Below are 56824 nucleotides of genomic sequence, written 5' to 3'. Positions count from 1 at the left end.
CCGAGGCGACGCGCAGCCCGGCCAGCCCCGCCACCCCCGGCTCCTTGGCCACCTGCTCCACGGTCGCCGGCAGCGCGGCGAACCGGAACGTCGAGCGCGCGAACCCCAGATCCATGATCGGCTCGGCCGACGCCCCGGAGTCCAGCAGCAGGTCACGCCCGGTGATGCCGACGTCCAGCCGGCCCGACCCGACATAGGTCGCGATGTCGCGCGGCCGCAGGAAGAACAGCTCGGCGTTGTTGGCCGCGTCGACGACCATCAGCTCCTTGCCGTCCTTGCGCCGCCGGTAGCCGGCCTCATGCAGCATCGCCGTGGCCGCCTCCGAGAGCGATCCCTTGTTCGGCAGTGCGATGCGCAGCATGGCGTGTGACCCTTCGGTTACCGGTGGTTGACGGTGCTCCACGGGTCAGTATCGACCAAGGTCGGCGGGGCGTGCCGGGGTGTTCACTCGGTGGGATGAAGGCCCTGGCCCACACGCCCCGGGAGCCCCATTGACGCCGGACGTCCGCTCTGATGAGATCGCGCAGCGGCGCGCGCCGTGATCAGACAAGCGCACAGGTGGGGGCACTCAAGTGAGCAGGTACAGGCGCGTGGCCGCGATCGCGGTCTCGACGCTGACGGCGACGGCCGCGACGGCGACCGCGTTGCCGGCGCGGGCAAACAACGCGACCAACGTCTACGTGTTCGACAACATCAACGTCTGCAGTGACGCCGCGGCGACCGCGGGGAGTTCCACGACGCCGTACTGCACGATCCCGGCGGCGCTGGCGTCCAGCAGCGTCGTCAGCGGGACGACCCTCCTGCTCGCCGGAAGCTTCCCGGGCGGCATCGACGTCACCAAGTCCGGGATCACGCTCCAGGCCCAGGGGTTCAACGCGACGATCGTCGGCGGGGCGTACGGCATCTCGGTCGCCGGACAGCACGACGTCACCCTGAACCGGCTGCGCCTCGTGGACCAGACCGGCGAGGCGCTGCGGATCGACTCGTCGACGAACATCGCGGTGAACACCTTCTGGGCCTCCTCCTCGCAGTACGGCTCCGCCACGCCGGACCCGACCCAGCCGGCGGTCGCGGTGACCGGCTCGACCGGGGTGACCCTTTCCGCCGGGGTCGCCGCCAACAATCCCGGCCCCGGCGTCCTGCTCCGGCAGTCGTCCCACGTGGTGGTCGGCGACACGGTCGCGACCGCCGACACCGGCGGGGTGGCGGTCAGCGACTCGACCGGCGTCGACGTGGTCTCGGACACCATCGACGAGAACTGCGGCGCCGGTGTCTCCGTGCTCGGCACGTCCGCCGACGTCACCGTCGCCGACGACATCATCAGCAACGCCCGCGCGTGCGGGACGACGCCCGCCGCCGCGCTGGCCGTCGACGCCTCCGCGAGCGCGCCGGTCGTCGACTCGAACATCCTCACCACGGCCGCCGGAACCGCCGCCGTGTCCTGGCAGGGCCAGACGTTCGCGGACGGACCGGCGCTCGACGCGGCCGGCCACGGTACCCACGACCTGACCGTCGACCCGGGTTTCGCGAACCCGGTGCCCGCCGGATCCGTGCAGCGCAACGGCTGGGGCCTCGCCCCCGGCTCGCCGGCGATCGACTCCGCCGACTCCGGCGCGCGGAACATGCCCGCCCGCGACTACTCCGGCGTCGTCCGGACCGACGACCCCCTGGTCACCGACACCGGGACCGGCCCGATCAGCTACGCGGACCGGGGCGCGTTCGAACTCGCCATGAACTACATGCCGAATCCGACCGTGACGGCCTCCGTCGGGAACACGCCCTCGGACTACCGGACGGTGACCGTCGCCGTCCAAGGAGACGGCGGCAGCTGGTGGCCGATCGTCAGCTACAGCGTCCAGTTCGGCGACGGCTCCGATTCCGGCACCCGGCCCTACCCCGAGACGGGCACGGCACCGAGCCACACCTACGGCGAGGACAAGGGATACCAAGGCACTGTCACCCTCACGGACGCGCACGGAAGGGTGTTCACCAAGCCTTTCACCGCCACCATCGCCAAGCGGGTGTTCTCTCCGACTCTGACGGTCACGCCGGTCAACGGCTGGTACACGCCCGCAGGCGAAGTCGAGGCGGTGATCGACACCCCGGTCGACGATCCCTATCTCGGCTCCTACACGATCGATTTCGGGGACCACACGCCGGTGGTGACCTGGAACGCCGGCAGCGCCTTCTTCGGGGGCGGCGTACAGGAGCACGTCTACGCCGCATCCGGCACCTATCCCGTCACCGTCACCGCGGCCGACAACCTCGGCTGGCCGACCGCTCAGCCGCTGGTCCAGATGATCACCGTCACCGTGCCGCCGCCCGCGACGACGCCGCCACCTCCGTCGCCTCCGGCGTCGACCCCCGCCGACGTCCACCGCATCGGCGGCACCGACCGCTACGCCACCGCACGCCTGGTCTCGCAGGCCCAGTGGAAGGCCGGCTCCGCGTCCGCCGTCGTGCTGGCGCGCGGCGACCAGGCCCCCGACGCGCTCAGCGGCGTGCCGCTCGCCGCGCACGTGCACGGACCGCTCCTGCTCACCGCGCCCGCGGCTCTGGACCTGGACACCCGCGCCGAGATCGACCGGGTCACCGGCGGGCCGTCGATGGCGAAGACCGTCTACATCCTCGGCGGCCCCTCGGCGGTCTCGCCCGGCGTCGAGGCCGCGCTGCGCAAGGCCGGTTACTCGGTCGTCCGCTACCAGGGCGCCGATCGCTACCGCACCTCGCTCGCGGTGGCCGAGGCCTTCGGCAGCTCGCCGCACGTCATCGTCGCCACCGGGAAGGACTTCCCGGACGCGCTGGCGGCCGGGCCGCTGGGAGCGGTGGAGAACGCGCCGATCATCCTGTCCGACGGCGACACGCTCGATCCGGCTGTGGCCCCGTTCGTGTGGTCGCACCAGGACATCGATCCGGTCGGCGGGGCTGCGCAGCGCGCGGTGGCGAAGATCTCCACCACCGGCCGGAACGTCGAAGACTCCCTCGCCGGTCCGACCCGCTACGACACCGCCGCCGCGGTCGCGGACGCCGTGGTCCGGATCTCGGGACACGCGCCGACCGCCGTCGGCGTGGCCTCCGGAGCGGCCTTCCCGGACGCGCTGACCGGCGGCGCCTACGCGGCCAACGCGGGGATGCCGTTGCTGATCACGGAGCCGGCCGGGTTCCCGGCCCCGATCCGGGCGGTGCTGTCGGCGGAGGCGCCCACGCTGCGCTCCGTCACTCTGTTCGGCGGGGACCAGGCGCTGGCCGACAGCGTCGAGTACGCGATCGCGAGCACGGTCAAGGGCAAGATCCGGTAATCGTCCCGGAGGACGGGTCAGGGCCCCGCGTTCTTCGCGAGGCCCTGATTCTTGCTCTGACTCGTGCGCCGATTCCAGCGCTGTTCCTGCGCTGACTCACGCGCACCGGCTCACAGGTGCTTGTAGACGTCCCCCAGCTCCAGCCCGCGCGCCAGCATCAGCACCTGGACGTGGTACAGCAGCTGCGAGATCTCCTCGGCCGTCCGGTCGCCGTCCTCGTACTCGGCGGCCATCCAGACCTCGGCGGCCTCCTCGACGATCTTCTTGCCGATGGCGTGCACGCCGAGCCCGAGCAGCTCGACCGTGCGCGAGCCCTCCTCGCCGCGCTCGGCCTTGGCGGCGAGCTCGCCGAACAGGGTCTCGAAGGTCTTGGACGTGATCGGAACCGCGGTTCCCACCGGCACCTCCACGGGTTCGTCGGCTGTGGGCGAGGCGTTCACCGCCGCACCCCGATCTTCTTCAGCACCAGCGCGGTGGCCACCGCGGCCTCGACGGCCTCGCGGCCCTTGTCCTCCTTCGACCCGGGCAGGCCGGCGCGGTCCAGCGCCTGCTGCTCGGTGTCGCAGGTGAGCAGGCCGAAGCCGATCGGCGTGCCGGTGTCCAGGGCGACCTGGTTCAGGCCGTCGGTGGCGGCAGCGCACACGTACTCGAAGTGCGGGGTGCCGCCCCGGATCACCACGCCGAGGGCGACCACGGCGTCGTAGCCGGCCGGCGCCTCGGCCAGCGCCTTGGCGATCACCGGCAGCTCGAAGGAGCCCGGCGCGCGGAACAGGTCGTGCTCCGCCCCGATCTCGGCGAGCGCCTTCTCGGCCCCGGCCACCAGGCCGTCCATGACCTGCGTGTGCCACTGCGCGGCCACCACCGCGACCTTGAGGTCGGCGCCACCCTCGGTGGTGATGGCCGGCGCTCCCGCTCCGCTCACTGTTGTTCACTCCTTGTTGCGTTCGTGGCCCCGCGTGTCCGTGCGGCGCGCGAGGGCAAGTCTTCCAGACCGCGGACGGCGGTCGCGTCCCGATCTTGCGAGGTGGTCGGGTTGGTCGGGTTGGTCGTCGGGTCGCCGGGTCGCCGGGTGATCGGGTCGTCGGGTGGTAGGTCAGATCGGTCGCGCCTGCGGGCCTGCGGGCCTCAGCCGACGATGGCCGAGGCGAGCGCTTCGGCGTCGGCGGCGTCGAGGTCGTCCAGACCGTCCAGATCGCCCACTTCCAGGTCGGGCAGGTCGTGCCCCATCCGGTCGCGCTTGGTCCGCAGGTAGCGGATGTTGTCGGCGGTCACGTTCCCGGGCAGCGGCACCCGTCCGGTCACCTGCAGACCGAACCCCTCCAGTGCTGAGCGCTTGGCCGGGTTGTTGGTCAGCAGGCGCATGGAGCGCACGCCGAGATCGGCCAGGATCTGCGCGCCGGTGCCGTAGTCGCGGGCGTCGGCCGGCAGGCCCAGCTCCAGGTTCGCGTCCACGGTGTCGTGGCCGCGCTCCTGCAGCTCGTAGGCGCGCAGCTTGTGCATCAGGCCGATGCCGCGGCCCTCATGCCCGCGCATGTAGAGCACGACGCCGCGCCCCTCGACGTCCACGGCGCGCAGCGCGGCGTGCAGCTGCGGGCCGCAGTCGCAGCGCCGGGATCCGAAGACGTCCCCGGTCAGGCACTCGGAGTGGACCCGGACCAGCACGTCCTCGCCCTCCCCGATCTCGCCCTTGACCAGCGCGACGTGCTCGATGCCGTCCACGTCGGAGAGGTAGCCGACGGCCCGGAACTCGCCGAAGGCGGTGGGCAGCCGGGTCTCGGCGGCCCGGGTGACCGACTTCTCGGTGCGGCGGCGGTAGGCGATGAGGTCGGCGATGGAGATCAGCGCCAGGCCGTGCTCCTCGGCGAACCGCGCGAGCTGCGGCAGCCGGGACATCGAACCGTCGTCCTCGACGACCTCGCAGATGCCGGCCGCCAGCGGCAGCCCGGCCAGCCGGCACAGGTCGACGGCGGCCTCGGTGTGGCCGGGGCGCACCAGCACGCCGCCGTCCTTGGCGCGCAGCGGGAAGACGTGGCCGGGCCGGGTCAGGTCCTCGGCGGTGGTGTCGGCGGCGGCCAGCAGCCGGATGGTGTGCGCCCGGTCGGCGGCTGAGATGCCGGTGGTCACACCGTCGCGGGCGTCCACCGAGACCGTGTAGGCGGTGCCCTTGCGGTCCTGGTTGATGGCGGTCATCGGGGGCAGGTTGAGCCGGTCGGCGTCGGCGGCGGGCAGCGGCACGCAGATCACGCCGGAGGAGTAGCGGATGGTGAACCCGACGACCTCGGGGGTGGCCAGCGAGGCGGCGAAGATGAGGTCGCCCTCGTTCTCCCGGTCCTCGTCGTCGACCACGACGATGGGCCGGCCGGCGGCCAGCTCCTTCAGGGCCCGCTCGATGGTGTCCAGGACGATGGGCTCGGCGGCTTCCGGGGCGCTCATACGATGGCCTCCTTCAAAATGGTGTCGGCAGCGGGGACCGGCTGCCGCAGGCTGGGGGACTCAGCACGCGCCTTGATCATCCATTGGCGCAGGCCCGCGACGACGATCGCGAAGTAGAAGACGTAGACCAGGCCGGACACCGGCAGGCCCTTGTTGAAGGCGAGGGGGACGCCGACGACGTCGACGGCGATCCAGACGAACCAGAACTCGACGTAGCCCTTGGCCTGGGCCACGGTGGCCACCAGCGAGCCGATGAAGATGTAGGCGTCCGGCCACGGCGCCCACGAGGCGTTGTAGTGCTTGAGCAGCAGAGCGAACACGACGGTCCCGAGCCCCAGCCCGGCGGCCAGCAGCGCGCGCTCGGCCCACCCGGCCCAGCGGATGGTGATGTCGTGCTCGCTCCGGCGGACCGACGTCCAGCGGAACCAGCCGTACAGGGCCATCACCGCCAGCGCGACCTGCCGCGCCGCCGTGCCGCCGAGGTGCGCCGATATGTCAGCGCCGAACAGCAGCACGCAGCCGGCTATCTGCACCGGCCAGGCCCACATCGAGCGGCGCAGCGCGAGCGCCACCGTGGCCAGGCCGAGCAGGTTGCCCAGCAGGTCGGACCACTTGACCGTCTCCCCGAAGAGGTGGAAGGCGACCAGGTTGGCCCAGTGGAAGGCGCCGTTCACGCCCGCTGCCCGCCGATGGTCGGCGCCGCGGCCTGGCCCTCGGGCTGGTCGGCCGAGGTGTCGCCGAGGCCCAGCAGCCGCTCGGTGTACTTGGCGATCACGTCGATCTCCAGGTTCACCGCGGCGCCGGGGCCCTTGCTGCCCAGCGTGGTCAGCTCCAGGGTGGTCGGGATCAGGCTCACGGTGAAGGAATCCGCGGCGGCCTCGACCACGGTCAGCGAGATGCCGTCCACGGTGATCGAGCCCTTGTCGACGACATAGCGGGACAGCGCGGAGGGCAGGGAGACCCGGACGACCTCCCAGTGCTCGCCGGGGATGCGCTCCAGCACGGTCCCGACGCCGTCGACGTGCCCCTGGACCAGGTGCCCGCCCAGGCGCGCGCCGAGCTTCATGGGCCGCTCCAGGTTGACCGGGTCGCCCGGCCTGAGGTCGCCGATGTTGGACTTGACCAGGGTCTCGGCCATCACGTCCGCGGTGAACTCGCCGGCCTTCGCGGCCTCGGTCCCGGACTCGATGACGGTCAGACACACGCCGTTGACGGCGATGGAGGCGCCGTGCTCGGCGTCGGAGGTGACCAGCGCCCCGGCCACGCGCAGCCGCGCGGAGTCGCCTTCCACTTCCAGCGCCACGACGCGGCCGAGTTCTTCGACGATGCCTGTGAACACGGTGTGCTCCCTCTTAGATCCGCAATCCGCCTCTTGCCGGTGCCGGTCGGCACGCGGTCGAACCCGGACTCCGGGAAAGGGGGTGCGTGAGGGGAGGCGGCGCGCCACGGCATACACCGCCGGAGACCGGCGGCAGCCGTCGCGAACGCCGCGACGGGACGTGATCCGCACCGGAAGCTGTGCGGACACAGCGAGGCGGCACGCCCGTCGCGTGCAGCCTCCCATCCGGACTTTAACCGTCGGTCCCGGAATTCCACCGGATCGGCCACCCGTCCGCCGAGGCGGACGAGCGGTTCGCGGACTGTCACCGCCGGTTCGGAATTTCACCGACCCCGGAGCACGCGTTCGTCGTAGCAGAACCAGTGTGCCACGCGATTCATTCCCGGTCGCCCGAGCGTGGTGCGCGTCACCCCGGCCCTCGCCCCAGAATGTAACACGTTCTAGTTTTACGCGGAACCCGGACATCCCGACGCTGCTTTGACTTCCCGGACAGTAGGCTGCCCGCGAAGATATGCACGTAGCCTGATCTCGGACACAAACCATTGATGCGGGGGGACGCGGATGGCTGGACAGGCAGAGCCCGGCCGGCTGATCGGTGGCCGGTACCGTCTGCTGGCACGCCTGGGTGCCGGGGGCATGGGCCGGGTCTGGCGCGCCTCCGACGAAGCCCTGCGCATCGAGGTCGCGGTGAAGGAGGTCTGGCTCCCGGCCACCCCCGGCCCCGACGCCGACGAGCGCCTCCGCCGCGCCGAGCGCGAGGCCCGCAACGCGGCCCGGCTGCGCGACCACCCGAACGTGGTGGCCGTGCACGACGTCGTGGTCGAGGACGGCGCGCCCTGGACGGTGATGCAACTGGTCGCCGGCCACACGCTGGAGGAGCACGTCGAGGAGTACGGACCGCTGTCCGTCGCGCACGCGGCCCTGGTCGCCGGCGCCCTGCTGGACGCCCTGGAGGCGGCACACGCGGCGGGCATCGTGCACCGGGACGTGAAGCCGGCGAACGTGATGCTGGCCGACGACGGGCACGTGCTGCTCACCGACTTCGGCATCGCCATCGGCACCACCGACACGGCACTGACGGCAGCCGGCAGCTTCCTGGGCTCGGTGGAGTACATCGCGCCGGAGCGGGCGCGCGGGACCGAGGGCCTGGCGGTCAGCGACCTGTTCTCGCTGGGGGTCACGCTGTTCCAGGCGGTCGAGGGCTTCTCGCCGTTCCACCGCGAGACCGCGACCGGGACCCTGACCGCGGTGATCCTGGACGAGGCGCCGCCGCCGGTGCGCGCCGGGCGGCTGACCCCGCTGGTCACCGGGCTGCTGGAGAAGGACCCGGCGGCGCGGCTCGGGATCGCGGGGGCGCGGCGGTTGTTGGCGGCGCCGGAGGTGCCGCCGGTCGCTGCGGTTGTCGCGCCGAGTGCTGCGGGGCCCGCTGGGCCGCCTGCTGCGCCGCCTGTCGCGCCGCCTGTCGCGCCGACGATTGCGGGACCGGCGACGGGGCGGCGGCCGATCAACGGCTCGGGCTCAACCGGCCAGCGCGGCTTCACCGGCAACCCGGCCGCCAACAGGCAGCACGGCCCGGCCGGCGCGGCGGCTTCCACAGGCCAGCGCACCGGCAATGCGGCTTCCACGGGTCAGCGCGGAACCGGTGCCGCGTCACGCGGGCACAACACGTCATCCGGAGCGACCCCGCCACGCGCGCAGGGCGCGGTGCCCCCGCGTCGGCCGACCAGCGGTACCGGCACCGGCACCGGAAAGCGTCCGTCGCAGGCCACTGACCAGCGCCGCCGCATACAGCCCCCGATCCCGGACACACGCCGCCCGACGGCCACCGGCCAGCGCCCGCACGGCCCCAGCCTGCATGGCCCGCACAGCCCGGCCGCCCCCGCCCGTCGCCGTACCCGCCGCCCCCGCGGCCTGATCCTGTCGCTGTTGGTCGTGGCGACGATCGGCGGCATCGTGGCCGCGACGCTCAAGCACGAATCCTTCACGGTCACCGACGTGAAGGTCGGAGACTTCGTCAAGGTCGACGCCACCGGCCACATCACCGCCAAGATCTCCCAAAGGGCCGCCGCCAACCTCGACGGCCGCAAGGTGACAGCCCGCGAAGACCGCGCCGACCCCGAAATCTGCAAACGCCTCCACGCCCCCGGCCGGGCCGACGTGGAGCAACCCTCCGCAGTCAGCTTCTGCCTGGTCCGCCCAGTAGAAGAAGCCACGGCGCCGTCGCAGTAGCGGCGGCGCGACCTCGGGCACCGCGCTCGGGCACCGCGCTCGCTCGCCACACTCCCGCGCAGCGCCAGCGCCGAATCAGTTCCCCGCTACCGACCGCTGCCCGCCGCCACCCTTAGGCGACTCGCGCCCCGGCCGCCTCAGCCTGAGCCCGCAGCGCCCGAACCGCCGCATCCGGATCCTCGGCGCCGTACACCGCCGATCCCGCCACGAACACATCCGCCCCGGCCTCCGCGCAGCGCTCGATCGTGTCGGCCGCGACGCCGCCGTCGATCTGCAGCCACACCGAACCGCCATGCCGGTCGATCATCTGCCGCGCACGCCGAATCTTCGGCAGCACCACGTCCAGGAACTTCTGGCCCCCGAAGCCCGGCTCGACCGTCATCAGCAGCAGCATGTCCAGCTCCGACAGCAGGTCCTCATACGGCTCGACCGCCGTCGCCGGCTTCAGCGCCATCCCGGCCCGCGCCCCCGCCGACCGAATGGCGCGCGCCAGCCGAATCGGCGCATGCGCGGCCTCCACATGGAACGTCACACTCCCCGCACCCGCCTCGGCATAACCCGGCGCCCACCGATCCGGATCGGCGATCATCAGATGACAGTCCAGCGGCCGCGGCGAAGCCTTCGCCAACGACTCCACAACCGGCAACCCCAACGTCAGATTCGGCACGAAGTGGTTGTCCATCACATCGACGTGGATCCAGTCGGCCGACGGCACCGCGGAGACCTCATCGGCCAGGCGCGCGAAATCAGCGGAGAGGATGGACGGGGAGATCTGGACTGAGCTCATAGGGAAAGTCTGGCAGATCCGCGGCCCCGGACCGCACCAGCGCGATCAAGCCAACGCGCCCAGCTCACGCGCCGCGGCCAACGTCCCGTCGCCGCCCGCGCCGCGCTCAACAGCCCCCGCCGCGATCGGCACGCACTCGCCGCCTCGCCCCTGGCCACAGCCAGCACGCGCTCGCCTCGCCCCGGCCGCAGTCGGCGCGCTCGCCCTGCCCTCAGCCTTGGTCAGCCCGCCGCCCGCGCCTGGCCGGCACCGGCAAGCAATTAGTCCGCACCCGCCCTATCCCGCTGTGCCCTGCTTTACGCTGCTCTGTCCCTCTATGTTCCCTGTCCGGCCCTATCCCAGCGGCCCCGAACCAACCCACCGCCCGCGCCTACAACCAACCCCACCGCGTAGCCAGCCACCCCAACTGCACCCGGCTCTTCGCCCCGGCCAGCGTCATCAGCCGCCGCACCTCCCGCTCCACGCTCCGCGGGCTGACCCCGAGCACGCGGTCCACCCGCGCGTCCTCCAGCAGCAGCGCCAGCAGCCGCAGGTCGGCCGGCGCGGGCTGGTGCCGGGGCTCCGCCGCCGACGGCGGATCGGGCAGCGGCAGGCCCACGCACGCCGCGTGATGGCCGAGCTGCATCCGGGTCCGGGCGCCCGCGGCGTCCATCAGGTCCCGCACCGCGCGCTGCACCGTCCGGCGACTCACCGCCAGCCGGCGGGCCACCGCGTCGTCGGTCAGGCCGGTGATCAGCAGCGCCAGGGCCCTGGTGGGCCGCGCGTCAGGGCTGGGAAGCCAGCCTCCGTCCTGTCGCATCACAACCTCCGATCGCAGACACCTCTTCATCATCCGACCACAGCCGACCAGCCGAAGGAGACCGGCGCGCCTGACGCGTTGCCGCCATGGCGGCTGGGAACCGATCACCGCCGCACCGCGTCGCCGCCGTCGTCGGTTGTTGCGGCGGAGACTACCGCGAACCCCTGAGAGCGTCCCTGAGAACGCCTCTGAAATTACCCCGCAGAACGCCCCTCAGCGCGGCCCATCGACGAAGGTCCACCGGGCCACTAGTGTCGAATCCTGACGTCGGCCTCTAGAGAAGCACAGGTGAGACGGCATGAGCGGCAATGACGACGCTGGCATCCGGGGCGAAGCGCACCGCAAGGGCCCCGACTCCCCCGCGCTCCCCGATGAGACCATCGGCGCGAACCTTACGCGGATCGCCACCGCGTACCCGGACCGCGACGCCCTCGTGGAGTGCGCGACCGGCCGGCGCTGGACGTACGCGGAGTTCGACGCCGCGACCGCGGAGCTGGCGCGCGGCCTGCTCGCCGCCGGCGTCGCCAAGGGCGACCGCGTGGGCATCTGGTCGCCGAACTGCGCCGAATGGGTCCTGGTCCAGTACGCGGCGGCCAAAGTCGGCGCGATCCTGGTGAACCTCAACCCGGCCTACCGCGACCACGAGATCCGCTTCACCCTCAAGCAGTCCGGCGCGAGCCTGCTGTTCGCCGCCACTCAAGTGAAGTCGAGCGACTACGTCGCGATGGTGAACGCAGTACGTGAGGACTGCCCAGAGCTCCAGGACGTCGTCTTCATCGGCACACCCGGCTGGACCGCCTTCGTAGAGCGCGGCACGACAGTGCCCGCCACGGCGCTCGCCGAACGCGCAAGCCGCCTGCACGCAGACGACCCCGTGGACATCCAGTACACATCCGGCACCACAGGGTTCCCCAAGGGCGCCACACTGTCGCATCGCAACGTCCTGGGGAACGGCTATATGGTCGCCGAAGTCCAGGGGTGGACCCATGAGGACCGCGTCTGTCTCCCGGTACCGCTCTACCACTGCTTCGGCATGGTGATGGGAAACCTCGGAGCCACCAGCCACGGCTCCTGCATGGTCCTCCCCGGGCAACTGTTCGACCCTGCAGACACTCTGCGCGCGGTCTCTGAAGAGCGCTGCACCGTCCTCTACGGTGTCCCCACTATGTTCATCGCAGAGTTGGCGCTCCTGGAGAAGTCCCCCGACGCCTACGACCTCAGCTCCCTGCGCACCGGGGTCATGGCCGGCTCCCCGTGCCCCGTCGAGGTGATGAAGCGGGTCATCGACGAGATGGGCATGACGGACGTGACCATCGCCTACGGCATGACCGAGACCTCCCCGGTCTCCACCCAGACCCGCCGCGACGACAGCCTGCAACGCCGCGTGGCCACCGTCGGCCGGGTCCACCCGCACGTCGAGATCAAGATCGTCGACCCGGACACCGACGCCACCCTCGGCTACGACGAACCCGGCGAGCTGTGCACCCGCGGCTACAGCGTCATGCTCGGCTACTGGAACGAGCCCGAGCGCACCGCGGAGGCCGTGGACGGCGACGGCTGGATGCACACCGGCGACCTCGCGCAGATGGACGCCGACGGCTACGTCGCCATCGTCGGCCGCATCAAGGACATGGTGATCCGCGGCGGCGAGAACGTATACCCGCGCGAGGTGGAGGAGTTCCTCTATACCCATCCCGACGTAGAGGACGTCCAAGTGATCGGCGTCCCCGACGAGAAGTACGGCGAGGAACTGATGGCCTGGGTCCGGCTACGGCCCGGCGCACAGCCGCTCACCGCAGAGGCCGTCCGCACGTTCTGCGAAGGACGTCTCACGCACTACAAGATCCCGCGCTATGTGCACATCGTGGACGGGTTCCCCATGACGGTCACCGGCAAGGTCCGCAAGGTAGAGATGCGGGAGCAGGCAGTCGGCATCCTCGGATTGAAGTGAGTACGCGGGACGTCACCGCGCCGCGTTGAATCCGCCATCGCTGTAGAGCGTCTGCCCGTTCACCCAGCCACCGCGCTCCGAACACAGGAACGCGACCAGCTCCGCGCAGTCCGCCGGCACTCCGTTGCGCCCCAACGGAGTGCGCTCCTTGAGGTAGGTGGCGAGGTTGTCGTCCATCCACCCGGTCTGCGTCGGCCCCGGATCCACGGCGTTGGCGCTGATGCCAAGCTCCCGCAGCTCCACCGCGGCGGCCACCATGAGCCGGTCGAGCGTGCCCTTGCTGGCCCCGTAGGGCACGTTGTGCACAATGGCGCCGCTGGTCAGTGCGATGATCCGACCGGTGCCGTGCGGCTGCGCGAACCGCGTCGCGAACTCGCGGACCAGCAGCCACGAAGCCCGCGCGTTGACCGCGAAGTGCCGGTCCCAGGACTCGACCGTGGTGTCGAGGATCGAGGAGTCCACGGACTCGCAGTGCGCCATCACCAGAGCCCTGACGCCGCCCAAAGCGCCCTGCACCTTAGCGAAGACCTCTCCAGCCGTCTCCACGACCGCCAAGTCCGCCTCGACCGCGTGCACCCGCGCGCCGTACGCCTCGGCATCAGCGGTGATGGCGGCAAGCGCCTCTTCATCGCGTCCCCAGTCCATGCGATCGTCATAAGGACGCCAATAGGTGAACCCGATGTCCCACCCGTCGCGCGCCAACGCCTCCACGATCGCCGCGCCGATCCCCGCCCGCCTGCCGACTCCTGTCACGACGGCGACCGGCCGCTGCTGTTGCGTCATGAGCGAGGAGTCTGGCCACGGCGGCCGGGCCGGGTCAACGAGTTTTAGGACTGGAACAAGATCGACAGCGCGACGTCCGCCTGGCCCCGCTCAAGGTTCGCCGGGTCCTCGCTGCCGCCGCACGAGAGCACCGGGACGAACGTGAAGATCTCGTCGGCGCCGGGACGTCCGAGCCGGGGCACCGCGGCGTCGTAGAGGTCCTTGCGCAGTTCCTCCTCCAGGAACTCAGGGTCCGACAGGCCTTCGGTGAACTCAGCGAACGAGAACGCCAGAACGCTCACCTTCTTGTAGCGGACGTCGACCACGGACACGTCATAGGCCGACTCCACCTCATCGGCGTCCAGGCCGAGCGCGGCGGCCCGCTCCCTCAGATCGCGTATATAGAGCAGGTCGCCGAGAGCAGTGCGCGCGAACGGGACGCGGGCCGGCTGGAAGCCGCCGAGCCATTCGGCCAAGGAGTCGTCGAGGGCTTCCGGCGCCAGGAACTGCAGGAATCCGTCGGCGAAGCCGCCGGTGCCGTGCTCCGCCAGGCCGCGTGCGGGTTCGGCCGGCATACGCTCTTGAAGGGTCTCGAAGGAGAATCCCGAATTCACCATCTCACCAATTCCTCAACGGTCGGGGAGCCCGCACACTACCCCCGCCCGCCGTCAGTCACCGGTGTTACGCCACTTCACCCAGAATGCGGACAGGTCCCGTCCCGCGACGCTCTGCGCCATCGCCCGGACGTCGTCCGGGCGTTCGACTCCGTACTCGAACTTGGTGAACAGTCCGCGCAGCATCCGGTCCATGGCGTCGCGGCCCAGAGTGTGCTCCAGGTCGAACAGCATGCACGTGCCCTCGTGGTAGACGGCATCGTGGTAGAGGTAGTCGCCGGTCTTCTCATAGGTGTCCATGGAGGCGTCCATACGCTCGTCAGAGGCGATCCAGTCGCAGTTGTGCGCGGGCGTCGTGGCGCCCTGGAACTCCTCCGCGCTGTACTCCGCGAAGGCCTCGTCGAGCCAGGGATGCCGGTACTGGTCGTCGCCGACAAGCGCGAACCACCACTGATGCGCGACCTCGTGCGCGACCGCCCCCTCGGACGCGGAGGACAGGACGTAGTTCGGGTACTCCATCCCGTCGAAGGCCGACCCGAACTCGTCGAAGACGATCGAGAACCGCGGATAGGGATAGGCGCCGTAGCGGGCTGAGTAGGCGTCTATAGCGCCGGCCGCATAGCGCATCAGGGACTGGCAGTTCGAATCGCTCTCCGAGTTCGGCCAGTACGCGTCGATCGTCACGCCGGTGGCGCTGGTCATGCTCGCGTGGTGGAAGGCGCCGGCCGACCATGAGAAGTCGCGCACCTTGGGCGCCGATATATGCGTGACGACCCGGTCGCCCTCGTGAGTCTCCCCTGCGATCGCCCCTGTCGAGGGGACCTGTAACGTCGCCGGATGGTCGAGGGTGACGTCGTAGTCCGCGGTCAGCGAGTAGAAGCTCTCCCCGAAGTCGACGTACGGAGGAAGCTCCCAGCCGTGTTCGTCCTTGACGGCCAGAACCGCTAGGGCGTCCCCCACGTACGTGTCGACGCCGTTCACCCCGAACCGGTCGGCCCGCACCGGTACGTCTATAGCGAGCGCGAACCCAATCTCTGTACGCGCTCCTGGCGCCAACGCGCTGTCGAGCACTATGCGGAACGCTGTGCACTTCTGCTCTGTCTCCGCTATCGAGCCGCCGCTCAGGTTGCTGATGCGTTCCGGCTGCGTGGCGCCACAGCCGGCGTCTCCGTTGCCCCACAGCCTTATCCAGAACTCCGTAATGGGGACGGTTCCAGAGTTCGCGAACGAGATCTTCTCGGTCCCGCTCCAGGAGTGCCCGGTGTCATCGCTCCTGAGCACGACCGTATAGAGAGCCTGATCAGGCGCAACGGGATCCCCGCTCTGCGGAACCGCCACCGGGCTTGCGCTAATAGCCGCCCCGCTGTCAGCCCCCAGGACAGGGCCCTCCGAACGCATAGGGACAGGCGGCTGATGCGGCCCCAACGGCGCCGCCAACCACGCGGCGGCGACCACCGCTGCCGCCGCCCCACCCAACGGAACCCACAAGCCGACCCGCCCTAATACGGACGCACCTATGGAAGACCTCACGCCACCCCACCCACCCCATCGCCGAATGCACCAGCTCTGCCAAACCTCCAGACCACCTGGGGGGTGCAAAAAGTCACGGCGCAGACGTACCGGGGACGAACCTGTGATCGTTTTGAGACAGTGTGCGGCGGCGATCGGCCTCAGGAACGGCGCAGAAGCGCCAGATACATAGCGTCGGTACCGTGCAGATGCGGCCAGAGCTGGACATCGGGACCGCCACCGAGATCGGGCACGCCGGGCAGGTACGGCCGGGCGTCGACCCGCTCCACGTCCCGCCGTGCCTTGACCACCTGCCGGACCACGTCGCGCGTCTCCTCCAGATGCGGGGAGCACGTCACATAGGCGACCAGTCCCCCGGGCCGCACAGAGTCCAGCGCAGAGGACAACAGTCGGCGCTGCACGCGGGTCAGCCGTTCGAGGTCGTCCGGCGTGCGCCGCCAGCGCGACTCCGGACGGCGACGCAGCGCGCCGAGGCCGGTGCAGGGGGCGTCGAGCATGACGCGGTCGAAGGAACCCGGCTTCCAGGGCGCGCGGATGCCGTCGGCGGCGATCACCTGGAGAGCGCCGGGGCCCGGGGGCACTGTCCCCGCACTAGTACCTGCACCGTCACTGTGACCGGACTCAGACGCCGAGTCGGCGTCATCCGCGCCGCCATCGCTACCGATCCCGACCCCGACGCCCGCATCGGCACCAGCACCAGCACCGACCACGACGCCGACGCCGCCCTCGTCATCGGGCCCGTCCTCGTCCGCCGACACCGCCTCCGACCAGTCACGCCCGGCCACTCCGTCAAAGCCGACCAACCGCTCTCCATAGCCCCGCAGCGCCCTGCGAACAAGCTGGGCCCGATGCGGCGCGATCTCGTTCGCCAGCAGCGACGCCCCGCGCTCCAGCGCGAGCCCGGCCAGCAGCGCCGCCTTCCCGCCGGGGCCGGCGCACATGTCCAGCCACCGCTCGTCCCGGCCCTCCAGCGGCGCCGCGGCCAACGCCATGGCGACCAGCTGGCTGCCCTCGTCCTGGACCCCGGCGCGCCCTTCGCGCACCGGCGGCAGCGCGCCCGGGTCGCCGCCGGCCAGATACGCCGCGTACGGCGAGTACCGCGCCGCCAGCGCCCCGAGATCGGTGAGCTCTTCGACCCGCGCCAGGCCCGGCCGCGTCACCAGCGTGACCCCCGGACGCGCGTTGTCGGCGTCCAGCAGCTCCCCGATGTCCCCGTGCGCGCGCTGCGCACCGCGGTGCGCCTGCAACGAGTCCCAGAGCGCTGACACGATCCAGCGCGGGTGCGACCGCGACACCGCGAGGAAGCCCTCAGGGTCCTCCTGCGAGTTCGGCGCGACGCGGTTGATCCACGCCTGCAGGTCGCCCTGGCCGACCCGCCGCAGGATCGCGTTGGCGAACCGCGAGGCGCCCTCGTTGGAGACCGCGCGCACCAGGTCGACCGTGGTCGAGACGGCGGCGTGCGGCGGGACGTCCATCGCCAGCAGCTGGTGCGTGCCCAGGCGCAGCGCGTCCAGCACCACCGGGTCCACCGCGTCCAGCTCGCGGTCCACGCACGCGGCGATGATCGCGTCGTAGGTCCCGAGCCAGCGCAGGGTGCCGTAGGACAGCTCGGTGGCGAACGCGGCGTCGCGGCCGGTCAGCCCGCGCTCGCGCAGCACCCGCGGCAGCAGGAGGTTCGCGTAGGCGTCCCGGGTGCGGACCGCCTCCAGGACTTCGAGCGCGGCGGAGCGGGCCGGGTCGGCGGTGGAGGTGGACGTGCGCGGTGCCATGGGAGGGTTCGCTGTTCCTTTGTGACGGGATATGGATGATGTGGGTGGTGCGGGCGGGGCCGGACGGCTCAGACGAACGCCTCGTCCCCGGTCAGCCGCAGGCCGCGTGCCCAGTCCGCCGCGGGCATCCGCCGCTTGCCCTGCGGCTGCACGTCGCCGAGCCGCACCGTGTGCCCGCTTCCGGTGCCCACCATCAATCCTCGCGAGTCCTGCACGATCCGGCCCGGCGGGACCTCGGTGCTCCCGGGCAGCGCGGTGACCGGGAAGATCTTCACCCGCAGGTCCTCCTCGCCGTCCGCGCCCGGCAGGACGGTCCAGGCGCCGGGGGCCGGGGTGCAGGCGCGGACCAGCCGGTCCACGCGCAGCGCCGGGGCCGTCCAGTCGATCCGGGCGTCGTCGGCCAGCACCTTCGGGGCCAGCGTGACGCCGTCGGCCGGCTGGGGCACGGGGCGCGCGGTGCCGTCCTCGATGGCGTCCAGGGTGGCGGCCAGCAGCCGGGCGCCGGACTCGGCGAGCCGGGCGAGCAGGTCGCCGCTGGTGTCGGTGCGGCGGATCTCGTCGGTGACCGTGCCGAAGACCGGGCCGGTGTCCAGGCCCTCCTCCAGCAGGAAGGTGGAGGCGCCGGTGATCTCGTCGCCGTGCAGCAGCGCCTGCTGCACCGGGGCCGCACCGCGCCAGGCCGGCAGCAGCGAGAAGTGCAGGTTGACCCAGCCGTGGCGCGGGACGTCCAGCGCCGACTTCGGGATCAGGCCGCCGTAGGCGACGATCGGGCAGCAGTCCGGGGAGATCTCGGCCAGCCGCTCCAGGAACGCCGAGTCGCGCACCTTCTCGGGCTTGAGCACCTCTACGCCGGCCTCCTCGGCCAGCTTCGCCACCGGCGAGGCCTCCATGCGGCGGCCGCGGCCGGAGCGGGCGTCGGGGCGGGTCAGGACCGCGACCACCTCGTGGCGGGAGTCCAGCAGCGCGCGCAGGGAGGGCAGCGCGGGCTCGGGGGTGCCGGCGAACAGGATGCGCATCGTCAGATCGCCCGCCCGAAGGTCGCGTGCGGGGACACCTTCACGACCGGCTCGGGGCCGCCCTCGTTGGCCCAGTCGGCCAGCCGGATCGCGCGCATCGCCTTCTTGCGCCACTCGCGGTCCAGGCGGTCGATGAACAGCACGCCGTCCAGGTGGTCGGTCTCATGCTGGATGCAGCGCGCCAGCAGCTCGCTGCCCTCGATCTCCACCGGCTCGCCGTGCATGTTCCAGCCCTTGGCGACCACGCGCAGGGCGCGTTTGCAGGGGAACGCCAGGTCCGGGATGGACAGACAGCCCTCGTCACCCTCCTGCTCCTCGTCGGACAGGTCCAGGCTGGGATTCACCAGGTGGCCGAGCTGTTCGTCGACGTGCCAGGTGAAGACCCGCAGGCCCACGCCGATCTGCGGGGCGGCCAGGCCGGTGCCGGGGGCGTCCAACATGGTTTCGCTGAGGTCCTTGACAAGGGTGCGGAGCTCCTTGTCGAAGTCGACGACCGGCGCGGCCGAGGTGGTCAGGACCGGGTCGCCGAAGAGGCGGATCGGCTGGACGGTCAAGGGTCGCGCTCCGTTCATGGGTGTACGGGATTCAGCTATCCAGTGTACGGAGCCCGGCGGCGGTGGCGGAGCGTCGCTGGTCGGTACCGGCTCGCACACTGTGCACACCGGGCAGAGGGTGTTCAGCCGATCTGGACCGGGTCGATGCGGACGCGGACCCAGTCCTCGGCTTTGCGGGCGCTGCGGACGCCCTGGGCTTCCCGGACCGCCTCGGCCAGGTCTCCGCCGAGGCGGCGGGGGACGCGGACCAGCGCGCGGTGCAGTTGCTGGCGCGGGCCCTCCTCAACAGCGGCGCGGGGCCGGTCTGCTCCCTCCCGACGGCCCAGGGGGTCGGTGTTCTTGCCGGACCGGGTGTCAGGCTTCTGCGCGGCCCGGTCGTCCGATCTCGGGACGTCCACCAGGACCGGGCCGAGGATCTCGGCCGCTTCGGGCAGCCGGAGCAGGCTCAGTTCCTCAGCGACCGCGGCAGGGGTACCGGTGAGTTCCGCCACCCGGGCCAGAGGCGGGTAGTGCAGCTCGCCGCGGTCGACCAGTTCTCGGCGGGCGTGCCAGACCGGGTCCCAGCGCACGAGCGCCTGGACCGGCGCCAGTCCCGGCTCGGCCATGATGACGACCTTGCCGCCTTCTCCCCCGGGACGTACCAGTGCGGCAGCGTTAAGCCAGCGCCGCAGGGCTTCCTCTCCAGCGCGCAGGTCTCTTCGAGCCAGAAGGGACCAGCCGTCCAGGAGAAGCGCGGCCGCATAGCCTCCGTCCGCTACGGGTTCGGCTCCAGGAGTCGCCACTACGAGGGCCGACTTGTCGGACACCTGCGACAAGACGGAGTTCCCCGCCGAGAAGATGACCTTTGTGTTGGCGAAGGCGCGGCCGAGCTCTTCGGCAGTGCGGTGGACGCCGATGGTAAGCATGCGGAAGCGGTCGCCGCCGCAGGGGCGGTCGTTGACGACGCCGTCGCAGCGCCAGCCGCCGGCTGGGCGTCCGCACCATAGGCAGGACGCCATGGCGTGCCCTGAGGAGAGTTCCAGAGGGCCGTGACAGTGGTTGCAGCGCGCGTGCTTTCTACAGCGGATGCACGCCAGGGACGGCGCATAGCCGCCGCGCGGTACTTGGACGAGGACCGGGCCGTCGTTGAGGGCGGCGCGCGCGGTTCGCCAGGCGAGGTTCGGCAGGCGGGCGGCTGCTGCCGCCGGATCCCTCTCCTTCTCCTGTTCCTCTCCAGAGGTACGGATCAGGGGCGACTTCGCGCGCACAGTAGAGCGGAACGCAGTAAGCGGATATGCCCATCGGCTCTCCACGAGTTGCGCACCTTCCGCGGTACACGTGTAGCCGCCGATAAGCGCGGCCGCACCTGTGGAATGCGCACGCAGAAGAAGGACTTCGCGGACGTGCGGGTAGGGGGCGCGGGGCTCGGCGTGGAGGTCGTCGCCGTCGTCCCAGACCGCGACCAGGCCGAGGTCGGCGACCGGGGCGAACATGGCGGAGCGCGTGCCGATCACCATCTTCACGTCGCCACGCAGGACGGCCAGCCAGTTCTGGTAGCGCTTGGCGGGGCCGAGTTCTTCGGACAGGACGACGTGGTGGCCGGGGCCGGCGATCTCGGTGAGGGCGGCGTCCAGGCGGGCCAGGTCGCGGTGGTCGGGGACGATGGCCAGGGCGCCTCGGCCGGGGACGTGGAGGGGGTCGGCTCCGCTGTGCGTTTCGCTACTCACTACCGCACTGGCACTGGCACTGGCTGCCGCACTTACTACGTCGGCCGGACCTTTATCGGGGAGCTCTGTAGGGGATTCGGCTTCGGCGTCGCTATAGCGATCGTCGTCCAGATCCCTGAGGTTCTCGGGGTCGATGTCGTAGTCGGTGGGCAGGTCCGGGTCCGGGAGCGCGGGATCGGTCGGGTCGGGGGCGAGGTCCGGGATGGCCGGGTCGTCGGCGATCACGATCGCGTCGGGGTCCGCGACCACTTCCGCGGTCTCGGTTCCCTCGGCGCTCGCCGGTACCGGAGCGGGCTCGGGCTCCGGGAACACGACAGCGTCGGTCGCCACGGCGTACATGGCGGTCGCGATAGCGGTGGCCCAGTCCGTGGCCGGGAGGCAGGTCCACACCGCGCGCGGGAGCTTGGGCGCCGTCTTGCGTTGGAGAGCCTTTATGAACTCGCGACCGCCGCCATAGACGCCCCATGGCGCTCCGTCGACGGGCTTTCCAGGGCCCAGATCCGGTTCCCTGGCAGAGGTCTTCTCCGCGCTCGCGTGGCGCGGCGGTACCGCCAGACGGAGGACGTCTGCAAGCGTCCCCGCATAGCGGTCGGCGACAGTGCGTGCCAGGTCCAGGATCTCCGGGGTCAGGACCGGGAGCGGCGACACGACCTTCTGCAGGTACTCGAAGCGGCCGGCGAAGTCGGACTCGGCGACGCGGCCGATGACGAAGCCGTCGACGAGCTGACCGGCGAAGCGGACGCGGACCCGGACGCCGGGTTGGGCGTCGGCGTCCAGATCGGACGGCACGAGGTAGTCGAAGGCGCGGTCCAGGTGGCTGAGTTCAAGGTGCAGCACGACCTGCGCATAGGGCAGCTCCGCCGCGGGTTCGCGCGGCGGCTTGGGCTTGGCCTGACGTGCCGACTGACGTGCCGACTGGCGGGCCGTGCGCCGCGCGGCCTGCCGGGGATCGTCGGCGGCCGTCGGCGGCCGCGGCTTGTCGACGGCGGTCTGCGACGGCGTTTCGGGGGCATTGGGCACGTCCAGCAACGGAACCTCAGTCGGCTTGTCGTCCGGCCTTCCCTCCGTGTTCTTCTGCTCCAGCGCCTCCACAGTGTCAATTTCTACCCGATAGCGGTGACACCAGTACCGTGGGCGGGCAGGTTCGGCGTGGATAGGGTGCCGTGCATGTCTGACGATCGCACCTCTGTTCTAGGCTTCGCCCTCCCCGTCGCCGATGCCGCCCTGGAACCCGTCCCCCTGGACCCGTCGCAGGTCATCGCCGGTACGCCGGAGGTCTCGGAGCTGGTGCTGAGCGAGTCGGACGACGGCCGCGTGCTGCGCGGGATCTGGCAGATGACGCCCGGCGTGGTGACCGACACGGAGGCGGACGAGCTGTTCGTGGTGCTGTCGGGCCGCGCGACGATCGAGTTCGAGGACGGCACGACACTGGAAGTCGGCCCCGGCGACGTGGCACTGCTCACCGAGGGCGCGAAGACCCGCTGGACCGTACACGAAACCCTGCGCAAGGTATATCAGGCGACTGTCTAGTTCCCCACACTTCACCCATTCGGGCGCTGGCATACCCACAACCCCCCGACCTATCCTGATTTCATCCACTTCACACCGAATCACCCCGATTGAACGGACTGAACCGGGCTGAAACGAACTGAAGCGGACCAGGGGCAAGCCGCGGGGAGACAAGGCAGAAGCCAGAGGAAACCAGAAGCTCCGAGGGGGAACCACCATGATCGACGCCTGGCTGCTCTTCGGCCACGTGATAGGCACCGTCGTCCTGGTCGCCGGCATAGGCCTGGAGGTCTACGCGGTCACCGCGGCGAGCCGCGCCACCACCGTCGCCGAACTCCGCCTGGCGGTCCGCGCCGCCCGAGCCCTCCCCGTCCTGATGCCCCTGGCCACCCTCCTGATGACCGGCTGCGGCCTGGCCCTGGTGGCGCACGACCCCGCCTTCCACTTCGGCGACGCCTGGGTGGTAGCGGCCATAGGCATCGTGGTCGCCATCTCCGTAGTCGGCGGCGGCTTCAGCGGCCGCCCCGCCACCCGCCTCCTCGACGCCGCCAACGCCGCCCCCGAAGGCCCCCTCCCCCCACACCTGGCCACCCTGATCCGCGACCCGGTCCTCCTAGCGAGCGCCCGCATCACCGCCATAGCCGCCACCTGGGCCATCTGGCTGATGTCCATCCACCCCCACGCCACCGGCACCCTGATCTCCCTCGCAGCAGCAGCACTCCTGAGCACCATCGCCATCGCCGCCTCCACCACCCCAGCCCACCCCACCGTAGGCACCGACGTCGGCACCGACGCCCCCAAACCCGGCGACACCGCCACCCGCACCCCCAACGCAGCCTGAGCACTTCCACGCGGCGCCAAGCGCCCCGGACCGGCCGCGCGCGCCCCAGCCAGCGCTACCACCACCCACGCCGCACCCCTGCCGAGCCCCCACCACTTCGCCAGCGGGGCCACCCACGCAACCCCCGCGCGCCACACAGCGCCGACGCCGCACCTCCAGCAACGGCCAACGACTCGCCAGCATCTGCGCCGCCTGAGCAACCACCGACCGGCCACGACACCGAGGCCGCACCCACCCGCCGCCTCGCCGGCACCTGGCACCTGCGCCGCCCGCGCAACCACCGACCGGCCACGCGGCCGACGCCGCACCTCCGGCCAGCGCCCCCAGCCGCCCGACGCGCTCGGGCACGCCACGCCCCCGCCGCCCATGCGCTGCTCGCGGACATACGGCCGCCTAATCTCCCGCGCGCCATACCGCCGACGCCGCCGCCTCGCCTGCACCCGGCAGCGCCGCCCGAGCAACCACCGACCGGCCACGCCGCCGGCGCCGCACCTCCGGCAAGCACCCTCAACCGCCCGATGCGCTCAGGCACGCCGCACCCCCGCCACCCATGCGCTGCTCGCGGACACACGGCCGCCTAATCTCCCGCGCGCCACACCGCCGACGCCGCACCCACCCGCCGCCGCGCCGGCACCAGGCACCCGGCACCTGACAGCAGCGCCGCCCGAGCAACCCCACCAACCGGCCCGCTCCGGCACGCCACGAACCCGGCACCCGCACGCCAGTCACAACCACGGCCACCCCAACGCCCGCGCGCACCACATCACCATCCGCAGCCGACCGCCAAGCCTTGCCGCGCCCGCATCATTCCCCGTAGTGCCCCGCTTCACCGTCCGGCACAAATGTGCGAGATAGATATCAACGCCCCGATACCTCGGCCATAGGCCATACGGCCCACCCGGCTGGCACCCGCTCTCAGCCCGTCCGACCGTGGATGCATGACCACAACGCCGCCCGAACCGCCCCCGGCCCACGATGACGAGTCCGGTGCGGCTGACGACCGTTTCGACCGCCGGATCGCGTTCGGGGTCGTGGCGGCGCTCGCCGTGGTAGGTGCCGTCGGGCCGTTCGGGTGGCACCTGCTGTCGACCAACACCGGCAGCTCGAGCTCCGCCAGCGCCGCCGCTTCGGCGACTGGCGGAGGCGGCGCCGGCTCCAACGGCAACGCCGCCGTGGCGAGCCCCGCGGCCGCCACCAGCAGTGCCAGCCCGAGTCCCAGCGCCACTCCCAGCACCGGCAACCCGGCGGCGGCCGGGGCCAGCGCCTCGTGCGCGGCGGCGCTCGGCAACGCCAAGTCCGTCAGCGGCGGCAGCGGGACGATCTCCTCGATCGGTGGCTGGGCCATCATGGCCACTCCCAGCGTCAACGCTCTGCGGGCCAACGCCGCCGCGCTGCACGGCATCATCGTTCAGCAGGACGCCGCCGCCGTCCCCGCTGCCGCCAAGGGCCTGTGCGACGAGGTCGGGGGCGTCGGGCAACTGGCCGCCATGCCCGACAACGTCGGGGCCACCGCCTGGCAGGCCGCGCTCAGCGCCTACGTCGCCGGCGCCACCGACGCACTGGCTGCCGCGAGCAACCACCCCGCGTACTACCAGGCCGCGCAAGCCCAGCTCGCACAGGGCGAACAGGAGCTCGACGCGCTCTCCGCACGCATCATCGCCACAACCCAGCGATAGGCGAGCAGGGACAAGGACACAACCGGCAAGCGGCGACGAGCACAACTCAGCGCTCGACCAGCAAGCATCAAGCACCGCACCGTCGGCGGTAGGCAGGCAGGCAGGCAGGCAGGCAGGCAATGATCGGCGGCAACCAGCCTGCGGCCAACCGGTAGGCGGTCAGCGGTCAGCGGTCAGCGGTCAGCGATCTGCAGTCTGCAGTCTGCAGTCTGCGGTCATCAACCAGACAGCCCGCACCCCCGACCTACCGCCCCACCCGCAACCCACTAGCCCCATCAAACAAATGAATCTCCCGAGGATCCGGCACCACCCCGACCTGAGCCCCAGCCCGAGGCGCCTCATACTCCTCGCACCGAACAATCACCGTCCGCCGCCCCCGCCCCACGCCCATCTCGCAGTACACGTACGCCGTATGCCCGAGCCGCTCCACCAAGCTCACCGTCGTGTAAATCCCGTACCCCGGCGCCGCGAACGTGGCGTGCTCCGGTCGGAAGCCAACCAGCACCGACGGTGACGTCAGTGGCGCCGCCACCTCCACCGGTACCTCGTACACGTCCGACTCGCCGATCAGCGCCCATCCGTGCTTGTACGTGCCGGGCACCAGGTTCATCGCCGGCGAGCCCACGAATCCCGCCACGAACTCGTTCACCGGGTGGTCGTACAGCCTGCGCGGGGTGTCGACCTGCTGAAGCGTCCCGCGGTTCATGATCGCGATGCGGTCGCCCATCGCCATCGCCTCGACCTGGTCGTGGGTCACGTACAGGGTCGTGATGCCGCTCTTGCGCTGCATCTCCGCGATGCGGGCGCGCGCCGAGGCGCGCAGCTTCGCGTCCAGCGCCCCCAGCGGCTCGTCCATCAAGAACACCCGCGGTTCGCGCACCATCGCGCGGCCGATCGCGACGCGCTGCTGTTCGCCGCCGGAGAGGGTCTTCGGCAGGCGGTCCAGGCGGTCGCTCAGGTCCAGTTCGGCGGCGATGCGGCGGACGCGGCGCGATACGGCCGAGGGCGGGGCGCCGGCGAGTTCCATGCGGAAGCCGAGGTTCCGGGCGACCGACATGTGCGGGAACAGGGCGTAGCTCTGGAACACCATCGCCAGGTCGCGTTCGCCCGGTGCGACGCCTTCCAGATCCTCGCCGTCGACCAGGACCTGACCTGTCTGGACGTCCTCCAGCCCGGCGAGCATGCGCAGGGCCGTGGTCTTGCCGCAGCCGGACGGTCCCAGCAGCACCAGGAACTCGCCGTCCGCCACCGAAAGCGTCAGATTGTCAACCGCTTTGCGTTTCCCCTCCGGGTACGTGCAACTCGCCTGAATGAAATCGACTGTCGCCACACCGTCTCACCGCACTTCAGCCCATGTGACCGGCCGCGTTCAGCCCTTCCGCGCCGGTGTTGAACGCGGACGTTACGCCGAGCCGAACGGCGTCGCAATACCCTTCCTATTTTACGCTTCGGCGCGGCGCCGGAATGACGCCAAGTGCGGCATATGACCTGAGCAAAATGTTGAATTCTCATGTCCGGCTGTTCGAAACAACCCTGAAACGATCAGTGCGGCTACGGCTTGTTCGCGCCCACCGCCCACATCGCGAAGAATTGGGACCCGCCGCCATAAGCGTGCCCCAAAGCCAGCCGCGAACCGTCCGCGGCGGCAGCCACCTGATGCTCCCCGGCCTGGCCGCGCACCTGCTGCGCGGCCTCGGCGAACCGGATCATGCCCGAGGCCCCGATCGGGTTCGACGAAAGCACGCCCCCGGACGGGTTCCACGGGATGTCCCCGTCGAACGCGGTCGCGCCGGCCTCGGTCAGCTTCCAGCCCGCGCCCTTCTCGGCGAACCCCAGGTTCTCCAGCCACATCGGCTCGTACCAAGAGAACGGCACATACACCTCGGCCGCCGCGAACTGCCGCCGCGGCTCGGTCACACCGGCCTGCCGGTACACGTCGGCCGCGCAGTCCCGCCCGGCCCGCGGGTCCACGCTGTCCCGCCCGGCCATCCCCATCGGCTCCGACCGCATCGCCGCGCCGTGCACCCACGCCGGACGCCGCCCGGTCGCCGCCGCCGCGGCCGCGGCGGCCCGCTCCGAGCCCAGCACCATCGCCACCGCGCCGTCGGAGGAAGGGCAGGTCTCCAGATAGCGAATGGGATCCCACAACATCATCGATTCCTCGACCATCGCGAGGTCGATGTTCGGGATCTTCAAATGCGCGTAGGGATTACGCAAGGCATTGATTCTGTCCTTGACCGCGACCATCATCCCGATATTGCCGGGAGCACCGGACTGCCGTATGTAGGCCCGGATATACGGCGCGAAGTACCCGCCGGCCCCGACCACCAGCGAGGCGGAGAACGGCGAGTGCGTGGACAGCGCCCACGTCGCGTTCGACTCCGACTGCTTCTCGAACGCCACCACCAGCACCCGCTCGTGCACCCCGGCCTGCACCTGCGAGGTCCCGACCAGCGCCGTCGAGCCGCCGACCGAGCCGGCGGTGTGCACGCGCATCATCGGCTTCCCGGCGGCCCCGAGCGCGTCGGCCAAATACAGCTCGGGCGTGGCGACGCCCTCGAACATGTCCGGCGCCTTGCCGAGCACCACCGAGTCGATGTCGGCGAACGTCAGCCCGGCGTCCTCCAGCGCCCGCAAGGCCGCCTCCCGCACCAGCCCGGCCAGCGAGACGTCGGCACGCTTGGTCCGGTACGCGGTCTGACCGACGCCGATCACGGCGCAACGGTTGCCCATGGTCAGTCCTGCCCTTCGGAATCGAGCACACACACCAAGTTGTGCTGGAGGCACGGCCCCGCGGTGGCGTGCGCGACCGTCCGGCCGGCGCTCCCGTCGTGGATCCGGGCCGCGGCCTCGCCGATCCGGATCAACCCGGTCGCCATGATCGGATCAGCCTTCCGCGGCCCGCCGGAGGCGTTCACCACGGTCTTCTCGTCGAGGCCCAACTCGCGCCGCAGCAACACTTCCTCGTGGTCGAACCGCGTATGCAGCTCAGCGAAATCGACAGCACCGGAGCCGGACCCGACCCCGGCACGCTCAGCAGCCTGCCGAGCCGAATCGCTCCGCGTCAGATCCCGCGCCCCGACGCTGTGCGGCTCGATCCGATGGTCGATACCGGTGATCCACGCCGGCCGCGCACGCACCCGCCGCGCCACATCCCCGGCCGCCAGAATCACCGCCGCCGCGCCGTCGGTGGCCGGCGGCGCCGTCGGATCCGGATCGACGTCGAACCCGGCGTCCTTCAAAGCCCGCGCCTGGAGCCCGGCCATCGCCACATGCCCCGGCACCAGCGGCGCGAGGTAGTAGGGGTCGTATCCCAGGGAACTGATGCCCACATGGTCGCCGACCGTGCCCTTGCCGAACCCGTACACCAGCGCCGTGTCGATGTCGCCGTGCTGGATCCGCACCCACGCCTCGTACAGCGCCCACGCCGCGTCCTGCTCGACATGGCTCTCGGCGATCGGCGGCCACGCGCCGATGGTGTCCAGCGCCGCGACGAACGAGAACGGCGTCCCGACCAGGTAGTCGTTGGACCCCGAGCAGGTGAAGCCGATCTCGGACCGCTTCAGCCCGGTGGTCTCCAGCACCTCGTTCACCACCGGCATGACCAGGTCCGCCTCGGTCCAGCCGAGGTCGGAGAAGCTGTGCTCGCTCTGCGCGAAGCCGACGACCGCGACGTCCCTCATCACACGTACTCCTCAAAGCGCTCGTAGGGGACGTCGGGTTCGCCGCTCGGCGCGAACCACTTCAGGTTCTTCACCGACCGCGTCCGCTCAGCCTCCGGCACCCACACCGCCCGCACCCGCATCCCGATCCGCACGTCCTGCCACGGCACGTCGGACACCAGCACGAGCATCGCGATGTCGGCACCGTCCAGCAGCACATAACCGCTGATGAACGGCACCTCAGGCGCGCCGGCCGCCGGCACGTTGTTGACCGCGAACGTGGTCAGCACGCCGGTGTCCGGAAGATCGACCCACTCGGTCGCGGGCAGCCCGTCCGCCGGGCACGCGCCGCGCGGCGGAACGTAGACCTTTCCGCACGCCGCGCACCGCGTCCCGCGGATCTGCCCCACCGCCATGCCGTCGATGAAGTGGTTCCACACCGTCCCGCCGCGCAGCCGGTACTCCAGACGGTGCGGCAGCGTGACCACCGAGACCGGTTCGAGCTCCGCCTCGCCGGCCAGAACCGGCACCTCGGCCGGCCCCTCCCCCGGCGCGAACGCCGCGATGTCCTTGACCGAGCCGGTCCGCTCGGCCCGCCACGTCGCGTGCACCCGCATCCCGGTCGCCATGGCGGCCTTCGAGCCGCTGTCCACGACGTGCAGCAGCGCGGTGTCCGCGCCGTCCGGCCGGATCAGCGCCCAGGCGAAGGGCCGGTCCAGCGGATGGTCCCCGCGCGGCTCGTCGACCCAGGTCCAGCTGGTCACGGTGCCGGCCGGGCCGACCTCGACCCAGTCCTCGTCCGCGGCGCCGAGCGCGGCCGCGGTCACCGGGTCGTATTCGGTCGGCGGGATCAGGACCTTGCCGTCGGGCGTCCGCACGCCGTAGATCCGGCCGGACCGCAGGCCGGTCAGGAAGCGTCCGATCACCGGGCCGGTGGAGCGGGTGTAGCCGCCGGGGAACTCCAGGACATGCAGTACCCGCTCGTCAGAGGTCTGGGAAGCCGAAGAAGCCTGAGTCGTCATCGTGGCCCCCGCGTCTCAGATCGCGCTCTGGTGACCGGCCCAGTACGGGTCGCGCAGCCGCCGTTTGAACAGCTTCCCGTTGGGCTCGCGCGGCAGCTGGTCGATGAAGTCCAGCGTCTTGGGCCACTTCAGCCGCGCCAACCGGCCGTCCAGGGAGGCGATGATCTCCTGGGCCAGCTCGTCAGAGGCTGAATACTCCTCGTTGAGCTCCACCACGGCCTTGATCTGCTCGCCCCAGTCCTCGTCCGGGATGCCGAACACCGCGACGTCCCCGACCGCCGGATGCCGCAGCAGCTCGCCCTCGATCTCGGCCGGGTAGATGTTGACGCCGCCGGAGATGATCATGTCGATCTTCCGGTCGCACAGGTAGAGGAAGCCGTCCGCGTCGAAGTAGCCGATGTCGCCGACGGTGAAGAAGCCGTCGCGCCGGTTCGCCTCGGTCTTGGCCTTGTCGCCCTTGTACTCGAAGTCGCCGACGCCCATCTTCATGTAGACGGTGCCCGGGGTGCCGAGCGGCACCTCGCCGCCGTCGTCGTCCAGCGCCTTGACCTCGCTGATCGGCCAGGCCTTGCCGACCGTGCCGGGATGCGCGATCCACTCCTCGGGGGTGGCGATGGTGCCGCCGCCCTCGGTCGCGGCGTAGTACTCGTAGATCACCGGGCCCCACCAGTCGAGCATGGCGCGCTTGACGTGCTGCGGGCACGGCGCGGCGGCGTGGATCGCGACCTTCATCGAGGAGACGTCGTAGCGCTGCTTCACCTCGTCCGGCAGGTGCAGCATGCGGTGGAACTGCGTCGGGACCATGTGGGTGTGCGTGGCCCCGGTCCGCTGGATCATCTCCAGCGTGCCCTCCGGCGTCCACTTGTCCATCAGCGCCAGCGTGTGGCCCATCTGCAGCGCGGTGCCGCCGAACTGCGTGACCGCGGTGTGGTAGTTCGGCGAGGTGACCAGGTGCACGCCGCCGCCCAAAGGCCTGATGCCGAAGAAGCCGGGCAGGACGGTCCCCATCTCGGCCATCATGTCCGGGTCCTGACCCGACAGCGCGCGCCGCACGCCCTTGGGCTTGCCGGTGGTGCCGGAGGTGTAGTGCATCGCGGTGCCGTAGCTGCGGTTCTCGGGCAGGTCGGTGCTGTGGCCGGCACGGAACTGCGCGAGCGGCGTGAAGCCGGGGATGTCGCCGCCGACGCTGATCAGCGCCTCCTTCGGCAGGCCGTGCCCCTCCTTCTCCAGCTCGGCGACGGCGGCCAGGCCGATGTCGGCGAACCGCGCGTGGCAGAAGAACGCCTTGGCCTCGGCGTCGTGGACGATGTAGGCGACCTCGGGTCCGGCCAGGTGGAAGTTGATCGGCGTGTAGTACCAGGCGGCCTGGAGCGCGGCGGCGTAGATCTCGACCATCTCGACCAGGTTCGGCATCAGCAGCGTGAGCCCGTCGCCGTCGGCCAGGCCGAGGGCGCGCAGCGCGTGCACGGTCTGGTTGGCGCGCGCCAGGACGTCGCCGGCCTTGTGTTCGGCGCCGGCCTCCTCGATGACGGCGGTCCAGTCGGGGTCGGCTTGCGCGATCTTCCAGAAACCCAGCCCTGCCATGCGCGACTCCCGCCTACTCCATCTGATGGATCGTCAGTAGTGGAGTACAACACGGCCCCTGAGAGGCTGCAAGGGTTTCGCGGGGCGAAACTAGAACGAGTTCTTATTGGTCCGATTGACCACCGAAAACAGCCCTGCCGACAGCTCTCAAACCTCAGCCAGCGCACGCTCCAACGTGGCGTACCCGGCCGGTTCCCAGGTCGGCTTGCCCCCGGGCTTGCCCAGCCGCCCGGCCCGGCCGATCGCGATCAGATTCAGGGCCCGCATCACCGCCCAACCCCGGGCGCGTGTGATGTCAGCGTCGTCGGCGCGACCATAGGCCTCGAAGAACCGGCTCGCCGAGCCCGCGGGAAGCAGGATCCAGGCCGCCGACAGGTCGATCGCCGGGTCGCCGGCCCCCATGTCCCCGAAGTCGACCACCCCGGCGAGCTCGCCGTCCCGGACGATCACGTTGGCCGGATGCAGATCTCCGTGCAGGAACTGCGGCGCTCCCCGCCAGACCGGCGCGGCGACAGCCTTCTGCCACACCTTCAGCGCGTCCCCGGCGCTCGGATGGCCCTGGATCTTGTCCAGCCATCGCTCGAAATCCCCCGGCTGCACGGTGCTCGGACCGGCGTGCCGGGGATTGGCCGGAGCGTCGTCGGGGGCATCGTGGTGCAGCGCGGCCAGGAAGGCCGCCAGGCTGTCCGCCGATTCGGCACGGGTGATCGGCGCCCGATCGGCCGGCTCGCCCTCGACCCAGCGCATCACCGTCCAGGGATGCTCGAACAGTTCCGAGGGTTCACCGATGCGCACCGGCACGGGAACCGGCAGCGGCAGCCGCTCGGCCAACACCGGCAGCCACTTCTGTTCGTGGCGCAGTTGCAAGGGGGCTTCGCCGTAGCGCGGAAGTCGCACCGCCAGTTCGCCCCCGAGACGGAACTGCTGGTTGCCCCAACCACCGGCGACGTCCCGGATCTCCAGGTCCGCCAGATCAGGGTGCTGTTCCCGCAACAAGGCCTGGACCAGGCTCTGCTCATATACGAAGTCGCCCATCGGCTCACGCTAGCCGAACAGCCGACACCGGGGCCTCTAGAGCGCGGAAAGAGACCCCGGTGCCCCGTTCGCGTCTGCCCTCGGCGCGACCGGTTGGGGCACCGCGACCGCAGGGGTCACCGGTGCCAGTTCGCAGAGTACGGTGTGACAGGCGGTGACCGCACGGTTATCGGCGGATGTGGATGATTTTCCGCCTGTACCCCTTACGGGCGTTCGCAGTCGCGAACAGCCGCCGTGTCTGTCAGCAGACGTCTGTCATGCTTCGGATGTCATACCTCGGTCGTCAGGCATCGGTCTCAGGCATCGGTCTCAGGCATCGGTCGTCAGGCATCGGTCGTCAGGCATCGGTCTCAGGCATCGGTGATCGCCCCGAGCCGCTCGACGGCCGCCGCGTACTCCTCGACCAGCTGGTAGATCACCTCCCGCACCGGTCGCACCTCGGTCATCGAGCCGACGATCTGCCCGACCGGCATCCCCATCAGCTCGGTGCGCCCGGCGCGCGCGATCCGGCGGTGCGCCTCGGAGACCAGCATGTACTGCAACGGCATCGGCAGCGCGCCGGGGGAATCAGCGCCTTCCCAGGCGTCGGTCCAGTCGGTGCGCAGCTGGCGGGCCGGCTTGCCGGTGAGCGCGCGGGAGCGGACGGTGTCGCGCGAGGACGCGGCGAGCAGCTTGGGGACCACGCGCGGATCGGTGTCGGCCTCCGCGACCGTCAGCCAGATCGAACCGGTCCAGGCGCCCTGCGCGCCCAGCGCCATCGCGGCCGCGACCTGGCGTCCGTTGCCGATGCCGCCGGCCGCCAGCACCGGGGTGTCCCCGACCGCGTCGACCACCTCGGGGATCAGCACCATGGTGGAGATCTCGCCGGTGTGGCCTCCGGCCTCGGTGCCCTGCGCGACGATGATGTCGACGCCGGAGTCGACCTGCTTGCGCGCGTGGTGCGCGCTGGAGGCCAGGCCCGCGGTGCGCACGTTGTTCCGGTGCGCCAGCTCCACGATGTCGGCGGGCAGCGGGCCCAGCGCGCTGGCCAGCAGCGCGATCGGGTGGTCGAGGGCGACCTCGACCTGCGGCCGCGCGGTGGCGTCGGTCCAGCCCAGGAGCTGGTGGCTGTGGTCGCCGCCGGCGGGGAGGTCGGGCACCTCGTACTTGTCGAGGATGCCCTCGACGAAGTCGCGGTGCTGAGCGGGGATGTAGGACTTGAGCGTCTCCTCCATGCTCGTGCGTGCCGAGTCCTTGGCGGAGACCTCGTCCACGGACGTGGAGACCGAGGCCGGCATGACGACGTCGACGCCGTACGGCTTGCCGTCGGTGTGCGCGTCCAGCCAGCGCAGCTCGGTCTCCAGCTCGTCGGGGGTGAAGTAGACGGCGCCCAGGACGCCCAGGCCCCCGGCCCGGGTGACCGCCGCGACGACGTCGCGGCAGTGGCTGAACGCGAACAGGGGGAATTCGAGGCCCAGGGATGCCGAGAGCGGGGTTCGCATGGTGCGGACGGTAGGGGCCCGCGCGCAAAACTGCAACAGGTTCTAGTAGTCGGATCATAAGATTGAGACAGGCCCTGTTCGCATCGTGGAGCTTGCCGGTACTTGCCGGTACTTGACCGACCTTTGACCTACCGAGCGGCTAGGCTCGCGGGGTGATTTCCTTCGTGCAGGTCGGAAAGACCTACCCGGACGGGACGGTGGCTGTCGCCGCGACCGACCTGACCGCCGAGAGCGGCCGCATCACGGTCCTGGTCGGTCCGTCGGGGTCGGGCAAGACCACCCTGCTGCGGATGGTCAACCGGATGATCGACCCCACCAGCGGCGAGATCCTCATCGACGGGGTGGACGTGCGGTCGAAGTCCGCGCCGGAGCTGCGGCGCGGGATCGGCTACGTGATCCAGAACGCCGGGCTGTTCCCGCACCGGACGGTGCTGGCCAACGTGATGACCGTGCCGCGGCTGCTGGGCTGGTCCCGGGACAGGGCGCGCGAGCGGGCCATGGAGCTGCTGACGACCGTCGGGCTCGAGGAGTCCCACGCCAAGCGCTACCCGTTCCAGCTCTCCGGAGGCCAGCAGCAGCGCGTCGGCGTGGCGCGGGCGCTGGCCGCCGATCCACCGGTGCTGCTGATGGACGAGCCCTTCAGCGCCGTGGACCCGGTGGTGCGCAAGGACCTGCAGACCGAGCTGCTGCGGCTCCAGTCGGAGCTGAGCAAGACGATCCTGTTCGTCACGCACGACATCGACGAGGCGATCCAGCTCGGCGACAAGGTCGCGGTGCTGAACACCGGCGGGGTGCTGGAGCAGTTCGACACCCCGACCGAGCTGCTGGCGCACCCGAAGAACGCGTTCGTGGAGAGCTTCCTGGGACTGGACCGCGGCGTGCGGCGGCTGTCCTTCTTCTCCGCCTCCGGCGTGCCGCTGCGGCCCGAGCCGGTGGTGGCGTTCGACGCCCCGGCCGCCGAGGTGCTGGCGCGCCGCGGTTCGCAACCGTGGCTGCTGGTGGTGGACGGCGAGCACAAGCCGCTGGGCTGGCTGCCGGCCGACCAGGTGCCGGCCGACGGGGACCTGAGCCGGGTACCGGTCGGGGACCTGACGTCCTACGGGCACACGTTCGACGCCGAGACGGACTCGCTGCGCGCGGCGCTGGACTCGGCGATCCTGTCCCCGTCGAGCCGGGCGGTGGGAGTCGGGGACGACGGCCGGGTCATCGGCGTGGCGTCGGTCGAGGAACTGGTGCCGGCGATCAGGACGGCTCAGGGCACGAGTGCTCCGGAGATCGTGCACGGCGCGAGCCCGGATGCCGAGCCGATCGGCGGTTCCGGAATCGGCGACAGTTCTCCGGGCGGCAGCGACAGTGTTTCCGAGATCAGCGACGCTGTTCCGGACACCGGCACCGGCGGGATCGTCAACCCGGCGACCGACCAGATCGGCGGCCAGGTGACCGGCGGCGGCGATTCTGACACCGGCACCGGCGACGACCCGGAGACCGTCTGATGAGGTCCGCGGGCCTGTTCCCCCACATCCCCAGCTACCTGGGCACATACGGTTCGCTGATCCAGCAACAGCTCACGATGGCCCTGCTGTCGGTGCTGTTCGGGCTGATCATCGCGATGCCGGTGGCGCTGCTGTGCGTGCGCTTCCCGAAGATCTACCCGGCGATGGTCGGTTTGCTGACCGTCATCTACTCGCTGCCGTCCATCGCGCTGTTCGTGCTGCTGGTCCCCTCCACCGGACTGACGCAGACCACGGTCATCATCCCGCTGTCGTTCTACAGCCTCGCCGCGCTGGTCCCGAACATCGTCGAGGGCGTGCGCGGGATCCCCGAGGACGTCCGCCTGGCCGCCGTGGCCATGGGCTACACCGGCGCGCGCCGCCTGATCGCCGTGGACCTGCCGCTGGCGGTGCCGCCGATCATGGCCGGGCTGCGGGTGGCGACGGTCGGGAACGTCAGCATGGTCAGCGTCGGCACGGTCATCGGCGTGGGGGCGTTCGGCGCCCTGTTCACGGCGGCGGCGCAGCTGAGCCGGTCGGACCTGGCGATCACCGGCATCGTGGTGATCGTGGCGCTGGCGCTGGCCTGCGACCTGCTCCTGGTGGTCACCCAGCGGCTGCTCACGCCGTGGAACAAGCGGAGGTCGGCGTGAACGTCCTGAGCCAGGCCTGGGGCTGGCTGACCACGGCGGCGAACTGGCACGGGTCCGACGGGATCCCGACCAGGTTCCTGCAGCACTTCGAGTACTCGGTGGAGGCGGTGCTCATCGGGGCTCTGATCGCCTTCCCGCTGGGCCTGCTCACCGGGCACATCAAGCGCGGCGGGCTGCTGGTCACCTCGCTGGCGAACGTGGCCCGCGCGCTGCCGACGCTGGGCCTGGTGGTGCTGCTGGTGGTGGTCATGGGCGTGAAGTTCCGCGCCGTGATGATCCCGCTGGTGGCGCTGACCGTGCCGCCGATCCTGCTGAACACGTACGAGGGCGTGCGGAACGTCGACCCGCAGCTCACCGACGCGGCCAAGGGCATGGGCCTGCGGCCGTGGCAGGTGCTGTGGCGGGCGGAGGTGCCGGCGGCGCTGCCGCTGATCCTGACCGGGTTCCAGTTCGCGGCGGTGAACGCGGTGGCGAACACGGCGATCGCGGCGTACTCGTCGTTCGGGGGGCTGGGGCGGTTCGTGATCGACGGGCTGGCGACGACGGACTACGGGATGGTGGCCGGGGGCGCGATCCTGATCGTGGTCGCGGCGATTCTGAACCTGGTGTTCTTCGCGGTCCTGCGGAAGTTGTTGGTGTCTCCGGGATTGAGGCAGAAGAAACAGACCGTTTAGCGCCAAGCAGGGGGGCCGGCTTTCAGCACGCACGAAGGACGCCCCGCATGAGCAAGACCTCCAGCACCCTGCTGTCGACGACGGCCGCGGCCACCACCCTGGCCGCGGCCGCACTCGCGATCACCGCCTGCACCAGCGGCAACCCGCTGGTCCCGGGCCCGAAAAAGGGCCAGGTGACGGTCGGTTCGGCCAACTTCCCGGAGAACGTGCTGCTGGCGGACATCTACGCCTCGGCGCTGAAGGCGAAGGGCGTGAAGGTCGGCGTCCGGTTCAACGTCGGCAGCCGCGAGGTGCTGTACCAGCAGGTGCAGCAGGGTTCGCTGACGGTGCTGCCGGAGTACAACGGCGCGCTGCTGGCGTATCTGGACTCGAAGACGCGCGCCGCCACCACCGCGGACATCAACGCCGAGCTGCGGGCGTTGCTCCCCGCGAAGCTGGAGATCCTGGACTCCTCCCCGGCCGAGGACAAGAACGCCCTGGTGGTCACCGCCGCGACGGCCGCGAAGGACCACCTGGCGTCGATCGCGGACCTGGCACCGTACGCACCCTCGATGAGCATCGGCGGACCGCCGGAGTTCAAGGAGCGCTACCAGGGCCTGCCTGGCCTGAAGGACAAGTACGGCCTGACCTTCAAGAGCTTCGCCTCCCTCGACACCGCCGGCCCGATCACGGTCAAGGCCCTCGCCGACGGCTCGGTCCAGGTCGCGACCCTGTTCACGACGGACCCGAACATCACCTCGCGCGGCTTCAAGGTCCTGGCCGACCCCGAGCAGGTGTTCACCGCGCAGAACGTGACGCCGCTGGCCTACCGCGACAGCATGACGCCGGTCGCGGTGGCGACGCTGAACGAGGTGTCGGCGAAGCTGGACACGGCGGCGCTGGCGGGGATGATGGCGCAGGTCATGAATCAGAAGCGGGATATCGACGTGGTCGCGGACGACTGGCTGAAGGCGGCGAAGCTGCGGTAGGCGGCAAGGTGTCCGCATCTCGGACACCCCGCGTCCGCCATCCGACACCCCGTGAGACACACCCGCGTCCACATCCCGGGCGCCCCCGCCACGCCACCGCCCGCCCGTGTCAGCATCTGCGCATGTCCGCTCCGCTGCTCGCCTGGTCCGACCGCCCGGTCGACCTGCTGCGCGTGGCGTCCTGCATGTGTACCGGGGCCTTCCCGACCTCGACCTCACATCCCGGACCCCGGAGCAGACATGTCCTCGGCTTTGCAGACGCCCACGCCTGACCTCGAACTCGGCCTCGGCGCCAATCTCGACTACGACGTCGCCGACCCCTTTCTGCGCGACCTCGTCATCCCCGACCGCCCGTTGTGGACCCCGACGCAGCTCAGGGACCTGACCGCGGCGCTGGCCGGCACCTACGCCGACCGCCTCCGCCCGCTGCTGCAGTACACCGAGCCGCAGCGGTGGTGGACGCGGCTGGCGCTGACCCGCGGGGTCGAGGTGTGGCTGCTCAGCTGGCTGCCCGGGCAGGGCACGCGGCCGCACGACCACGGCGGTGCCGCCGGTTCCTTCGCCGTGCTGACCGGCGAGGTGCAGGAGGAGCACCGCTATCCCGGCGGTCCCATCGGGGTCCGGAAGCTACAGGTCGGTGACGGTCTGGGATTCGGCGGCGATCGCGCGCATATCGTCCGGCAAACGGGTATCGGTCCCGCCGCGACCGTGCACGCCTATTCGCCCCCGCTGCTCCCCACCCGGGAGTACGAGAGCCTGGAGGACCTGGTTTGAGTTCCGCGGACGCCTTCCTGGACAAGGCCCGCTCCGGGCTGACGCGCGTCACGCCGGACGAGGCCGACGCCCTGCGTGCCGAGGGTGCGCTGCTGATCGACATCCGGCCGTACGCGAACCGGGAGGCCGAGGGCGAGATCCCCGGCGCGCTGCCGGTCGAGCGCATCCACCTGGAGTGGCGGCTCTCGCCGGACAGCGAGTGGCGCCTGTCCGGCGTCACGGCCGAGTCGCGGGTCATCGTGTTCTGCAACGAGGGCTACGCCTCCAGCCTGGCCGCCCGCGACCTGCAGCTGCTGGGCCTGACGCGGGCCACCGACCTGGTCGGCGGCTTCCGCGCGTGGGCCGCCGCCGGGCTGCCGACCGAGCCGGGCGGCAAGCCGGCGCTGCCGTAAGCAGGTCGGGCCAGGTCGGAGCTAAGTAGGTGCCAAGTCGGTGCCGGTTCGGGGCCAGGTCCGAGCCGGGTCGGAGCCCCGATCGACCACGCTCCACCCGACCGCGTAACGCGGATGGCCGAAGCAGCACTGAACCCTCGGCCACAGCATCTTGATCCAGACCGGGCCGGTCGCAGCCACAAACGGTCTCGAAAAGGTCTCGAAACGGCTTTGTGGGAAGGCTGCCGCTGTCGGCGGCGGTTGCTAGGTTCGACATGTCTATGTGTCTGGAGGGGAATTAACATGCAACTTCGTACTACTGGTTCCAAGACCCGGGTCGTCGGCGGAGCCCTCGCGCTCGCGCTGGCCGCCACCGGCGCCCTGAGCGCCTGCTCGTCGAGCGCCAAGAGCGGCTCGAAGGTGACCGTGGCCTCGGCGGCGTTCCCTGAGAACGCGCTGCTCATGGAGATCTACGCCCAGGCACTCGAGGCCAAGGGCATCTCCGTGGAGCGCAAACCCAACGTGGGGCAGCGCGACGTGTTGTTCCAGCAGTTGAAGTCGGACTCGATCACCGTCGTCCCGGAGTACAACGGCGCCCTGCTCGCCTACCTGGACAAGACCGCGACCGAGACCACCCAGGCCGCCGTGGACTCCGCGGTGAGCGCGAAGCTGCCGAGCAACCTGGAGATCCTCAACCCGGCCGCCGCCCAGGACAACGACTCGCTCGTGGTCACCCAGGCGCTGGCGACGAAGGACAACCTGAAGAACATCTCAGACCTCGCGCCGTACGCCAAGGACCTGGTCATCGGCTCGGCGCCGGAGTTCAAGACGCGCCAGCAGGGCCTGCTCGGCCTGCAGAGCGTCTACGGGCTGTCCTTCAAGGACTTCAAGGCGCTGGACAACTCCGGCCCGCAGACCGTCTCCGCGCTCCAGCACGGCGACGCCCAGGTCGTCGACCTGTACAGCACCACCCCGGCCATCAAGACCAACGGCTTCGTGGTGCTCAACGACGACAAGGGCCTGTTCGGCGTGCAGAACGTGGTCCCGCTGGTGGACAAGAAGAACCTGCCGCAGGCCGGCGTGGACGCGCTGAACGCGGTGTCGGCCAAGCTGGACACCACGACGCTGACCTCGCTCCTGGAGCAGGTCGTCACCGAGCACAAGGACCCGTCGGACGTGGCCAAGACGTGGCTGACGTCCGTGGGCCTGGGCAAGTAATCGGTGGCCAGTAGTAACTAGTAGCACTGCGAAACGACAGTCAGGGCCGGAGGCGAACATCACCTCCGGCCCTGACTGATCCTCGAGCAAACCCCGAATCAACCACCTGACCGCTTTACGGCAGCTTGTCCTTATGGCCCGACTTCGAGATCAGCGCCATCAGCTCCCCGACCGCCGCGGTCGGCAAATTCTTGGCCAAATCCGCGACCCCGACCACGCCGACCAGCTTCCCGCCGGACACCACCGGCAGCCGCCGGATCCGGTGGCGGCCCATGGTCTCCACCGCGTTCGTCACCGGGGCGTCGGCGTCGACGGTGTGGATCCCGCCGCGCATCATCTCCCCGGCCTGCCGGACGGTCGGGTCGTCGTTCGCCGCCATCGCCTCGACCACCAGGTCGCGGTCGGTGAGCATGCCCAGCAGCTTGCCCGCGCCGTCGACCACCGGCACGCAGCCGACGTCCTCGTCGCGCATCACCCGGGCCACGTGCACCAGGTTGTCCGATTCCAGCACCGACTTGGGTGCCTCGGTCATCACATCGCGGACCGTGACCATACATCCTCCTGCTGCGGCAACCGCACCGAAAAGACAGAGCTGTCCCCGATTAGCTTGGCCTTCGCCGACCCTGGCCGCTTTGTCATAATCTGCCAGACGGGTTACTGGTCGCCGAGGCCCCATCACCCGCCGTAGGTACTCCAAACGGGTTATCCTCCCTTGGCGAGCCATGAAGTAGCCTTCACGGGGCGCGACAAGGGGGGAGCCACACCATGACCGAGGCCGTCACGACGGCCCTGGCCGGAGCCAACCCGCTCCCGGCGCCGAAGGTGACGCTCCCCCGGGAGCTCATCCGCGTGCTGAGGGTGTGGCCGGACTGGCTGTTCGGGATGCTGGCCTCGATGGGCATGGGCCTGGCCACCGGCGCCTTCCTGTACTGGGACCCCTTCGGGCACCAGGTGCGCGATCCGCTGACCCTGATCGTCACCACCGTGCTGACCGCGGTCGCCGACGCCTCGCTGACCAACCAGCTGGCCGCCGAGCCCGAGTGGGCCATCAGGGTCCTGTCCGGCGGCGGCGACCCGGCGCGCATGCTGCGCGTGCGCAACCAGGTGCTCTACATCTTCGAGGCCGGATTCGCCTTCGGCGTCGCCGGCCTGGTGATCCTGCTGACCAAGGACCACCACTGGGTCAAGCACAACTGGCCGATCATCGCCGAGCTGCCGCTGGCCCCGATCGCCGCCGGCAACCTGGCCTCGGTGCTGTTCCCGTGCCCCTTCATGCGGCTGCGCCACCGGCTGCAGGCCACGACCACCTGGCCGCGCTGGGGCGCCTACATAGGCATCCCGTTCGCGCTGACCTCGCTGGGCACCGCGACCGTGATGGGCTTCCCGGCCTGGATGGAACAGCAGGTCAAGCACTCCGCCGAGCGCATGCACCACCGGCCGTCCTGGCTGACCTCGGACAACATCCACTACGCGACCTGGCTGGTCGCGGTCCCGGTGCTGAACCTGCTGATCTGGGCGATCGCCCTGAAGACCGCCGACAGCCTGGCCCACCTGCGCCGGCGCCATCTGGTCACGCTGATGCGCAAGCACTCCGAGCTGGCCCTGGGCATGGAAGACATCTCGCTGTGGCAGGCGGTCAAGGCCCTGCCGGCCAACCTGAGGACCATCCCGTCCGAGGTGCACCAGGCCGCCAGCGCCGAGATCGAGGAGGTCCGCCAGGTCGGCGGGCACATAGACCGGGGCCTGGAGCACGCGCTGGCCCGGCAGGCCGCGAAGATCCGCGCCAAGCGCGCCGCGGAGCAGAACGCCGGAACCGCATGACGGGCAATCCCAGGCGTTGGCTGCCCGCCGCGGTGGTCGTCCTCGCCGTCGCGGCGATGGCGGTCGCCTCCCGCCCCGACGGTCCGCTGAACCCCGGCGTCGGCTCCGGCCTGTGGGAGGGCGCGCGGCCGGCGATGGCGCTGGGCGCCGTGATCGTCCTGGTCATCGTGGCCACGAACTTCGCCAAGCACCGCGACGACGGCTACGGCGTCCTGCACCGGGCCGGCACGGCCACCGCGGTGCTGCTCGCGGCGGCCGCCATCCTCACCCCGATAGGCCTGGTGTTCCTCGGCCGCAAACCCCAGCCTCCGCCGCCGAATCCGAACGCCCCGAACAGCGCGTCCGGCACGCGCACCCCCAAGATCGACCCCGGCGTGACGCTGAAGCCGGCCACCGGCCGCCCCGGCGCGCCGATCGCCGCCTGGATCGTGCAGACCGTGCTGGTCCTCGTCGTCGCGGCGGCGGTCGCGCTGGTCGCCTACGTACTGTTCCGGCTCCTGTGGCGCCGCTGGGCGATCAAGCCGGTGGCGACGGTCGACTTCGAGCCGCTGGCCCCCGAGCTCGAACAGCTCGCCGAGGCCGTCGCGGCCGGGACTGAAGCGCTGGAGTACGAGGGCGACGCCCGCGAGGCCGTCATCGCCTGCTATTCGGCGATGGAGCTGGCGGTCAGCGCCGGCGGCGGACTGCGGCGCGCGACCGACACCCCCGAGGAGTTCCTGCGCCGGGTCACCGCGGCGCAGCTCATCCCCGAGGCGCCGGCCCGCGACCTCACCGACCTGTTCCGCGAAGCCCGCTTCTCGCACCACCCGATCGCCGAGAGCCACCGGGACGCGGCGCGCGAGGCGTTGCGCGCGATCTCCGAGCATCTGCGGGAGCGCGCGGAGGCCTTGGAAGCCGCGAACGAGCGAATCAGGGCTGCTGCGGCGGCGGCGTCGGCAACGGCGTCCGCATCGGCATCGGCGGCGACGTCGGCAAAGACCTCCGGGAGGGGCTGATGGACGGACTGTCCCGCGTCGAGCGCCGCCGGTGGATCGCGATCGGTGTCGCGCTGGCCGCGATGACCGCCGTGGTCGGCTCGGTGGCCGAGCTGGTCCTCGGCACCCGGTGGCTGGGCCCGGCCCTCGGCGCCTGCGTCGCGGCCATCGTGCTCGGCGCCTGGTACACCGTGTCCGGCCGCACCCTCGGAATGGACGCCGAGGTCCGCGAGCGCGTGCTGGAGCGCCACTACATCGGCGTGGCCTGGTACGGCTCCATGCTCCGCAACACCCGCGAGCGCGGCGGCTACGAACGCGGGCTGCGCCGGGAGCTGACCCGGCTGGCGGCGGCGCGCGTGGCCGAGAAGCACGGCGTGAACCTGTACCGGAACCCGCAGGCCGCCGCGCAGCTGATCGGAAAAGATCTGTGGCCGCTGGTCGATCCGGCGGCGATCACGAGTACCGCCGCCACCCCGGGCGCGAACCCGCCCAAGGGCAGGCCCGCCGAAGTCCCGATCCGTGCGGTCGCCGAGCTGATCGAGCGGCTGGAGCGGATGTGAGCGGGCAGCCAGACCAGACCAGAGGAGAACCGATGTCCGACGACCTGACCCCCGAGCAGACCTGCCGCAAGGCGCTCGCCGTGCTGGACGAGGTGGAGAAGGCCGTCGTCGGCAAGCGCGCCGCCCTGGAGCTGGTCCTGCTCGGCGTGCTGGCCGGCGGGCACGTGCTGATCGAGGACCTGCCCGGGCTCGGCAAGACCCTGATGGCCCGGTCCTTCGCCACCGCCCTGGGCCTGGACTTCACGCGCATCCAGTTCACCCCGGACCTGCTGCCCTCGGACGTCACCGGCGCCCCGTTCTACGACCAGCGCGGCGGCGACATGGTGTTCCGGCCGGGCCCGGTGTTCACCCAGCTGCTGCTGGCCGACGAGATCAACCGCACGCCGCCGAAGACCCAGGCCGCGCTGCTGGAGGCGATGGGCGAGGGCCAGGTGTCGGTGGACGGCAAGTCGCACCTGCTGGACCCGGCCTTCGTGGTCCTGGCCACCGACAACCCGATCGAGTACGAAGGCACCTACGCGCTGCCCGAGGCCCAGCTCGACCGGTTCCTGCTGCGGGTCCGGATGGGGTACCTGCCGCCGACCGACGAGGCCGCCATGCTGCTGCGCCGCCTGGACCGCCGGGCCGAGAAGGTGGAGCTGGAGCGGATCGTCGACGCCCCCGAGCTGCTGGCGATGCGCGCCTCGCTGGAGACCGTGGAGGTCTCCGCCGACGTCGTGGACTACGTCGTGGCCCTGGTCAACGCCACCCGCGCGGCGACACAGGTGCAGGTCGGCGCGAGCCCGCGCGGCGGCCTGGCGCTGGTGCAGCTGGCGCGGGCGCGCGCGGTGCTGTCGGGGCGCGACTACGTGATCCCCGAGGACGTCAAGGCCGTCGCCGTCCCGGCGCTGGCGCACCGGATCAGCCTGCGGCCGGAGCTGTGGGTGCGGCGGGTGTCGGCGGACGAGGTCGTGGCCTCGCTGCTGGCCGCGACGCCGACGCCGCGGACGCTGCCGCGGCAGCAGGACGCCGTGGTCGGGAGCTCGCCGACCCAGAGCCCGGAGCCGGCCCAGAAGCCGGCTGGCGCGCACCGATGAGCCAGCCCCAGCCCGGATCCCAGCCCGGATCCCAGCCCGGCCCGGCGGCCAAGTCCACGCCGTCGAAACCCACCGCCCCGGCCGTCTGGCGGCCCTCGCAACGCGCCGCCCGGCTGCTGACCGCGACCATCTGCGCGGTGGTCCCGGCGGTGGTGTTCGGCGCGTGGTGGTGCGTGCCGCTGGCCGCGGTGCCGCTGCTGATGCTCACCGCGCACACCGGCACGCATCCCAAGCGGATCCGCGCCGAGGTCGACGTCCCCGATCGCCGCTGCTTCGAGGGTGAGATCCTGACCGCGACCATCCGGCTGGCCGCCGACGCCGCCGCGGGCTGGACCCGCCAGGAGTACCTGCCCCCGCGCTCCCGCGACGACCACGGCTTCGGCGGGGCTCCGGCGCCCTCCGGCGTGACGCTGGAGTCGCTGGAGCTGACCGGCGGCGTGATCACCGCGAAGCTGCTGGTCCCGCGCTGGGGCCGGTGGTCGCTCGGCGCGGTCGCGATCGACGTCCACGACACCGCCGGGCTCCGGCTCACCTCGCTGCACGCCGACCTCGGCGAGGTCGAGGCCTTCCCGGTCCCGGCCCCCGACGAGACGACGCTGGCCCCGGTGCGCTTCCCGGACCGCTTCGGCGAGCACTCGGCGCGCACGCCGGGCGAGGGCGTGGAGTTCATCCAGGTGCGGCCCTACGTGTTCGGCGACCGCCAGCGCCGGATCAACTGGCCGGCCACCACCCGGCGCCGCGAGCTGCAGGTCAACACCTTCGAGGCCGAGCGCGCCGCGGAGGCGGTGGTGGTCGTGGACGCGCTGTCCGACCTGCCGCAGCCGCCGGATCCGGCCAACCCGCGTCCGCGCTCGACGCTGGACACCGCGGTGCGCGGCGCGGCGGGCCTGGCGCAGGCGTACCTCAAGGCGCACGACCGGATCGGCCTGGTCACGCTGTCCGGCCGCGTGCAGTGGCTGACGCCGGGATCGGGCAACGGATACCTGTACCGGATCGCGCAGACGGTCATGGACCTGCGCAAGGACTTCACGTACGAGATCGGCGGGCTGAGCCGGGTCCCGACCCGCGTGCTGCCGCGCGGGGCGATGGTCTACGTCTTCAGCCCGCTGCTCGACCCCGGCGTGGTCGAGGCGATCAGCGAGCTCTCCGACCGCGGGCACCCGCTGGTGGTGATCGACGTGCTGGCGCACGAGCCGGCGCCGACCACCGGCGCCAAGCCGGACCATCTGGACGCGCTGGCGCTGCGGCTGTGGCGGCTGGACCGGCAGGCGGTGCGGTTCGTGCTCGGCGAGTTGGGGGTGCCGGTGGTGACGTGGGACGGGATCGAGCCGCTGGATCTGGCGCTGGCTCCGTTGCAGCAGGCGCCGTTGGCCGGGAGGACGCGATGAGCGCGGCAGGCGAGGGCGGCGGCACTGGTGGCGTTGCCGGCGCTGGCGCTGCTGGCGCTGGTGTTGTTGGCGCTGGCGCTGGCGCTGCCGGCGCTGGTGTTGCCGGCACAGGCGCTGCCGGCACTGCCGGCACTGCCGGCATTGACGCCGGCGGCGGCGGTCTCGTCGACGGCCTCCTCGTCAGCCCGCTGTTCTGGGCCGCCTACGGCGTCGTGATGGCCGTGATGGGCACCCGGGTGCCGATGTGGACCTGGCCGCCGAAGGCGGAGTCGGTCGTGGAGCTGACGTTCTGCGTCGTGGTGTTCGCCGTCCTCGCGCAGCCGTACACCGGGCGTCCGGTCCTGGCGTCCATGCGCATCCACCACGTGGCGACCGTGCATCGCAACACGCTGCTGGTCGGCGCGTTCGTGGTGCTGGTCGCCTGCGAGAAGCCGCAAGCGTGGGCCGCCGGCGTCGACGCCGTGCTGCTGGCCGGCTACCTGCTGTTGACCGACGTGCTCACCATCCCGCCGGGAGTGCTGCGGCGGACCGCCTCCCCGGCGTTCCTGATCACGCTGGCCGCGCTGATCGCGGGGGCGACCGCGCTGGTCGCGCTGCCGGCGTCGAGCGGGGCGTACCGGCCGGTCCTGGTCGCGATCGCCGGGGCGGCCGCGGTCGGCGCCGCATTGGCGACCGCCTTCGGGAGCGCCGAGGAACGGCGGGTAGGCTCCGCGGGAGAACCAAACGCCAAAACTGGGCCAATTGAAAGCTAGGGACAGGTCCTCCGAATGACTACGCTGACCTCCGGCGCCATCAAGCGCTACCGCGTGATGGCGCTGTTCACCGGCACCATGCTGCTGATTCTCACCTTCGTGGTCATCCCGCTGCAGCTGTGGGCCCACAACAAGACGCTGGAGAAGCCGGTCGCGATCATCCACGGCTACGGCTACATGCTGTACCTGATCGTGGCGCTCGACCTGTGTCTGCGGGCCCGGTACAAGCCGATCCGCACCATCTTGATCCTGCTGGTCGGCGTGGTGCCGTTCCTGGCCTTCTACTACGAGCGGATCGTCGTGAAGGACACGCAGCGGCTGCTCGCCGAGGCGCAGGAGCGCGCGGCGAAGAAGAAGGCCAAGACCGCGGCGAAGGCGGCGCGGACCAAGGCCGCGGTCGCCGTCGGCGCGCAGGGCGGGGACGCTACGGCGCCGTCGCCGGAGCCTGCTCAGGCGGAGTGAGCTCTTCGAGCTCTTCCTCTTCGTCGCCTTCCTCGGCCTCGTCCTCTTCTTCGGGCGGGGCCGGGTTCGCGAGGCGGCGGACGTAGATGACGAACCAGCACAGGCCCACCACGCCGAACAGCCACCACTGCAACGTGTAGCCGACGTTGAGGATGTACCAGGACGAGGTGTTCGGCGGCGCCGGAGCCGGGATCGCGGTGAGCGTCCCGTCGTCCGGGCCGGCCGGCGTGACGCCGGTCTGGTTGACGTACGCCTGGTCCAGGTCGGTGTACGGCCAGGTGTTCACCAGCGTCGCCACGTCCACCGAGGCGATCAGGTGCGCCGGGTCCTTGGCGGCCACGTCGGCCGCGTCCGGCGGAGCGCCGTCGGCGGGCTCCTCGGCGGACAGCCAGCCGGTGACGGTGACCTGGCCGGACGGAGTCGGCGGCGGCGTGATCCGCTGCGCCGACCAGCCCCGGCTGACGACCACGACGCTGCCGTCGGAGAGCTTCAGCGGCGCGATGACGATGTAGCCGATCCGGCCGTCCGGGAAGCGGCGGTCCGGAACCAGGAGCTGGTGCGCGCCGTCGAAGACCCCGGAAACACTGACCGCGTGCCCGATGGCGTCGTCGGTGGCCGGGGAGCCGTCCTTGAGGAGCTGGGCCAGCGGGGCCGGCGTGACGTACGCCGCGGCGGCCTGCGGGCTCAGCTTGTGCGTGCGGTGCGCTCGCGACCACTGCCACATGCCCAGGCCGACGAAGGCCACGGTGAGCACGATCAGGGCCGTGATCGCCGCCAGCCAGGCGGGTCGGAACAGGAAGCGGTACTTCATCGCCCCCAGCTTCCCACGGCTGTGAGAGCGGTAAGAATCGGGTCGCTTTTCGGCACGAAAGCGCGGCTCCTACTCCGTAGTGAGTCACGGAGGGAATACTCTGAGTGCGACGGAAGGTGTCGGTCTCGATGCCGCCATGCCGACGCCCGGTGGTCACCACGGCGCGGCGACACCATGATCCTGCACAATGAACTGGGCTTTCGGATACGCCGGAGCCGGTATTCCCCGCGTTGGAGGTGACGTGCACGCGCAGGAACCGCGGCCGCAGCAGCCGGCCGCGCCGGGGCGTCCCCGCGCGCCCAAGGACGACGACGCCCGCATCGTCGAACGCCTCCAACGCTCCCTGCTCCCCTCCGTCCTGGAGGTCAAAGGCCTGGTGACGGCCGCCGAGTACGTCCCGGCCGCGCGCCACCACAACGTCGGCGGCGACTGGTACGACGTCTTCGAACCGGTCCCGGGCACCGTGACCTGGGTCATCGGCGACGTCGCCGGCCACGGCTTCGGCGAGGCGGTGGTGATGGCGCAGCTCCGCAACGCGCTGCGCGCCTACGCCCTGGACACGGACGACCCGGCGGAGATCCTGCGCCGCCTGGACCGCTTCGTCTCGGCGTATCTGCCGAACGACACGACCGCGACCGCCTGCGTCCTGGTCCTGGACCGCGCCACCGGCCGCGTCCGCTACAGCGGAGCGGGACACCCGCCACCCCTGCTGGTGGTCGAGCGCGCCGGCGCCTACGTCACGCACTGGCTGGACCAGGCGAAAGGCCTGCCGCTCGGGGTCCGCGAGAACGAGCACCGCCCGGTCGCGCAGTTCACCCTGGTGCCCTCGGACACCCTGGTGCTGTACACCGACGGCCTGGTCGAGAAGCCCGGCGACGACATCGAGGACGGCATGGAGCGGCTACGCATGGCAGCGCAGCTGGTGTGCGCGGAGTCGCCGGAGACGGTGTGCCGGCACCTGATGCTGCTGCCCGGCGAGGCGTACGCAGGGGACGACAGGGCCCTGCTGGTCAGCCGCATAAGCTGAGCGGGCATCAGCGCCATGTCCCGGCGCGCGAGGTACGCCTGTCGCAGGCGCCTAAAGTGAGCGCATGTACGCGACGCGACCGGTAGACCTCGACTTCCTGAACACAGCCCCCATCCGCCTGTCCTTCTCCGGCACGCTCACCGCCGCGCCGAAAGCGGTCTTCGACGCCATAGCCCACGACGTGTCCGACCTCCCGCGCTGGTACGGCGCGGTGGCGGAGGCGCAGTACGGCGGCCCGGGCCCCTTCGGCGTCGGCACGAAACGCCGGGTCCGCCTGGTCGGCGGCGTGACCTTCCACGAGCAGATCCTCGCCTGGGACACGCCCGACCGCTACGCCTACCGCATCGAGCGCACCACCGTCCCCGGCATCCGCGCCATGGCCGAGCAGTGGGCAGTCCTGGACACCCCCGCCGGCACCCGCGTCGTCTGGACCATGGCCGTGGACGCGGCACTCCCGACCGCCGCCGCGGTCCGCGCCTCAGCCCCGGGGATCGCACTGGCCACGCGGCGGGCACTGGGGCGGCTGGACCGGATGCTCGGCGCGGCCGCGTAGCGCTGCGCCGATCGGGCGGTTAAGGCGCGCGAGTACTTCATTCGGGCCTTGACGATCTGGGATCATTGAGCCGAGGGTGGTGAGACCCCCGCTTAGGTTCTTGTGGACGTGGCAACGCTCCTGGTTGGAGGGTTGTTGTGGGGTTTGAGGTTCGGGTGGATCGGGTTCCTCGGGGTGGGCCCGGCGATCGGTTGTGGGCGGGGCGGGCGGAATACTTCCGTCTTGTGGATCAAGGTTTGAGCAATGGTGCGGCGTGTCGGGCGGGTTGGGGTGAACCCGCGGACCGGTCGGGAGTGGCGCAACGGCCGGTCCGATCCGCGGAGGGCTGTTCGTGCCGATCTGTTGCAGGGCGCGGTGCATTCGGGCCGGTTCCTCGACGAAGTCGAACGGCTGACGATCGCGGGCCTGTTGGACGCGGGGGCGTCGGTGCGGTCGATCGCGGCCGAGTTGGGCCGGGCGGCCTCGACGGTCAGCCGGGAGTTCCGGCGCGACCGGCACCCGACCAGCGGGCAGTACCGCCCGCGGTCGGCCCGGACCCGGGCTGAGTCCCGGCGTCCCCGACCCAAGCCCCGGAAGATCGACGTGTTCCCGGAACTGCGGGCGTTCGTGGTGGCCGGCCTGGCCCGCAAGTGGAGCCAGGAGCAGATCTGCGAGGCTCTGTGTATGGAGTTCCCCGACCGCCCTGAGCTGCACCTGGCCATCGAGACCGTGTATCAGGCTTTGTATGTGCAGGGTCGCGGTGAGCTGCGCCGGGAGCTGGCCGAGGCGCTGCGCACCGGTCGGATCCGGCGCCGGCCGCGTCGTCAGGTCGGCACGCGGCAGCCGCGGTTCACCGACCCGATGGTGATGATCTGCGACCGTCCCGCCGAAGTGGAGGACCGGGCGGTCCCCGGCCACCGGGAGAGCGACCTGATCATCGGCAAGGGGCAGAAGTCGCAGATCGGTACCCTGGTCGAGCGCTCCACCCGGTACGTCATGCTGGTGCACCCGCCCGCCGACCGCACCGCCGAGACGATGCGCGCCGCGCTGACCGCGACCGTGCAGACCTTGCCCGCTCATCTGGTCCGGTCGCTGACCTGGGACCAGGGCGCCGAACTCGGCGGACACAAGGCATACACGATCGACACCGGCGTCCCGGTGTACTTCTGCGACCCCGGCAAACCGTGGCAGCGTGCCTCGAACTAGAACACGAACGGCCTGCTGCGCCAGTACTTCCCGAAAGGCACCGACCTAGCCGTCCACAGCCCAGACCACCTCGCGACCGTCGCCGCCGAACTCAACAGCCGACCCCGCAAAACCCTGGACTGGCAAACCCCCGCCCAACAACTGGCTACGCTCCTCTGAACACATTGTCACCCGTTGCGACAACCCCACGAATCCGCCCCGGATGGGGCGGGGTGAAAGAACGAGTCGGCCGAAACCCCGACCCCGCCGCCGTCCCGCCCGCCCCCGCCTGGCACCATGTCTGGTGCCATGCCGACCGCCGAGCCATCGCAGCCGCCACCGCCGCCGACCCTGCGCGCCGCGCGCGCCGTGGTCTTCGCGGCGCTCTGCGTGCTCGTCGGCGCGGTCGGTCACGACGCGTTCTCCGTCGGCGCGATCCCCGGGTGGGCGCTGCTCGTCGGCGGGGCGGCCGTGGTGCTGGTCGTGGCGCCGCTCACGCAGCGTGAGCTCGGGCTGCCGACCATCCTCGTGCTGATGGCCGGCGTGCAGGTCGGCCTGCACGAGCTCTTCGCCGCCGCCCAGCGCGGCGCCGACCCCATGAGCATGCCGATGGCGATGCCGCCGCGCGGCGAGTTCTGGTGCGGGCACACCGAGCCGGCCGGCGTCACCCAGGCGATGCAGAACGTTGCCACGCACGCCACCGCGGCGCAGCCGCAGCACTCGATGACCGGCGGCATGCTGGCCGCGCACGTCGTCGCCGCGCTGGTCGCCTCCTGGTGGCTGCGGCGCGGCGAGGCGGCGGTGTGGTCGCTGGCCCGGACGCTCGGCCTGGCACTGATCGCGCCGCTGGTGCTGCTGGTCGTCGCGCTCGTGGCGTGGACGCCTGCGCGCCGCGCCGTCGCGATCACCACGCACACCCCGGCGCGCCTCGGCCCGGGCCGGCTCCTGCGCTTCGACCTGGCGCGGCGCGGTCCGCCGATGACGGCCGCCGCACTCGCCTGACACACGTCGGGACTCGTCAAAAAAGTTCCCCGGCACGCCTGTCCGACGCGATGCGGCCTCCCAACACCGTCATCGATCCGCCACGCCCGAAAACCGCGTGGCCCATCCCCTGGATAGGCATGTCCACGAAGCTCACCTCCGGCACGCGCCGGACCACCGTCCTGCTCGCCACCGCGGCCGTCTCGCTGGTCGCCGCGGCCTCGGTCGCCGAAGCGCACGTGACCGTGAACCCCAACACCGAACCGCAGGGCGGCTACACCAAGGTCTCCTTCCGCGTCCCGAACGAGGAGGCGAACGCCTCGACCACCAGCCTGGAGGTCGACATCCCGGTCGACCACCCGATCGCCTCGGTCTCGGTACGGCCGGTGCCCGGTTGGACCGCGACCGCGACCACCAGCCAGCTCGCGACCCCGATCAAGACCGACGACGGCCAGGTCACCCAGGCCGTGTCCAAGATCGTCTGGACCGGCGGCAAGATCGACCCGGGCCAGTTCCAGGAGTTCGACGTCTCGCTCGGCCCGCTGCCGAAGGACACCGACAAGATCGTCTTCAAGGCGCTCCAGACGTACTCCGACGGAAACGTCGTGCGCTGGATCGACGTCCAGCAGCCCGGCCAGGCTGAGCCCGACCACCCGGCCCCGGTGCTGCATCTGACGGCGGCGGCCGCGACGGGCACCGGCACTGGCACCACCACCGGCGCCCCGACCACCGCGCCCTCGGTCAGCCTGGCCGCCGACGCGAACGCGGCCGCGAACGCCAAGTCCGCCAGCACCAGCGACACCGCCGCCCGCACCCTCGGCATCGCCGGCCTCGGCATCGGCGTCCTGGGCTTCGGCACCGCGATCGTGGCCGTGCGCCGCAAGAACAACCAGCCCTCCTGACCCCGACAGCCTGACCCCGACATCCCGACCCGGAGAGAAGAAGAAATGAACCCGCGGTCCACCCGGATCGCACGCCTCGTCCCGATGGCGGCCGCCATCGGGGCGCTGGCCGTGCTCAGCACCGCCTGCGCCAGCCCCTCCCAGGAGGTCGCGCAGGTTTCCCAGGTCTCCTCGCAGCAGTCCAAGTACAAGGGCACCGAGCTGGGGATCCCCACCCCGATCCCGCCGGTCACCCTGACCGACTTCAACGGCAAGCCCTACGACCTGAAGGCCAACGCCGCAGGCAAGCTCACCCTGGTCTACTTCGGCTACACCCACTGCCCCGACGAGTGCCCGACCACCATGGCCGACCTGGCCTCGGCCCTGCGCCTGATCCCCGCCGACACCCGCGCGAAGGTCCAGGTCGTCTTCGTCACCACCGACCCCGACCGGGACACCGGCCCGGTGATGAAGGCCTGGCTAGGCAAGTTCGACCCCTCCTTCATCGGCCTGACCGGCACCGTGGCGCAGGTCGACAACGCCGCCAAGCTCGCCGCGACGCCGGTGGAGCCGCCGAAGAAGAACCCGGACGGCTCGATCGAGGTGGACCACGGCACCCAGGTCAACGCCTTCGGCACCGACGGCCTCGCGCACGTCGTCTGGCTCTCCGGCGTCGCGCCGAAGGACATCGCCCACGACATCACGCTCCTGTCATGATCCTCCCACTGAAGGCCGGCGCGTTCATCGCCCCGGTGGCGGTGCTCGCCGCCGGCGCCGGCCTGCTGCTGTGGTCCGGCGGCGACGCCGAGGCGCGCTCGGCGAAGCTGGCGGTGAGCGACGCCTACGTCCGCGAGCCGGCCAACCCGGCCGAGGCGGCGGCGTACTTCACCATCGCCAACAAGGGCGGCGGGGACGACACGCTGACCGGCGTCACGGCCTCCACCGGGCATGCCACAATGCACACCACCAACGGCGCGCTGATGGTCGCCCTCTCCTCGGCCCCGGTCCCCGCGCACGGCAGCCTGGACTTCTCCCCCGGAGGCAACCACCTCATGATCGACGATCCGGGCCCCCTCAAGCCGGGGACGACGGTGCGGCTGACGTTGACGTTCGCCGCGTCCGGGCCGATCACCGTGACCGCGCCGGTGATCGGGATCCTCGACCCGGCACCGGGCCAGTGACAACCGCTTCGACCGCGGCTGGCAGCGGCGGCGGCGCGCGCGGCAACGCACGCGCCGTCGTGCGCGGCGGCGCACACGGCGACCGCGGCAACCGAGGCGATCGCAAAGGCCTTATACGCAGCCGCGCCGTCGCCGTCCTCACAGCAGTCCTCTGCGTCTGGGGCCTGGCCGTCGCCCCCGCCGCCTCCGCGCACGCCACCGTCGTCTCGACCGACCCGGCCGACGGCGCGGTGCTCCCCACGGCCCCGGCCCGCGTCACCGTCACCTACAACGAAGCCGTCTCGCTCCAACTCGGCGCGCTGCGCGTCTTCGCCCCCGACGGATCGCAGGTCGAGATCGGCTCGGCCGACCACCTCAGCGGCCAGCCGCGCACCGCGAGCGTGCCGCTGAAGTCCGGCCTGAAGAACGGCACCTACGTCGTCTCCTGGCGCGTCATCTCAGCGGACTCCCACCCGGTGCGCGGCGCTTGGACGTTCTCCATCGGCACCACCTCCGCACCGAACTCCGGCGGCGCCGAAGCCGCGCCGAGCGGTTCGCGCACCGTCGGCATCGTCTACGGCGTCGCCCGCTGGCTCGCCTACCTCGGCTTCGCCGCGCTCGGCGGCGGCGCACTACTACTCATAGCCTTCGCGCCCAAGCTCGCACACGACCGCCGACTGCGCCTGCTGATCGGCGGCGGCTGGTTCGCGCTGCTGCTCGGGACGGTCGCGAGCCTGCTGTTGCAGGGTCCTTACGGCGGCGGGTTCGGCCTCGGCCGCACCTTCGACGTGGATGTCCTGCGCGCCACCCTCCACACCCGGCTCGGCACCGCGCTGGCCTGGCGCCTGATCCTGCTCGGCGCGGCCGGGGTGATGGTGTCGTGGATCGCGACGCGGCTCGCCGAAGCCTCGGTACGGACACGCCAAGCCGCCGGCGGCCTCGGCGCGGCGGTCGCCGTCGCACTGGCCGTGACCTGGTCCATCGCCGACCACTCCGGCACCGGCTCGCAGGTCGCGCTGGCGTTGCCGGCCGACGTGCTGCACCTGCTGGCGATGGCGACGTGGATCGGCGGACTGGCCGCGCTGGCCGCCTCCGTCCTCGGACCGCAGCTCGCGGGGATCGACGACGAGGAACGCCTGAAGCTGGTCCGCCGCTTCTCGACCACGGCTTTCACCGCCGTCTGCGTCCTCGCCGCCACCGGCGTCTACCAGGGCTGGCGCCAGGTCCGGCACTGGGACCTGCTGTTCAACACCGACTACGGCCGGATGCTGATCATCAAGTCCAGCATCTTCCTGGTGCTGATCGCGCTGGGCTTCCTGGCGCGGCGGATCCTGGCGGCAACGTCGCCGGATCTGGCCCGGCTGCGGCGCTCGGTGGCGGCCGAGTTCGGCCTGGCGATCGTCGTGCTGGCGGTGACGGCGCTGCTCGTGGAGTCGCAGCCGGCCTCCGAGACCGCGCCGAAGGCCGGCCCGGTGACCATCTCGTCCCCGTTCAACACCGGGTCCGCCAACGGGACCGGCACCGTCGACGTCACCCTCGACCCGGCGCGCGTCGGCGCGGACCAGATGCAGATCACGGTCCTGGACAAGACCGGCAAGCCGGAGTCCGTGCCCGAGGTCGACGCCTCGCTGGCGCTGCCGGCACAGCAACTCGGGCCGATCAAGATCACCCTGCAGGCCGCCGGACCGGGCCACTACACCGCGAGCAACGTGCTGGTGCCGATGTCCGGTGCGTGGCAGGTGCTGGTGACGGTCCGGACCACCGACATCGACCAGGCGACGGTCATCCTGAACGTCGCCGTGGGCAAGTGAGAACATCAATGATCGAAGACACCACCGAAACCCCGACCGCCGCTTCCCGCACGCGTCCGAGCCGCCGCGCCATCCTCACCGTCGGCACCACCGGCATCGGTGGCGTGGCGGTCGGCGCGGCGGCCTCCGCACTTCTCCTCGACGACAACAGCAGCGGCAACAACCGCGGCAACGGGCACTCCGCGACTCCCGCCGGCGGCCTCGTCGTAGGCCTCGGCACCACGGCCGTCGCCACCCCCTTCCCGCACCAGGCGGGCATCTCCGTCCCCGCGACCCAGCAGGGCCACGGCACCGTCGCCGCGTTCGACCTCGTCCCGGGCGCCGACGCCGCTCACCTCAAAGCCCTGATGCAGTCCTGGACCGCCGCCATCGCCGACCTCACCGCCGGCCGCACCCCGAGCGGCGACGCCGACACCACCGCGCTCGGCAGCGGCCCCTGCTCCCTCACCATCACCGTCGGCTTCGGCCCCTCGCTGTTCGGCAAGGCCGGCCTCGACCCCGCCTCCCGGCCGCCGCAGCTCGCCCCGCTGCCCGCCTTCCGCGCCGAGAAGCTCGATCCGGCACGCAGCGACGGCGACCTCGGCGTGGTCCTGGCCGCCGACGACGCACTCGTCGTCTTCCACGCACTGCGCACGCTCACCCGCCTCGCCGCCGGAACGGCCAAGCCGCGCTGGATCATGTCCGGCTTCTCCCGCGCGCCGGGTTCCTCCCCCGACCCCACCGCGACCGGCCGCAACCTGATGGGCCAGATCGACGGGACCAACAACCCCACCCCCGCGCAGCCGGACTTCGTAAGCAAGGTCTACGTCGCCCCCGACGCCCCGACGACGTGGATGCGCGGCGGCTCCTACCTCGTGTTCCGCCGTATCAGAATGCTGCTGACATCCTGGGACGCGCAGACCACCGCCGACCAGGAGCGGGTGATCGGCCGACACAAGTCCACCGGCGCCCCCCTGTCCGGCGGCGTCGAGCACACCCCGGTCAACCTCGCGGCACAGAACCCCGACGGCTCCCTGGCCATCCGCGGCGACGCACACATCCGCCTGGCCGCCGCAGCCAACAACGGCGGCGCCGCCATGCTCCGCCGCGGCCTGAGCTACGACGACGGCCTCACCCCCGACGGCGAGCCCGACGCCGGCCTGCTCTTCCTGGCCTGGCAGTCCGACCCCAACCACGGCTTCACCCCAGTCCAACAGCACCTGACGCGCGACATGGACGCCTTGAACCGCTTCACCACACACGAGACCAGCGCCTTGTTCGCGATGGTGCCGGCGCCGCAGGCCGGCGGGTATCTAGGGCAGGCTTTGCTCGATCCGGCGGGAGGGTGACGGCGCTCCTGGTTGTGTGGGTGCCGGGTGCGGTGCGGCTGGTCCGTGGTTTACAGGCGATTTTTAGGCGCTGCTGGCCTATGTGTGGGTGCTGGTGGTTGCGGGTGGGTGTCGCGGGTGCGGTTTGTTTGTGGGTTGACAGTCAAGGGCTTTTTGACGGCTTCGCAGGGTTTTAGCTTGCCGTTTAACCCCAGAAGGCTATCAAGGCTCTGATGCTGTTTCGGAACCAGGTTGAGCTTGTCGTTTAACCTTTTCGGCGGGGTTTGGTGCCCTTCTTGTGGTGTTCGGGTCTGGCGTAGGCCTCGCCGGTCGCAAGGACCCGGCCGACG

Annotated in this window: 53 protein-coding genes, 1 pseudogene and 1 riboswitch (1 of these 55 cut by a window edge); of the genes and pseudogenes, 30 read left to right on the top strand and 24 right to left on the bottom strand. The window is 71.1% G+C overall.

What is annotated here, in order from left to right; translation table 11 throughout:
• Positions 1–361: the start of an ATP phosphoribosyltransferase gene (gene hisG, locus ABH920_RS44195; RefSeq protein ID WP_370355334.1), read on the bottom strand. 503 nt of this gene lie to the left of the window's left edge; only the first 361 of its 864 coding nucleotides appear in the window; it begins with the start codon at positions 359–361; its stop codon lies beyond the left edge, outside the window.
• A gap of 211 nt (positions 362–572) precedes the next feature.
• Between hisG and ABH920_RS44190 the strand changes: the two genes are divergently transcribed.
• Positions 573–3299 carry a cell wall-binding repeat-containing protein gene (locus ABH920_RS44190; RefSeq protein ID WP_370355333.1) on the top strand — a complete coding sequence of 909 codons (2727 nt, stop codon included), beginning with the start codon at positions 573–575 and terminating at the stop codon, positions 3297–3299.
• Between the two features lie 110 nt (positions 3300–3409).
• Here ABH920_RS44190 and ABH920_RS44185 read toward each other — a convergent pair whose 3' ends face one another.
• The 5 genes from ABH920_RS44185 to ABH920_RS44165 all read right to left on the bottom strand — a co-directional run bounded on the left by ABH920_RS44185 (position 3410) and on the right by ABH920_RS44165 (position 7071).
• Complete coding sequence (locus tag ABH920_RS44185) at positions 3410–3679, bottom strand: phosphoribosyl-ATP diphosphatase (protein WP_370355376.1); 270 nt, start codon at positions 3677–3679, stop codon at positions 3410–3412.
• Positions 3680–3735: 56 nt separating this feature from the next.
• On the bottom strand, positions 3736–4221 hold the full coding sequence (gene ribH / locus ABH920_RS44180; RefSeq protein ID WP_370355332.1) for a 6,7-dimethyl-8-ribityllumazine synthase: 486 nt from the start codon (positions 4219–4221) through the stop codon (positions 3736–3738).
• A 203-nt stretch (positions 4222–4424) separates the two neighbouring features.
• A complete protein-coding gene (locus ABH920_RS44175; RefSeq protein WP_370355331.1) occupies positions 4425–5732 on the bottom strand; it encodes a bifunctional 3,4-dihydroxy-2-butanone-4-phosphate synthase/GTP cyclohydrolase II in 1308 nt (435 codons plus the stop codon).
• Positions 5729–6406, bottom strand: coding sequence for a nicotinamide riboside transporter PnuC (gene pnuC, locus ABH920_RS44170; protein ID WP_370355330.1), 678 nt, complete (start codon positions 6404–6406; stop codon positions 5729–5731). Before pnuC ends, ABH920_RS44175 begins: the two co-directional genes overlap by 4 nt.
• Complete coding sequence (locus tag ABH920_RS44165) at positions 6403–7071, bottom strand: riboflavin synthase (RefSeq protein WP_370355329.1); 669 nt, start codon at positions 7069–7071, stop codon at positions 6403–6405. The genes pnuC and ABH920_RS44165 overlap by 4 nt, the downstream gene beginning before the upstream one ends.
• 207 nt (positions 7072–7278) lie before the next feature.
• Positions 7279–7416, bottom strand: a riboswitch (FMN riboswitch).
• A gap of 216 nt (positions 7417–7632) precedes the next feature.
• Between ABH920_RS44165 and ABH920_RS44160 the strand changes: the two genes are divergently transcribed.
• Positions 7633–9300: a protein kinase gene (locus ABH920_RS44160; RefSeq protein WP_370355328.1), complete on the top strand. Its 1668-nt coding sequence runs from the start codon at positions 7633–7635 to the stop codon at positions 9298–9300.
• 112 nt (positions 9301–9412) lie between these two features.
• Here the strand turns inward: ABH920_RS44160 and rpe are convergent, their stop codons facing one another.
• Positions 9413–10087 (bottom strand): ribulose-phosphate 3-epimerase, encoded by a 675-nt coding sequence (gene rpe, locus ABH920_RS44155; protein WP_370355327.1) that lies wholly within the window; start codon positions 10085–10087, stop codon positions 9413–9415.
• A 370-nt stretch (positions 10088–10457) separates the two neighbouring features.
• On the bottom strand, positions 10458–10886 hold the full coding sequence (locus ABH920_RS44150) for a helix-turn-helix domain-containing protein (protein WP_370355326.1): 429 nt from the start codon (positions 10884–10886) through the stop codon (positions 10458–10460).
• Between the two features lie 298 nt (positions 10887–11184).
• Here ABH920_RS44150 and ABH920_RS44145 point away from each other — a divergent pair, with 298 nt between their 5' ends.
• Positions 11185–12837, top strand: a complete 1653-nt coding sequence (locus ABH920_RS44145) for an AMP-binding protein (protein ID WP_370355325.1) — start codon at positions 11185–11187, stop codon at positions 12835–12837.
• Between the two features lie 12 nt (positions 12838–12849).
• Here ABH920_RS44145 and ABH920_RS44140 read toward each other — a convergent pair whose 3' ends face one another.
• The 7 genes from ABH920_RS44140 to ABH920_RS44110 all read right to left on the bottom strand — a co-directional run bounded on the left by ABH920_RS44140 (position 12850) and on the right by ABH920_RS44110 (position 21880).
• Positions 12850–13620 (bottom strand): SDR family oxidoreductase, encoded by a 771-nt coding sequence (locus ABH920_RS44140; protein ID WP_370355324.1) that lies wholly within the window; start codon positions 13618–13620, stop codon positions 12850–12852.
• 44 nt (positions 13621–13664) lie between these two features.
• Positions 13665–14216 (bottom strand): T6SS immunity protein Tdi1 domain-containing protein, encoded by a 552-nt coding sequence (locus tag ABH920_RS44135; protein ID WP_370355323.1) that lies wholly within the window; start codon positions 14214–14216, stop codon positions 13665–13667.
• 51 nt (positions 14217–14267) lie between these two features.
• Complete coding sequence (locus tag ABH920_RS44130) at positions 14268–15494, bottom strand: M1 family metallopeptidase (RefSeq protein ID WP_370355322.1); 1227 nt, start codon at positions 15492–15494, stop codon at positions 14268–14270.
• 389 nt (positions 15495–15883) lie between these two features.
• Positions 15884–17512 (bottom strand): RsmB/NOP family class I SAM-dependent RNA methyltransferase, encoded by a 1629-nt coding sequence (locus tag ABH920_RS44125; protein ID WP_370355321.1) that lies wholly within the window; start codon positions 17510–17512, stop codon positions 15884–15886.
• 68 nt (positions 17513–17580) lie between these two features.
• Positions 17581–18528 carry a methionyl-tRNA formyltransferase gene (gene fmt, locus ABH920_RS44120; RefSeq protein ID WP_370355320.1) on the bottom strand — a complete coding sequence of 316 codons (948 nt, stop codon included), beginning with the start codon at positions 18526–18528 and terminating at the stop codon, positions 17581–17583.
• A 2-nt stretch (positions 18529–18530) separates the two neighbouring features.
• Positions 18531–19082, bottom strand: a complete 552-nt coding sequence (def, locus tag ABH920_RS44115) for a peptide deformylase (RefSeq protein ID WP_370355319.1) — start codon at positions 19080–19082, stop codon at positions 18531–18533.
• A 122-nt stretch (positions 19083–19204) separates the two neighbouring features.
• On the bottom strand, positions 19205–21880 hold the full coding sequence (locus ABH920_RS44110) for a primosomal protein N' (protein ID WP_370355318.1): 2676 nt from the start codon (positions 21878–21880) through the stop codon (positions 19205–19207).
• A gap of 75 nt (positions 21881–21955) precedes the next feature.
• Here ABH920_RS44110 and ABH920_RS44105 point away from each other — a divergent pair, with 75 nt between their 5' ends.
• From ABH920_RS44105 to ABH920_RS44095, 3 genes are all read left to right on the top strand, one after another.
• On the top strand, positions 21956–22318 hold the full coding sequence (locus ABH920_RS44105) for a cupin domain-containing protein (RefSeq protein ID WP_370355317.1): 363 nt from the start codon (positions 21956–21958) through the stop codon (positions 22316–22318).
• Positions 22319–22514: 196 nt separating this feature from the next.
• Entirely contained in the window at positions 22515–23138 is a 624-nt protein-coding gene (locus ABH920_RS44100; RefSeq protein WP_370355316.1) for a hypothetical protein, read from the top strand.
• Positions 23139–24076: 938 nt separating this feature from the next.
• Positions 24077–24814: a hypothetical protein gene (locus ABH920_RS44095; protein ID WP_370355315.1), complete on the top strand. Its 738-nt coding sequence runs from the start codon at positions 24077–24079 to the stop codon at positions 24812–24814.
• Positions 24815–25058: 244 nt separating this feature from the next.
• Here ABH920_RS44095 and ABH920_RS44090 read toward each other — a convergent pair whose 3' ends face one another.
• The 7 genes from ABH920_RS44090 to ABH920_RS44060 form a co-directional block, all read right to left on the bottom strand.
• On the bottom strand, positions 25059–26144 hold the full coding sequence (locus ABH920_RS44090) for an ABC transporter ATP-binding protein (protein WP_370355314.1): 1086 nt from the start codon (positions 26142–26144) through the stop codon (positions 25059–25061).
• A gap of 221 nt (positions 26145–26365) precedes the next feature.
• Entirely contained in the window at positions 26366–27547 is a 1182-nt protein-coding gene (locus ABH920_RS44085) for a thiolase domain-containing protein (protein ID WP_370355313.1), read from the bottom strand.
• A 2-nt stretch (positions 27548–27549) separates the two neighbouring features.
• The gene (locus ABH920_RS44080; RefSeq protein WP_370355312.1) at positions 27550–28497 is read right to left on the bottom strand and encodes a thiolase domain-containing protein; all 948 of its coding nucleotides are present in this window, start codon (positions 28495–28497) and stop codon (positions 27550–27552) included.
• On the bottom strand, positions 28497–29498 hold the full coding sequence (locus ABH920_RS44075) for a Zn-ribbon domain-containing OB-fold protein (protein WP_370355311.1): 1002 nt from the start codon (positions 29496–29498) through the stop codon (positions 28497–28499). Before ABH920_RS44075 ends, ABH920_RS44080 begins: the two co-directional genes overlap by 1 nt.
• Positions 29499–29513: 15 nt before the next feature.
• Complete coding sequence (locus ABH920_RS44070) at positions 29514–31082, bottom strand: acyl-CoA synthetase (RefSeq protein WP_370355310.1); 1569 nt, start codon at positions 31080–31082, stop codon at positions 29514–29516.
• Positions 31083–31229: 147 nt separating this feature from the next.
• On the bottom strand, positions 31230–32117 hold the full coding sequence (locus ABH920_RS44065; protein ID WP_370355309.1) for an aminoglycoside phosphotransferase family protein: 888 nt from the start codon (positions 32115–32117) through the stop codon (positions 31230–31232).
• 350 nt (positions 32118–32467) lie between these two features.
• Positions 32468–33598: an NAD(P)H-dependent flavin oxidoreductase gene (locus ABH920_RS44060; protein WP_370355308.1), complete on the bottom strand. Its 1131-nt coding sequence runs from the start codon at positions 33596–33598 to the stop codon at positions 32468–32470.
• 152 nt (positions 33599–33750) lie between these two features.
• Here ABH920_RS44060 and ABH920_RS44055 point away from each other — a divergent pair, with 152 nt between their 5' ends.
• The 7 genes from ABH920_RS44055 to ABH920_RS44025 all read left to right on the top strand — a co-directional run bounded on the left by ABH920_RS44055 (position 33751) and on the right by ABH920_RS44025 (position 39746).
• Positions 33751–35091, top strand: a complete 1341-nt coding sequence (locus tag ABH920_RS44055) for an ABC transporter ATP-binding protein (RefSeq protein ID WP_370355307.1) — start codon at positions 33751–33753, stop codon at positions 35089–35091.
• On the top strand, positions 35091–35741 hold the full coding sequence (locus ABH920_RS44050; protein WP_370355306.1) for an ABC transporter permease: 651 nt from the start codon (positions 35091–35093) through the stop codon (positions 35739–35741). The genes ABH920_RS44055 and ABH920_RS44050 overlap by 1 nt, the downstream gene beginning before the upstream one ends.
• A complete protein-coding gene (locus tag ABH920_RS44045) occupies positions 35717–36415 on the top strand; it encodes an ABC transporter permease (protein ID WP_370355305.1) in 699 nt (232 codons plus the stop codon). The genes ABH920_RS44050 and ABH920_RS44045 overlap by 25 nt, the downstream gene beginning before the upstream one ends.
• A gap of 47 nt (positions 36416–36462) precedes the next feature.
• A complete protein-coding gene (locus ABH920_RS44040; RefSeq protein ID WP_370355304.1) occupies positions 36463–37383 on the top strand; it encodes an ABC transporter substrate-binding protein in 921 nt (306 codons plus the stop codon).
• Between the two features lie 240 nt (positions 37384–37623).
• On the top strand, positions 37624–38157 hold the full coding sequence (locus ABH920_RS44035; RefSeq protein WP_370355303.1) for a cysteine dioxygenase family protein: 534 nt from the start codon (positions 37624–37626) through the stop codon (positions 38155–38157).
• On the top strand, positions 38154–38549 hold the full coding sequence (locus ABH920_RS44030; RefSeq protein WP_370355302.1) for a rhodanese-like domain-containing protein: 396 nt from the start codon (positions 38154–38156) through the stop codon (positions 38547–38549). Before ABH920_RS44035 ends, ABH920_RS44030 begins: the two co-directional genes overlap by 4 nt.
• Before the next feature lie 282 nt (positions 38550–38831).
• Positions 38832–39746 carry an ABC transporter substrate-binding protein gene (locus ABH920_RS44025; protein WP_370355301.1) on the top strand — a complete coding sequence of 305 codons (915 nt, stop codon included), beginning with the start codon at positions 38832–38834 and terminating at the stop codon, positions 39744–39746.
• 115 nt (positions 39747–39861) lie between these two features.
• Here the strand turns inward: ABH920_RS44025 and ABH920_RS44020 are convergent, their stop codons facing one another.
• The gene (locus ABH920_RS44020) at positions 39862–40299 is read right to left on the bottom strand and encodes a CBS domain-containing protein (RefSeq protein WP_370355300.1); all 438 of its coding nucleotides are present in this window, start codon (positions 40297–40299) and stop codon (positions 39862–39864) included.
• Between the two features lie 212 nt (positions 40300–40511).
• On the opposite strand from ABH920_RS44020, the gene ABH920_RS44015 reads away from it, so the two are divergent.
• From ABH920_RS44015 to ABH920_RS43980, 8 genes are read left to right on the top strand one after another with little or no spacing between them, the layout of a single operon-like run.
• The gene (locus ABH920_RS44015; protein ID WP_370355299.1) at positions 40512–41567 is read left to right on the top strand and encodes a hypothetical protein; all 1056 of its coding nucleotides are present in this window, start codon (positions 40512–40514) and stop codon (positions 41565–41567) included.
• Positions 41564–42562 carry a DUF4129 domain-containing protein gene (locus ABH920_RS44010; protein WP_370355298.1) on the top strand — a complete coding sequence of 333 codons (999 nt, stop codon included), beginning with the start codon at positions 41564–41566 and terminating at the stop codon, positions 42560–42562. The genes ABH920_RS44015 and ABH920_RS44010 overlap by 4 nt, the downstream gene beginning before the upstream one ends.
• Positions 42562–43101: a hypothetical protein gene (locus tag ABH920_RS44005; RefSeq protein ID WP_370355297.1), complete on the top strand. Its 540-nt coding sequence runs from the start codon at positions 42562–42564 to the stop codon at positions 43099–43101. The genes ABH920_RS44010 and ABH920_RS44005 overlap by 1 nt, the downstream gene beginning before the upstream one ends.
• A gap of 32 nt (positions 43102–43133) precedes the next feature.
• Positions 43134–44177: an AAA family ATPase gene (locus ABH920_RS44000; protein ID WP_370355296.1), complete on the top strand. Its 1044-nt coding sequence runs from the start codon at positions 43134–43136 to the stop codon at positions 44175–44177.
• The gene (locus tag ABH920_RS43995; RefSeq protein ID WP_370355295.1) at positions 44174–45565 is read left to right on the top strand and encodes a DUF58 domain-containing protein; all 1392 of its coding nucleotides are present in this window, start codon (positions 44174–44176) and stop codon (positions 45563–45565) included. Before ABH920_RS44000 ends, ABH920_RS43995 begins: the two co-directional genes overlap by 4 nt.
• 27 nt (positions 45566–45592) lie before the next feature.
• Positions 45593–45781, top strand: a complete 189-nt coding sequence (locus ABH920_RS43990) for a hypothetical protein (protein ID WP_370355294.1) — start codon at positions 45593–45595, stop codon at positions 45779–45781.
• Complete coding sequence (locus tag ABH920_RS43985; RefSeq protein WP_370355293.1) at positions 45781–46317, top strand: hypothetical protein; 537 nt, start codon at positions 45781–45783, stop codon at positions 46315–46317. The genes ABH920_RS43990 and ABH920_RS43985 overlap by 1 nt, the downstream gene beginning before the upstream one ends.
• A gap of 15 nt (positions 46318–46332) precedes the next feature.
• A complete protein-coding gene (locus tag ABH920_RS43980; protein ID WP_370355292.1) occupies positions 46333–46779 on the top strand; it encodes a DUF3817 domain-containing protein in 447 nt (148 codons plus the stop codon).
• Here ABH920_RS43980 and ABH920_RS43975 read toward each other — a convergent pair.
• The gene (locus ABH920_RS43975; RefSeq protein ID WP_370355291.1) at positions 46742–47590 is read right to left on the bottom strand and encodes an SURF1 family protein; all 849 of its coding nucleotides are present in this window, start codon (positions 47588–47590) and stop codon (positions 46742–46744) included. The two genes, ABH920_RS43980 and ABH920_RS43975, sit on opposite strands and share 38 nt — an antisense overlap.
• Before the next feature lie 241 nt (positions 47591–47831).
• Here ABH920_RS43975 and ABH920_RS43970 point away from each other — a divergent pair, with 241 nt between their 5' ends.
• From ABH920_RS43970 to ABH920_RS43930, 9 genes and pseudogenes are all read left to right on the top strand, one after another.
• Positions 47832–48617: a PP2C family protein-serine/threonine phosphatase gene (locus ABH920_RS43970; RefSeq protein ID WP_370355290.1), complete on the top strand. Its 786-nt coding sequence runs from the start codon at positions 47832–47834 to the stop codon at positions 48615–48617.
• A gap of 64 nt (positions 48618–48681) precedes the next feature.
• Positions 48682–49170, top strand: a complete 489-nt coding sequence (locus ABH920_RS43965; RefSeq protein ID WP_370355289.1) for an SRPBCC family protein — start codon at positions 48682–48684, stop codon at positions 49168–49170.
• 243 nt (positions 49171–49413) lie between these two features.
• A pseudogene (locus ABH920_RS43960) lies at positions 49414–50514 on the top strand (IS30 family transposase).
• A gap of 117 nt (positions 50515–50631) precedes the next feature.
• A complete protein-coding gene (locus ABH920_RS43955; protein WP_370355288.1) occupies positions 50632–51336 on the top strand; it encodes a hypothetical protein in 705 nt (234 codons plus the stop codon).
• Between the two features lie 119 nt (positions 51337–51455).
• Entirely contained in the window at positions 51456–52217 is a 762-nt protein-coding gene (locus tag ABH920_RS43950; RefSeq protein ID WP_370355287.1) for a YcnI family protein, read from the top strand.
• Positions 52218–52262: 45 nt separating this feature from the next.
• Positions 52263–52913 (top strand): SCO family protein, encoded by a 651-nt coding sequence (locus ABH920_RS43945; protein ID WP_370355286.1) that lies wholly within the window; start codon positions 52263–52265, stop codon positions 52911–52913.
• Positions 52910–53377, top strand: a complete 468-nt coding sequence (locus tag ABH920_RS43940; protein WP_370355285.1) for a copper chaperone PCu(A)C — start codon at positions 52910–52912, stop codon at positions 53375–53377. The genes ABH920_RS43945 and ABH920_RS43940 overlap by 4 nt, the downstream gene beginning before the upstream one ends.
• Entirely contained in the window at positions 53374–55167 is a 1794-nt protein-coding gene (locus ABH920_RS43935; RefSeq protein WP_370355284.1) for a FixH family protein, read from the top strand. The genes ABH920_RS43940 and ABH920_RS43935 overlap by 4 nt, the downstream gene beginning before the upstream one ends.
• 8 nt (positions 55168–55175) lie before the next feature.
• On the top strand, positions 55176–56495 hold the full coding sequence (locus tag ABH920_RS43930; protein ID WP_370355283.1) for a Dyp-type peroxidase: 1320 nt from the start codon (positions 55176–55178) through the stop codon (positions 56493–56495).
• The last annotated feature ends 329 nt before the right edge of the window (positions 56496–56824 follow it).

The organism is Catenulispora sp. EB89 (assembly GCF_041261445.1).
Classification (GTDB): domain Bacteria; phylum Actinomycetota; class Actinomycetes; order Streptomycetales; family Catenulisporaceae; genus Catenulispora.
Note: the sequence above shows the minus strand (reverse complement) of the source record. Positions and strands in the feature narration are given on the sequence as shown.

Bases quoted from the DNA above. Each gene is read 5' to 3' on its own strand.
- ABH920_RS44085 (WP_370355313.1), bottom strand. From the start codon at position 27,547: ATGGGCAACCGTTGCGCCGTGATCGGCGTCGGTCAGACCGCGTACCGG.
- ABH920_RS44040 (WP_370355304.1), top strand. From the start codon at position 36,463: ATGAGCAAGACCTCCAGCACCCTGCTGTCGACGACGGCCGCGGCCACC.
- ABH920_RS44135 (WP_370355323.1), bottom strand. From the start codon at position 14,216: ATGGTGAATTCGGGATTCTCCTTCGAGACCCTTCAAGAGCGTATGCCG.
- fmt (WP_370355320.1), bottom strand. From the start codon at position 18,528: ATGCGCATCCTGTTCGCCGGCACCCCCGAGCCCGCGCTGCCCTCCCTG.
- ABH920_RS44050 (WP_370355306.1), top strand. From the start codon at position 35,091: ATGAGGTCCGCGGGCCTGTTCCCCCACATCCCCAGCTACCTGGGCACA.
- ABH920_RS44080 (WP_370355312.1), bottom strand. From the start codon at position 28,497: ATGAGGGACGTCGCGGTCGTCGGCTTCGCGCAGAGCGAGCACAGCTTC.
- ABH920_RS44015 (WP_370355299.1), top strand. From the start codon at position 40,512: ATGACCGAGGCCGTCACGACGGCCCTGGCCGGAGCCAACCCGCTCCCG.
- ABH920_RS44025 (WP_370355301.1), top strand. From the start codon at position 38,832: ATGCAACTTCGTACTACTGGTTCCAAGACCCGGGTCGTCGGCGGAGCC.
- ABH920_RS44095 (WP_370355315.1), top strand. From the start codon at position 24,077: ATGACCACAACGCCGCCCGAACCGCCCCCGGCCCACGATGACGAGTCC.
- ABH920_RS44005 (WP_370355297.1), top strand. From the start codon at position 42,562: ATGGACGGACTGTCCCGCGTCGAGCGCCGCCGGTGGATCGCGATCGGT.
- ABH920_RS43940 (WP_370355285.1), top strand. From the start codon at position 52,910: ATGATCCTCCCACTGAAGGCCGGCGCGTTCATCGCCCCGGTGGCGGTG.
- ABH920_RS44160 (WP_370355328.1), top strand. From the start codon at position 7,633: ATGGCTGGACAGGCAGAGCCCGGCCGGCTGATCGGTGGCCGGTACCGT.
- ABH920_RS43995 (WP_370355295.1), top strand. From the start codon at position 44,174: ATGAGCCAGCCCCAGCCCGGATCCCAGCCCGGATCCCAGCCCGGCCCG.
- ABH920_RS44175 (WP_370355331.1), bottom strand. From the start codon at position 5,732: ATGAGCGCCCCGGAAGCCGCCGAGCCCATCGTCCTGGACACCATCGAG.
- ABH920_RS44100 (WP_370355316.1), top strand. From the start codon at position 22,515: ATGATCGACGCCTGGCTGCTCTTCGGCCACGTGATAGGCACCGTCGTC.
- ABH920_RS44125 (WP_370355321.1), bottom strand. From the start codon at position 17,512: ATGGCACCGCGCACGTCCACCTCCACCGCCGACCCGGCCCGCTCCGCC.
- ABH920_RS43955 (WP_370355288.1), top strand. From the start codon at position 50,632: ATGTCTGGTGCCATGCCGACCGCCGAGCCATCGCAGCCGCCACCGCCG.
- ABH920_RS43980 (WP_370355292.1), top strand. From the start codon at position 46,333: ATGACTACGCTGACCTCCGGCGCCATCAAGCGCTACCGCGTGATGGCG.
- ABH920_RS43975 (WP_370355291.1), bottom strand. From the start codon at position 47,590: ATGAAGTACCGCTTCCTGTTCCGACCCGCCTGGCTGGCGGCGATCACG.
- ABH920_RS44105 (WP_370355317.1), top strand. From the start codon at position 21,956: ATGTCTGACGATCGCACCTCTGTTCTAGGCTTCGCCCTCCCCGTCGCC.
- ABH920_RS44035 (WP_370355303.1), top strand. From the start codon at position 37,624: ATGTCCTCGGCTTTGCAGACGCCCACGCCTGACCTCGAACTCGGCCTC.
- ABH920_RS44060 (WP_370355308.1), bottom strand. From the start codon at position 33,598: ATGCGAACCCCGCTCTCGGCATCCCTGGGCCTCGAATTCCCCCTGTTC.
- ABH920_RS43945 (WP_370355286.1), top strand. From the start codon at position 52,263: ATGAACCCGCGGTCCACCCGGATCGCACGCCTCGTCCCGATGGCGGCC.
- ABH920_RS44065 (WP_370355309.1), bottom strand. From the start codon at position 32,117: ATGGGCGACTTCGTATATGAGCAGAGCCTGGTCCAGGCCTTGTTGCGG.
- ABH920_RS44075 (WP_370355311.1), bottom strand. From the start codon at position 29,498: ATGACGACTCAGGCTTCTTCGGCTTCCCAGACCTCTGACGAGCGGGTA.
- ABH920_RS43965 (WP_370355289.1), top strand. From the start codon at position 48,682: ATGTACGCGACGCGACCGGTAGACCTCGACTTCCTGAACACAGCCCCC.
- ABH920_RS43930 (WP_370355283.1), top strand. From the start codon at position 55,176: ATGATCGAAGACACCACCGAAACCCCGACCGCCGCTTCCCGCACGCGT.
- ABH920_RS43950 (WP_370355287.1), top strand. From the start codon at position 51,456: ATGTCCACGAAGCTCACCTCCGGCACGCGCCGGACCACCGTCCTGCTC.
- ABH920_RS44020 (WP_370355300.1), bottom strand. From the start codon at position 40,299: ATGGTCACGGTCCGCGATGTGATGACCGAGGCACCCAAGTCGGTGCTG.
- ABH920_RS44000 (WP_370355296.1), top strand. From the start codon at position 43,134: ATGTCCGACGACCTGACCCCCGAGCAGACCTGCCGCAAGGCGCTCGCC.
- ABH920_RS44145 (WP_370355325.1), top strand. From the start codon at position 11,185: ATGAGCGGCAATGACGACGCTGGCATCCGGGGCGAAGCGCACCGCAAG.
- ABH920_RS44140 (WP_370355324.1), bottom strand. From the start codon at position 13,620: ATGACGCAACAGCAGCGGCCGGTCGCCGTCGTGACAGGAGTCGGCAGG.
- ABH920_RS44150 (WP_370355326.1), bottom strand. From the start codon at position 10,886: ATGCGACAGGACGGAGGCTGGCTTCCCAGCCCTGACGCGCGGCCCACC.
- ABH920_RS44070 (WP_370355310.1), bottom strand. From the start codon at position 31,082: ATGGCAGGGCTGGGTTTCTGGAAGATCGCGCAAGCCGACCCCGACTGG.
- rpe (WP_370355327.1), bottom strand. From the start codon at position 10,087: ATGAGCTCAGTCCAGATCTCCCCGTCCATCCTCTCCGCTGATTTCGCG.
- ABH920_RS44010 (WP_370355298.1), top strand. From the start codon at position 41,564: ATGACGGGCAATCCCAGGCGTTGGCTGCCCGCCGCGGTGGTCGTCCTC.
- ABH920_RS43985 (WP_370355293.1), top strand. From the start codon at position 45,781: ATGGCCGTGATGGGCACCCGGGTGCCGATGTGGACCTGGCCGCCGAAG.